Origin of the sequence: Synechococcus sp. RedBA-s (genome assembly GCF_024345495.1) — a bacterium.
Taxonomy (GTDB): domain Bacteria; phylum Cyanobacteriota; class Cyanobacteriia; order PCC-6307; family Cyanobiaceae; genus Regnicoccus_A.
The window spans coordinates 111802-167988 of sequence record NZ_JAGQBF010000001.1 but is presented as its reverse complement, the minus strand read 5'-3'; the positions used below and the strand labels follow the sequence as shown (position 1 = coordinate 167988).

General features: G+C 67.4%; 55 protein-coding genes (2 of these 55 cut by a window edge). 38 read left to right on the top strand and 17 right to left on the bottom strand.

Annotated elements, in window-relative coordinates; all coding sequences use genetic code 11:
- The 3 genes from KBY67_RS00785 to cynS form a co-directional block, all read left to right on the top strand.
- Positions 1–118, top strand: partial view of a mechanosensitive ion channel family protein gene (locus KBY67_RS00785; RefSeq protein WP_255107555.1) — the 3' portion only. It extends 1166 nt beyond the left edge of the window; only the last 118 of its 1284 coding nucleotides appear in the window; its start codon lies off the left edge, out of view; the stop codon is at positions 116–118.
- 241 nt (positions 119–359) lie between these two features.
- On the top strand, positions 360–557 hold the full coding sequence (locus KBY67_RS00780; RefSeq protein WP_255107553.1) for a hypothetical protein: 198 nt from the start codon (positions 360–362) through the stop codon (positions 555–557).
- Positions 558–678: 121 nt separating this feature from the next.
- Positions 679–1125, top strand: coding sequence for a cyanase (gene cynS / locus KBY67_RS00775; RefSeq protein WP_255107629.1), 447 nt, complete (start codon positions 679–681; stop codon positions 1123–1125).
- Between the two features lie 15 nt (positions 1126–1140).
- Here the strand turns inward: cynS and KBY67_RS00770 are convergent, their stop codons facing one another.
- On the bottom strand, positions 1141–1626 hold the full coding sequence (locus tag KBY67_RS00770; protein WP_261350436.1) for a nuclear transport factor 2 family protein: 486 nt from the start codon (positions 1624–1626) through the stop codon (positions 1141–1143).
- Between the two features lie 953 nt (positions 1627–2579).
- Here KBY67_RS00770 and KBY67_RS00765 point away from each other — a divergent pair.
- The 3 genes from KBY67_RS00765 to glnT are packed head-to-tail and all read left to right on the top strand — an operon-like array spanning position 2580 to position 5840.
- On the top strand, positions 2580–3548 hold the full coding sequence (locus KBY67_RS00765; protein ID WP_255107551.1) for a fatty acid desaturase: 969 nt from the start codon (positions 2580–2582) through the stop codon (positions 3546–3548).
- Positions 3545–4588 (top strand): alpha/beta fold hydrolase, encoded by a 1044-nt coding sequence (locus KBY67_RS00760; protein ID WP_255107548.1) that lies wholly within the window; start codon positions 3545–3547, stop codon positions 4586–4588. Before KBY67_RS00765 ends, KBY67_RS00760 begins: the two co-directional genes overlap by 4 nt.
- Positions 4589–4592: 4 nt before the next feature.
- Positions 4593–5840 (top strand): type III glutamate--ammonia ligase, encoded by a 1248-nt coding sequence (glnT, locus tag KBY67_RS00755; protein ID WP_255107546.1) that lies wholly within the window; start codon positions 4593–4595, stop codon positions 5838–5840.
- A gap of 177 nt (positions 5841–6017) precedes the next feature.
- Here the strand turns inward: glnT and KBY67_RS00750 are convergent, their stop codons facing one another.
- Both KBY67_RS00750 and KBY67_RS00745 read right to left on the bottom strand, forming a co-directional pair.
- Positions 6018–6515: a hypothetical protein gene (locus KBY67_RS00750; RefSeq protein ID WP_255107544.1), complete on the bottom strand. Its 498-nt coding sequence runs from the start codon at positions 6513–6515 to the stop codon at positions 6018–6020.
- Positions 6499–6954 carry a hypothetical protein gene (locus KBY67_RS00745; protein ID WP_255107542.1) on the bottom strand — a complete coding sequence of 152 codons (456 nt, stop codon included), beginning with the start codon at positions 6952–6954 and terminating at the stop codon, positions 6499–6501. The genes KBY67_RS00750 and KBY67_RS00745 overlap by 17 nt, the downstream gene beginning before the upstream one ends.
- Positions 6955–7122: 168 nt before the next feature.
- Between KBY67_RS00745 and cutA the strand changes: the two genes are divergently transcribed.
- The 4 genes from cutA to KBY67_RS00725 are packed head-to-tail and all read left to right on the top strand — an operon-like array spanning position 7123 to position 9196.
- Positions 7123–7458, top strand: coding sequence for a divalent-cation tolerance protein CutA (gene cutA, locus KBY67_RS00740; protein ID WP_255107540.1), 336 nt, complete (start codon positions 7123–7125; stop codon positions 7456–7458).
- 46 nt (positions 7459–7504) lie between these two features.
- Complete coding sequence (locus tag KBY67_RS00735) at positions 7505–8488, top strand: class I SAM-dependent methyltransferase (protein ID WP_255107538.1); 984 nt, start codon at positions 7505–7507, stop codon at positions 8486–8488.
- A 5-nt stretch (positions 8489–8493) separates the two neighbouring features.
- The gene (locus KBY67_RS00730; RefSeq protein WP_399213623.1) at positions 8494–8724 is read left to right on the top strand and encodes a MoaD/ThiS family protein; all 231 of its coding nucleotides are present in this window, start codon (positions 8494–8496) and stop codon (positions 8722–8724) included.
- Positions 8725–8728: 4 nt separating this feature from the next.
- Positions 8729–9196, top strand: a complete 468-nt coding sequence (locus KBY67_RS00725) for a molybdenum cofactor biosynthesis protein MoaE (RefSeq protein ID WP_255107535.1) — start codon at positions 8729–8731, stop codon at positions 9194–9196.
- Between the two features lie 42 nt (positions 9197–9238).
- Here the strand turns inward: KBY67_RS00725 and glp are convergent, their stop codons facing one another.
- From glp to KBY67_RS00710, 3 genes are read right to left on the bottom strand one after another with little or no spacing between them, the layout of a single operon-like run.
- Positions 9239–10492: a gephyrin-like molybdotransferase Glp gene (gene glp, locus KBY67_RS00720; RefSeq protein ID WP_255107533.1), complete on the bottom strand. Its 1254-nt coding sequence runs from the start codon at positions 10490–10492 to the stop codon at positions 9239–9241.
- A 13-nt stretch (positions 10493–10505) separates the two neighbouring features.
- Positions 10506–11009, bottom strand: coding sequence for a cyclic pyranopterin monophosphate synthase MoaC (gene moaC, locus KBY67_RS00715; RefSeq protein ID WP_255107531.1), 504 nt, complete (start codon positions 11007–11009; stop codon positions 10506–10508).
- A gap of 24 nt (positions 11010–11033) precedes the next feature.
- Complete coding sequence (locus KBY67_RS00710) at positions 11034–11444, bottom strand: DM13 domain-containing protein (protein WP_255107529.1); 411 nt, start codon at positions 11442–11444, stop codon at positions 11034–11036.
- On the opposite strand from KBY67_RS00710, the gene KBY67_RS00705 reads away from it, so the two are divergent.
- The 8 genes from KBY67_RS00705 to KBY67_RS00670 all read left to right on the top strand — a co-directional run bounded on the left by KBY67_RS00705 (position 11443) and on the right by KBY67_RS00670 (position 21597).
- A complete protein-coding gene (locus tag KBY67_RS00705) occupies positions 11443–11673 on the top strand; it encodes a hypothetical protein (RefSeq protein WP_255107527.1) in 231 nt (76 codons plus the stop codon). The two genes, KBY67_RS00710 and KBY67_RS00705, sit on opposite strands and share 2 nt — an antisense overlap.
- A 22-nt stretch (positions 11674–11695) precedes the next feature.
- On the top strand, positions 11696–12706 hold the full coding sequence (arsS, locus tag KBY67_RS00700) for an arsenosugar biosynthesis radical SAM (seleno)protein ArsS (RefSeq protein ID WP_255107526.1): 1011 nt from the start codon (positions 11696–11698) through the stop codon (positions 12704–12706).
- Positions 12703–14880, top strand: a complete 2178-nt coding sequence (locus KBY67_RS00695; RefSeq protein ID WP_255107525.1) for an FAD-dependent oxidoreductase — start codon at positions 12703–12705, stop codon at positions 14878–14880. Before arsS ends, KBY67_RS00695 begins: the two co-directional genes overlap by 4 nt.
- A 25-nt stretch (positions 14881–14905) precedes the next feature.
- A complete protein-coding gene (locus tag KBY67_RS00690; RefSeq protein WP_255107524.1) occupies positions 14906–16003 on the top strand; it encodes a methyltransferase domain-containing protein in 1098 nt (365 codons plus the stop codon).
- Between the two features lie 272 nt (positions 16004–16275).
- The gene (locus tag KBY67_RS00685) at positions 16276–17532 is read left to right on the top strand and encodes an MFS transporter (RefSeq protein WP_255107624.1); all 1257 of its coding nucleotides are present in this window, start codon (positions 16276–16278) and stop codon (positions 17530–17532) included.
- A 41-nt stretch (positions 17533–17573) separates the two neighbouring features.
- Positions 17574–19709: a polyphosphate kinase 1 gene (gene ppk1 / locus KBY67_RS00680; RefSeq protein ID WP_255107523.1), complete on the top strand. Its 2136-nt coding sequence runs from the start codon at positions 17574–17576 to the stop codon at positions 19707–19709.
- A 183-nt stretch (positions 19710–19892) separates the two neighbouring features.
- Entirely contained in the window at positions 19893–20873 is a 981-nt protein-coding gene (locus KBY67_RS00675; RefSeq protein WP_255107522.1) for a sigma-70 family RNA polymerase sigma factor, read from the top strand.
- A gap of 79 nt (positions 20874–20952) precedes the next feature.
- On the top strand, positions 20953–21597 hold the full coding sequence (locus KBY67_RS00670) for a diacylglycerol/polyprenol kinase family protein (protein ID WP_255107621.1): 645 nt from the start codon (positions 20953–20955) through the stop codon (positions 21595–21597).
- Here the strand turns inward: KBY67_RS00670 and KBY67_RS00665 are convergent.
- Complete coding sequence (locus tag KBY67_RS00665; protein WP_315855531.1) at positions 21587–21901, bottom strand: hypothetical protein; 315 nt, start codon at positions 21899–21901, stop codon at positions 21587–21589. The two genes, KBY67_RS00670 and KBY67_RS00665, sit on opposite strands and share 11 nt — an antisense overlap.
- Positions 21902–22070: 169 nt before the next feature.
- Complete coding sequence (locus tag KBY67_RS00660; protein WP_255107519.1) at positions 22071–23144, bottom strand: 3-deoxy-7-phosphoheptulonate synthase; 1074 nt, start codon at positions 23142–23144, stop codon at positions 22071–22073.
- Positions 23145–23274: 130 nt separating this feature from the next.
- On the opposite strand from KBY67_RS00660, the gene acnB reads away from it, so the two are divergent.
- From acnB to KBY67_RS00645, 3 genes are all read left to right on the top strand, one after another.
- The gene (acnB, locus tag KBY67_RS00655; RefSeq protein WP_255107516.1) at positions 23275–25905 is read left to right on the top strand and encodes a bifunctional aconitate hydratase 2/2-methylisocitrate dehydratase; all 2631 of its coding nucleotides are present in this window, start codon (positions 23275–23277) and stop codon (positions 25903–25905) included.
- Between the two features lie 282 nt (positions 25906–26187).
- Positions 26188–26637 (top strand): hypothetical protein, encoded by a 450-nt coding sequence (locus KBY67_RS00650; RefSeq protein WP_255107514.1) that lies wholly within the window; start codon positions 26188–26190, stop codon positions 26635–26637.
- Between the two features lie 161 nt (positions 26638–26798).
- A complete protein-coding gene (locus KBY67_RS00645) occupies positions 26799–28382 on the top strand; it encodes a radical SAM protein (RefSeq protein ID WP_255107618.1) in 1584 nt (527 codons plus the stop codon).
- Here KBY67_RS00645 and KBY67_RS00640 read toward each other — a convergent pair.
- Both KBY67_RS00640 and purU read right to left on the bottom strand, forming a co-directional pair.
- A complete protein-coding gene (locus KBY67_RS00640; RefSeq protein WP_255107511.1) occupies positions 28354–29631 on the bottom strand; it encodes an O-antigen ligase in 1278 nt (425 codons plus the stop codon). The genes KBY67_RS00645 and KBY67_RS00640 overlap by 29 nt on opposite strands.
- A complete protein-coding gene (purU, locus tag KBY67_RS00635) occupies positions 29628–30482 on the bottom strand; it encodes a formyltetrahydrofolate deformylase (protein ID WP_255107509.1) in 855 nt (284 codons plus the stop codon). The genes KBY67_RS00640 and purU overlap by 4 nt, the downstream gene beginning before the upstream one ends.
- Positions 30483–30596: 114 nt before the next feature.
- Here purU and psbQ point away from each other — a divergent pair, with 114 nt between their 5' ends.
- The 3 genes from psbQ to pstS all read left to right on the top strand — a co-directional run bounded on the left by psbQ (position 30597) and on the right by pstS (position 33305).
- The gene (gene psbQ / locus KBY67_RS00630) at positions 30597–31094 is read left to right on the top strand and encodes a photosystem II protein PsbQ (RefSeq protein ID WP_255107507.1); all 498 of its coding nucleotides are present in this window, start codon (positions 30597–30599) and stop codon (positions 31092–31094) included.
- A 62-nt stretch (positions 31095–31156) separates the two neighbouring features.
- Entirely contained in the window at positions 31157–32227 is a 1071-nt protein-coding gene (locus KBY67_RS00625; RefSeq protein WP_255107505.1) for an FAD-binding oxidoreductase, read from the top strand.
- A 67-nt stretch (positions 32228–32294) separates the two neighbouring features.
- Positions 32295–33305 (top strand): phosphate ABC transporter substrate-binding protein PstS, encoded by a 1011-nt coding sequence (gene pstS, locus KBY67_RS00620; RefSeq protein ID WP_255107502.1) that lies wholly within the window; start codon positions 32295–32297, stop codon positions 33303–33305.
- A gap of 64 nt (positions 33306–33369) precedes the next feature.
- Here pstS and dnaK read toward each other — a convergent pair whose 3' ends face one another.
- On the bottom strand, positions 33370–35289 hold the full coding sequence (dnaK, locus tag KBY67_RS00615; protein WP_255107499.1) for a molecular chaperone DnaK: 1920 nt from the start codon (positions 35287–35289) through the stop codon (positions 33370–33372).
- Positions 35290–35443: 154 nt separating this feature from the next.
- On the opposite strand from dnaK, the gene KBY67_RS00610 reads away from it, so the two are divergent.
- From KBY67_RS00610 to KBY67_RS00595, 4 genes are all read left to right on the top strand, one after another.
- A complete protein-coding gene (locus KBY67_RS00610) occupies positions 35444–36361 on the top strand; it encodes a shikimate dehydrogenase (protein ID WP_255107497.1) in 918 nt (305 codons plus the stop codon).
- Between the two features lie 62 nt (positions 36362–36423).
- Positions 36424–36894 (top strand): Tic20 family protein, encoded by a 471-nt coding sequence (locus KBY67_RS00605; protein ID WP_255107496.1) that lies wholly within the window; start codon positions 36424–36426, stop codon positions 36892–36894.
- Between the two features lie 115 nt (positions 36895–37009).
- Positions 37010–37363 (top strand): 30S ribosomal protein S6, encoded by a 354-nt coding sequence (gene rpsF, locus KBY67_RS00600; protein WP_255107494.1) that lies wholly within the window; start codon positions 37010–37012, stop codon positions 37361–37363.
- Positions 37364–37433: 70 nt separating this feature from the next.
- A complete protein-coding gene (locus KBY67_RS00595) occupies positions 37434–37877 on the top strand; it encodes a hypothetical protein (RefSeq protein WP_255107492.1) in 444 nt (147 codons plus the stop codon).
- On the opposite strand, the gene KBY67_RS00590 is transcribed toward KBY67_RS00595, so the two are convergent.
- Both KBY67_RS00590 and KBY67_RS00585 read right to left on the bottom strand, forming a co-directional pair.
- The gene (locus KBY67_RS00590) at positions 37862–39103 is read right to left on the bottom strand and encodes an argininosuccinate synthase (RefSeq protein ID WP_255107489.1); all 1242 of its coding nucleotides are present in this window, start codon (positions 39101–39103) and stop codon (positions 37862–37864) included. The two genes, KBY67_RS00595 and KBY67_RS00590, sit on opposite strands and share 16 nt — an antisense overlap.
- A gap of 4 nt (positions 39104–39107) precedes the next feature.
- Positions 39108–39371, bottom strand: a complete 264-nt coding sequence (locus tag KBY67_RS00585; RefSeq protein WP_255107486.1) for a hypothetical protein — start codon at positions 39369–39371, stop codon at positions 39108–39110.
- A 71-nt stretch (positions 39372–39442) separates the two neighbouring features.
- On the opposite strand from KBY67_RS00585, the gene KBY67_RS00580 reads away from it, so the two are divergent.
- The 3 genes from KBY67_RS00580 to KBY67_RS00570 are packed head-to-tail and all read left to right on the top strand — an operon-like array spanning position 39443 to position 41079.
- Positions 39443–39694: a DUF3134 domain-containing protein gene (locus tag KBY67_RS00580; protein WP_006172708.1), complete on the top strand. Its 252-nt coding sequence runs from the start codon at positions 39443–39445 to the stop codon at positions 39692–39694.
- Between the two features lie 4 nt (positions 39695–39698).
- A complete protein-coding gene (mraY, locus tag KBY67_RS00575) occupies positions 39699–40787 on the top strand; it encodes a phospho-N-acetylmuramoyl-pentapeptide-transferase (RefSeq protein ID WP_255107484.1) in 1089 nt (362 codons plus the stop codon).
- Positions 40788–40836: 49 nt separating this feature from the next.
- Positions 40837–41079 carry a hypothetical protein gene (locus tag KBY67_RS00570; RefSeq protein WP_255107482.1) on the top strand — a complete coding sequence of 81 codons (243 nt, stop codon included), beginning with the start codon at positions 40837–40839 and terminating at the stop codon, positions 41077–41079.
- 15 nt (positions 41080–41094) lie between these two features.
- On the opposite strand, the gene KBY67_RS00565 is transcribed toward KBY67_RS00570, so the two are convergent.
- Positions 41095–41256, bottom strand: coding sequence for a cytochrome B6 (locus KBY67_RS00565; RefSeq protein ID WP_255107480.1), 162 nt, complete (start codon positions 41254–41256; stop codon positions 41095–41097).
- Between the two features lie 75 nt (positions 41257–41331).
- On the opposite strand from KBY67_RS00565, the gene purT reads away from it, so the two are divergent.
- Together purT and KBY67_RS00555 are read left to right on the top strand one after the other, a co-directional pair.
- A complete protein-coding gene (gene purT, locus KBY67_RS00560) occupies positions 41332–42519 on the top strand; it encodes a formate-dependent phosphoribosylglycinamide formyltransferase (RefSeq protein WP_255107478.1) in 1188 nt (395 codons plus the stop codon).
- Between the two features lie 63 nt (positions 42520–42582).
- Positions 42583–43647 (top strand): LCP family protein, encoded by a 1065-nt coding sequence (locus tag KBY67_RS00555; protein WP_255107476.1) that lies wholly within the window; start codon positions 42583–42585, stop codon positions 43645–43647.
- 44 nt (positions 43648–43691) lie between these two features.
- Here KBY67_RS00555 and KBY67_RS00550 read toward each other — a convergent pair whose 3' ends face one another.
- Genes KBY67_RS00550 through recN form a run of 3 tightly spaced genes read right to left on the bottom strand, consistent with a single transcriptional unit; the run spans position 43692 to position 50051 of the window.
- Positions 43692–45242, bottom strand: coding sequence for an alpha/beta hydrolase (locus KBY67_RS00550; RefSeq protein ID WP_255107474.1), 1551 nt, complete (start codon positions 45240–45242; stop codon positions 43692–43694).
- A gap of 55 nt (positions 45243–45297) precedes the next feature.
- The gene (gene uvrA / locus KBY67_RS00545; protein WP_255107472.1) at positions 45298–48318 is read right to left on the bottom strand and encodes an excinuclease ABC subunit UvrA; all 3021 of its coding nucleotides are present in this window, start codon (positions 48316–48318) and stop codon (positions 45298–45300) included.
- Between the two features lie 44 nt (positions 48319–48362).
- Positions 48363–50051 (bottom strand): DNA repair protein RecN, encoded by a 1689-nt coding sequence (recN, locus tag KBY67_RS00540; protein ID WP_255107470.1) that lies wholly within the window; start codon positions 50049–50051, stop codon positions 48363–48365.
- A gap of 76 nt (positions 50052–50127) precedes the next feature.
- Between recN and KBY67_RS00535 the strand changes: the two genes are divergently transcribed.
- From KBY67_RS00535 to KBY67_RS00515, 5 genes are all read left to right on the top strand, one after another.
- Positions 50128–52086 carry an AarF/ABC1/UbiB kinase family protein gene (locus tag KBY67_RS00535; protein WP_255107468.1) on the top strand — a complete coding sequence of 653 codons (1959 nt, stop codon included), beginning with the start codon at positions 50128–50130 and terminating at the stop codon, positions 52084–52086.
- A 27-nt stretch (positions 52087–52113) separates the two neighbouring features.
- On the top strand, positions 52114–52731 hold the full coding sequence (locus KBY67_RS00530) for an alpha/beta hydrolase (RefSeq protein ID WP_255107466.1): 618 nt from the start codon (positions 52114–52116) through the stop codon (positions 52729–52731).
- Positions 52732–52849: 118 nt separating this feature from the next.
- Positions 52850–53908, top strand: coding sequence for a threonine synthase (gene thrC, locus KBY67_RS00525; protein WP_255107615.1), 1059 nt, complete (start codon positions 52850–52852; stop codon positions 53906–53908).
- Between the two features lie 464 nt (positions 53909–54372).
- On the top strand, positions 54373–55515 hold the full coding sequence (gene dnaN / locus KBY67_RS00520) for a DNA polymerase III subunit beta (RefSeq protein WP_255107464.1): 1143 nt from the start codon (positions 54373–54375) through the stop codon (positions 55513–55515).
- 4 nt (positions 55516–55519) lie between these two features.
- Positions 55520–56187: the 5' portion of an RNA methyltransferase gene (locus tag KBY67_RS00515; protein WP_255107462.1), read on the top strand. It continues 103 nt past the right edge of the window; only the first 668 of its 771 coding nucleotides appear in the window; the start codon lies at positions 55520–55522; the stop codon falls past the right edge of the window.

Genomic DNA, 56187 nt, shown 5'->3' with positions numbered 1-56187 from the left:
CAGCGAGGAGGCCATCGAGATTCCCTTCCCGCAGCAGGTGGAGCACCAGGCCAGAACGGATCAGACCACGCCGGAACGAGCGACGGATCGAGCAGAAGAACGCCCAGGGGCCCCGTAGTCCCGGGCAGTGGCCGCACTCGCCCTCACCAGTGTTTCGGGTAGCGGCTGTTGCGCACGGCGTTGTTGTAGAGGCGGGCCATCAGGGTGACGACCAGAGCGCCCGCCAGGGTGGGCAGCATCGGAAACACAATCACCGGGTTCGAGCCTGCCGGTGGATTGGATTCTCTGTATTGGCAAACGAACTCAGCAACGACAATGGCCTCAATTAAGTAGCCAAGTCGCGATCTGAAAGGGTCGCCATGGTGGTGGCGGCCAGCAATACGGGGACTGAGGCATCAGGGAAGGAGGGCGTGGTGGATAAGCAGGTGGTGATCACCACGTGGGACCACCGTGAATCGATTCTGCGCGCCCTCAGTAAAAGCCCATTTCCGCCATTGGTGAGGGAGCCTTGGGGGAACCGCATCGGAACGATCGCGGCGGCGATGCTCCAGGTGTGAAGGAGGCAGTGGTAGCGGAATGGGAGGACCCCGTAATATGGAAAAATTCCGCTGCGGCTTTTCCAAGCCTGCCAGAAGCTCGCTTCCTCGTTCAACGCTCCCCCACTTTTTCGATCAAGCCATGAGCCCACTGACCCCACTCAGCCATACCCTGCTCAACGCCAAGCGCCGGAAAGGCATCAGCTTTACCGAGCTGGAATCACTTCTGAATCGCGATGAAGTATGGATTGCGAGCCTGCTCTACGGCCAGGCCACGGCCTCGCCGGAGGAAGCACAGATCCTTCTGGCAGCCCTGGATCTCGATCCCAGCCTGGCCAACGAACTCTCCACACCTCCGGTGAAGGGGTGTCTCGACCCTGAACTCCCCACCGATCCCCTCATCTATCGCTTCTACGAAATCATGCAGGTGTATGGTCTGCCGCTGAAAGATGTCATCCAGGAGAAATTCGGTGATGGCATCATGAGTGCAATCGACTTCACCATGGAGGTCGATAAAGTGGAACATCCAGCCGGCGACCGAGTCAAGGTCACCATGTGCGGCAAGTTCCTTGCTTACAAGAAGTGGTGACCCGAACAGCTTCCATCAAAGGCCGAGTTCTGTGAGACCAGGGTGGTCTTGTGGCCTCGGTCCCTGCGGCCAGAGGAATTTGCGGTCCTCGTCGGCAATCGGCACATCGTTGATGCTGGCCTCTCGCCGCCTCATCAGACCCTGATCACTGAACTCCCAGTTTTCGTTGCCATAGGCCCGATACCACTGGCCGCTTTCATCATGCCACTCGTACTGAAAACGGACCGCAATGCGGTTGTCGTGCCAGGCCCATACCTCCTTGATCAACCGATAGCCATTCTCCTTGGCCCACTTTCGCTTGAGGAACGCCACAATTTCTTGGCGGCCCGTGATGAATTCTGAGCGATTACGCCAGTAGCTGTCTTCCGTGTAGGCCTGCGATACTCTGAGGGGATCCCTGGAATTCCAGGCATCCTCCGCCATTCTTGCTTTCTGTATCGCCGTTTCTTGATTGAACGGTGGCAGCGGAGGTTTTGCGGTCTGGGATGTGATCTCGGTCAAAATTGGAATTTTATTAATCCATCGATCTGCATAACTGAATCCATTGCCTCACTACGTATCAAGCGCTACCGACGGAAGGCCATTCTCTGCCGGAAGGCGCAGAGAGGCAATACAAAGACGTTCCATTCTACGAGGTATTGGATGGGCAGCCACCTCGTCGAAGAGCCGAGACTATTAGTCAATGACCAGCCCCATCTCCATTGTCTATAGACACAATTTCGGCTTCAACCCTGTATTGATGCATGCTTCTGGAACCGAGATCCGCCATGACAACAAGGTGCAGCAAGTCTTGACTCAACGGCTTGAATGTGACAATAGTCACAAAGATCTGATCAGCCCAGACGATCACTTTGCGATCCATGAAGCCGTCAAAAACAAGCTGAGACCCCTTTCACGGCGCAACGCGACTATTCCAAGTCAGTGCCAAGTCAGTGACAAGAAAGTATCGAAGTAGGATACCAGCAAAGCACAAAATAAGTGCCTCAGTTCTTCTGCATGAAAACAACACGCTTCGCGAAAGACTCTCCTGAAGACTTGTCAGGGGCAGTGACAGTAGCCACTCCTGTCCTCACCAGCACTTGCGGCAACAACTGTCACGGAAGATGTTGTCGTACAGCAAGCAGGCGCGTGGTGCTGCTGAGCGCGTGGCCCAGCACGATGGCTCATGGGGCGCTGATCCGCAGCAGCTGATCGACGTCGGGCACTGGGCTGTGACGTGGAGTGGCTGAGCCGAATCCTCACCGACAGTGACCGACCAGGGTGTTTCGCGTTGGCCCCGGGCACGGGATTGATCCGGGTGACGGCCTGACGCCGAACCCTGGGAATGGGAGAACAGATAGGGCCGAGCGTTGCATTCCTGTTTCTTGCGGGTCTGTGGGATTCGCTGCCGCGACCCTTGGCTGATTCCCCTTAAGTGGAGGCTTCCAGCAGCGCCGAGGGTGAACTCCCCAGCCATGGCCCCAAAGGTTCCAGCCGCGGCCACACCGTCAAGCCCTGAGCTGATTCCCGCCGATACCCTGCGCCAGCTCAACCTTCGCTCCGATGCGGCCGGCTGGCGGCAGGCTGCCGGGCATGGGGCGCTGATCCTGGTGAGCGGACTGATCTGGGGGGATGAACGCCTGCCCTGGGCGCTGCGCTTGCCGGCCCTGCTGCTGCTGGGCTGGGGCCTGGCCTTCGCCTTCTGCGCCATGCACGAGTGCGGCCACCGCACCGCCTTCGCCAGCCGCCGGCTCAACGACGGCCTGGCCTGGTGGGCCGGGGTGCTGAGCTTCTACAACGCCGATTTCTACCGGCGCTACCACCAGTGGCACCACCGCCACACCCACCAGCCGGGCCTGGACCCGGAGCTGGAGGATGCGCCGCCCACCAGCCGCTGGGCCTACCTGCTGGAGTTGAGCGGGCTGCCCTGGTGGATCGGCAAGCTGCGCGGCCACGCCGCCGGTCTGAGTGGCAACTTCGGTGATCGCCCCTACATCCCCGCCGAGGCCGCCCCGGCGCTGCGCCGCTCGATCCGACTCCAGTTCGGCGTCTATGGGCTGGTGCTGCTGTTGTCGCTGCCGGGCGCCAATGGCTTCCTGCTCTGGCAGTGGCTGCTGCCGCTGGCCCTGGGCCAGCCCCTGCTGCGCTTCGTGCTGCTGGCTGAGCACGGCGGCTGCAGCACCAGCGCCGACGTGCTGCGGAACACACGCACCACCCACACCCTGGCGCCCCTGCGCTGGCTGATGTGGAACATGCCGTTCCACGTCGAGCATCACCTGCTGGCCTCGCTGCCCTTCCATGCCCTGCCGGCAGCCCACGGCTGGATCGCCCCGCGGCTGGAGCACAACGAACCGGGCTACCTGGCGGTGCACCGGGCCTTCCTGGCCGATCCCTCAAGGCTGGAGCTGCCAGGGGTATCCCCTCTGCCGGCACCAGCCACATGAGCGTGGCCGCGGCGATCAAGGGCCGGGATGCCGTGTTTGAGCTGGGCCGCCTGCCGCTCAGCTGCGGCAAGGAACTGGCCAACGCCCGTCTGGCCTACCGGGTGTTCGGTGAGATCAACGCCGCGCGCTCCAACCTGGTGCTCTACCCCAGCTCCTACGGCGCCTGGCCCGAGGATATCGACTGGGTGGTGGGGCCGATTCTCGATCCCCAGCGATGGTGCGTGCTGCTGGTGAGCCAGTTCGGCAACGGCCGCTCCAGCAGCCCCAGCAACGCGGTGATGGGCGTGGCCGAGCAGGGCTGGGTGATCCATCACGCCGACAACGTGGCTGCCCAGAAACGTCTGATCCAGGAGGTGTTCAGGGTGGAGCACCTCGCCCTGATCTACGGCTGGTCGATGGGGGCGCAGCAGGCCTACCACTGGGCGGCCCTGGAGCCGCAGCGGGTGGAGCGGATCTGCTGCCTCTGCGGCACGGCCCGCACCAAACCCCACAACCGCCTGTTCCTGCTCAGCCTGCGCCAGTCCCTCACCAGTGATCCCGCCTGGGATGGAGAACACTTCAGGGCCACACCCGAACAGGGGCTGCGCAGCTTCGCCCTGATCTACGCCAGCTGGGCCGCCAGCCAGGCCTACTACCGGCAGGGTCTGCACGAGGCTCTGGGCTACACCAGCGTGGACGACTACGTGGAGCGCAGCTGGTTGCCGGCCTACCGCCGCCATGATCCCCGCGATCTGCTGGCCATGCTCGACACCTGGCTGGCCAACGATCTCGGCGCCGCCGTCGGGGCCGCCCAGGGGGATGGCACCCCCTTGGAGCTGGCCGCCGCCCTGGGGCGGATCACGGCCCGCACCACCGTGATCGCCGGCTCCCACGACCTCTATTTCCCCCCGGACGACTGCGCCGCGGAAGCCGCCTGCATCCCCGGCGCCCACTTCGAGCGGCTGGAGTCGGTGCTGGGGCACCGGGCCGGCAATCCCCGCGAGGCGCCGCGGGAGCAGGCCTTGATCCGTGCCGCCCTGGAGCACCTTTGCCACGATTGAGCCCATGACCGACCTGGCCCGCTACGCCGCCGACCACGGCATCCGCCACTTCCTCTTCTCCTTCTCCGATCTGTTCGGGGTGCAGCGGGCCAAACTGGTGCCCGCCAGTGCCGCCGATCAGCTGGCCCGCGATGGCGCCGGCTTCGCCGGTTTCGCCGCCTGGCTGGCGATGACCCCGGCCGATCCCGATGTGCTCGGCATCCCCGATCCCGCCAGCCTGGCGGTATTGCCCTGGCAGCGGTCCGTGGCCTGGCTGGCCACCGATCTGCGGGTGAAGGGCCGGCCATTGGAGCAGTCGCCGCGCTGGGTGCTGCGCCGCCAGCTGGAGCGGGTAGCGCAGCTGGGCTACAGCTTCCGCACGGGGGTGGAAGCCGAGTTCTTCCTGCTGCAACCCGGCGGCGCGGCGATCGCCGATGGCCGCGACACCCAGGTGAAACCCTGCTACGACCAGCTGGCCTTGATGCGCCAGTTCGAGCTGATCGGCGGCCTGCTCGAAGCGATGGAGGAGCTGGGCTGGGGGCCGTATCAGGCCGATCACGAGGATGCCAACGGCCAGTTCGAGATCAACTGGACCTTCGCCGACGCTCTGGTGACCGCTGACCGCCACGCCCTCTTCCGGGTGATGGCCCAGTCGATGGCGGAACCGCTGGGCTGGCGGGTGAGTTTCGGGCCCAAGCCCTTCCCCCAGCTCACCGGCAGTGGCGCCCACCTGCACCATTCCCTCTGGGACGCCTCGGGCCGCAACCTCTTCCACGAGCCCCGCGGCGCGCTGGGCCTCTCGCCGCTGGCCTATCACTTCCTCGGTGGTCTGCTGGCCCATGCCCCGGCCCTCTGCGCCCTCACCAATCCCACCGCCGAGAGCTACGCCCGCCTCGGCGGCCAGACCACCAACTCCGGCGCCACCTGGTCACCGGGCTGGATCAGCTACGGCGGCAACAACCGCAGCCACATGGTGCGCATCCCCGACGACCAGCGCCTGGAGCTGCGCCTCGCCGACAGCGCCGCCAACCCCTATCTGCTGCCGGCGGCGGTGCTGGCCGCCGGCCTCGACGGCCTCGAGCGCCAGCTCGACCCCGGCCCCCGCAACGACGCCAACCTCTACACCGACCCGCCGGCTCCCGGCACCGCGGCCTCCCTGCCCGCCAGCCTCGACGCGGCCCTGGCCGCCTTCGCCGCCGACACGGTGCTGCGCGACGCCCTGGGGGAACCCTTCTGCCAGGCCTACGAGAGCCTCAGGCGCCAGCACGGCTGAAGGGCAGCTTGCTCAGCGCCCAGGGCCACACCTGTGGCACTCGCGAGATGTCGATCACATACTCCTGGCCCGGAGACGTGGTGGAGAGCCGTGCAGTGCCATCGCCAAGATCACAGAAGTGACGTCTGCGGTGGCGGGTGGGGCAGTCATCAGCGGCGGCTGGGCGATGACCTGACCCTAAGGTGTCCAGCCGACTGGAGAGTCAAGTGGAGCGTCCCAGGCCTCTTGGATCTGCTCTGGGGAGACGGCCAGGTGCTGGAGCAGCAGCAGCAGCAACCGCTCGATTCGAGAGATGGCGGCCGGGCTCAACGATGCTTCCAACGGCGTTGGGGAGCCGGAGGAGTGGGCTGAAGCCTGGGCGAGCGCCGCAGCCACAAAGGCGAGCAGAGGATCGCGCCGCAATTTCGACCAGCCCTTGAGCTTGTGCTGGCGGCAGAGGCCCTGGAGTTGTTCTTTGCTGAGGTGGTCCAGTTCCAGTGGAGCCGGAGGCAGCAGTTCACGGCTTTCTGCAATGAGCTGGTCTTCACGCAGGGATAAGCGTTCGTGCTGGCGGCCGAGATGCTCATCGAGGCCGCGCATATGGCTGCCGAGAAGGGATCCCAGGGCCTGCAAGTCGGAAGCGAGGCCGTCGCTGATCGGCGTGCGCGAGGTGCTGGGATCAGCTTTGCGGGTCATGACCGCTCTCGGGTTCGTCTTCGAAGAAATCGACGGCATCGGCCCGCTCCAGCAGGTTCTCCACGGCGCGCTTGAGATCCTGCATCGATTGCCGGGTGGGGCTGCCGCTCTGGCGATCCTGTTGATCAACGGCCTCCTTCACATCGGCCAGATTGGTGAGCGCCTGCTCGATCTGCTGCACCTGGAGCAGCCGGCCCCTGAAGCGCGGCAGCAGTTCGGCCAGTTGACCTGCTTCCTGCTCAGCCCGCTCGCGATAGGCCAGCAACTCCAGCCGCTCCTGCTCAACTGCAGCCAGCTGCTGCTGCAACCCCTCGATCTTCTTGCGGGCTTTGGTCACCAGCCCCTGCTGGGCACCGGCACGGCGGTTGGCGGCCTTGAGCGCCTCCCGCATGTCCTTATAAAAATTGCGCAGATCCGCAAAATGGATCAGCTTGTGCACCAACGGGAAGCGAGAAGCGCCTGTCTTGCTGATATCGGCAGACTTGGGGATGGCTCCTGCTTCGCGGCTACGGCCTGCAGTGGCCATGGGACGCTGGCGCAAAAATCAAGATTAGGGCTGCAGGGGAGATGCGGCCGGTCCGCCGGGGCCTGAACTGCAGAGAAGTCGATGACAGCCCCCGCGGAAACCCTCCTGGCCGTGCTCACCACGGTGGCCAACATCGGCGACGCCAGGCGACTGGCACGGCAGGTGGTGAGGGCCGGGCTAGCGGCCTGCGCCCAGCTGGAGACGATCGAGAGCGTCTACCTCTGGAAGGGGGAGCTGGTGGAGGAGCCGGAGATCAGGATCAGCTTCAAGACCACCAGCCAGCGGCGGCAGGCGCTGATGGAGCTGATTCGGAAAGCCCATCCCTATGAGATCCCGGCGATCCTGGCCGTGCCCCTTTCGGACGTTGATCCCGCCTACCGGCGCTGGGTGATCGAGCAGACGCAGCCCAAGGCCTGAGCCGGGGGCGCCAGGATGGCGGCCTCGCCTTGAGTCCAGCGCCGCGATGAACACCAGCGCCATCCACTCCAGCCCGGTGATCGGCGCGTCGACACCGCCGCCCTGGGTGGATGCGCGCACGCCCCTGGGGCGGCTGATCGCTGGGGTGCTGGCGGTGGAGCCCGTGCGGCAGCTGCTGTTCCTGCAGGCCCGGCGGATGATGATCCGCACGGCCGAGGGCCGGGGCATCCCCTGGCGCCAGCGCCGCGAGCAGCTGCGGCAGCAGGCGGAACCATTGCTCGCCAGCAGCACCGAGGCGGCCGTGGTCGTCCCGCCCTATTACCGGGCCCGCTTCCACGCCTATGCCCAGGGCAATCTCTGCTGGGAGGCCGCCTGTGAGGCGGAGCAGGCCACCGATTCGGTGGCGCTGCGGGTGTGGAAAGAGGAGAAGCAACTCAGCCCCGAAGCCGCCCAGCAACGCATGCGCGACGGCATCTACGCCGCGATCGAGCCCAGCCTCAGCGGTCCGGTGCGCGACGTGCTCGACATCGGCTGCTCGGTGGGGGTGGGCACCCTGGCCCTGGCCGACTGGCTGGAGCAGCACGGCCACAGCGGCGCGCGCGTGAGCGGCCTCGATCTCTCCCCGCAGATGCTGGCGGTGGCGCGGGTGCGCGATGCCGGCGGCCGTGTCGACGCCTGGCACCACGGCGCCGCCGAAGCCACCGGCCTGCCGGCGGCCAGCCTTGATCTGATCACCGCCCAGTTCCTCTGCCATGAACTGCCGGGCGACGCCAGCCGCGCCGTGCTCAGGGAAGCGGCGCGGCTGCTGCGGCCCCGGGGGGTGCTGGCCCTGGTGGATCAGGACCCCGAGGCGGCGGTGATCCGCGCCATGCCGCCGGCCCTGGCCACCCTGCTCAAGGCCACAGAGCCCTATCTCGAAGACTATTTCCGCCTGGATCTACCGGCCGCCCTGGCCGAGGCAGGCTTCACCGCCATCCGCCGCGTGGCCTCCGACCACCGCCACCGGGTGCTGGTGGCCACCCGAGCGTGATCCACGTGCGCCTGTTCGCCGGCCTGCGCGAGCAGGCGGGCTGGGGGGAGCGCAGCCTCGCCATCAGCGCACAGTCTTGGCCCACAACCCCGGCCAGCCTCTGGCGCCAGCTGGGTCTTGGGGAGACCGTCCCGCAGCAGGTGCGGGTGGCCGTGAACCAGGCCTTCGCCGCCCTCGATCAACCGCTGCAGCCCGGAGACGAAGTGGCCTTTCTGCCCCCGATCAGTGGCGGCTGAACGGATGGCTGAAGCCCATCGACCGGGCCTGGTGCTTCGGCTCCACCCCGAGGCCTTCGAGCCGCTGGTCGCCCTGGCGGAATGGCAGCAACAGCTCACGGCCGCCGGCAGCGAAGCGCCGGCGGCGGAAGCTCATTTCATCGGCCGGGTGCGCGGCCGCAGCGCCAGCGGCGCGGCGCTCGAGGCCCTGGAGCTGGAGCACTACCCCGGCATGACCGAAGCCCAGATCGAGCGGATCGCCGCCACCATCAGCCGCCGCCATGGCCTGCTGGCCCTGCGGGTGGATCACCGGGTGGGGAGGGTGCTGCCGGGGGAAGCGATCGTGCTGGTGGCGGTGGCGGCGGATCGGCGCGGTCCGGCCCAACGCGGCGGCCAGGAGCTGCTCGAAGCCCTCAAGCACGACGCCCCCTTCTGGAAGCGTGAATGGAGCAACGGCGTGGGCCGCTGGGTGGAGGGCAACACCGCCTACTGAACAGCCGCTGAACCCCAGGACCAGTGCGCCCAGCGGCGGCCCTCAGAAGATCGGCAGCCGCAGCAACTGCGCCCACAGCTCCGTGCCTGCCGCCAGGGTGCCCAGCTCAGCTGGGATCTCCAGCAGCAGGTCGGCGCCCTGGAGAGAGCCGATGCGGGAGGAGGCCTGGCTGCCGTCCACCAGCGCCAGCAGCTCCCCTTCGCCCCCCACCTGCAGCCGGGCGCGCGCCAGCTCGGGGCGGCCCGCAGCCCGCCTGAGCTCGGCGCCCAGGCGCACCTTCAGGCGCGGCAATGGCTCCACGGGCGCCCCCTCCAGCCGCTGCAGCGCCGGCACCAACAGCTGCAGGGCGGTGATCGCCGCCGCCACCGGATTGCCCGGCAGCCCGAAGAACGGCGTGCCCAGCAGCTCGCCGAAGGCGAAGGGCCTCCCGGGCTTGAGGAACAGCTTCCAGAAGGCCACCGATCCCAGCTCCGCCAGCAGTGGCCGGATCCAGTCACTGTCGCCCGCCGACACCCCGCCGGTGCTCACCACCAGATCACAGCTGGCCGCCAGCTCCAGCAGGGCCGAGCGCAGGGCGGCGGGCTGATCTCCCACCACCCGCCGCTCACTCACCACCATCCCCAGCCGCTGCAACAGCGCCACCAGCAGAGTGCCGTTGCTCTCCCAGATCTGCCCCGGAGCGCGGACCCTGCCCGCCGGCACCAGTTCATCGCCGCTGATCAACAGCCCCAGCCGCGGCCGCGGCCGCAGGGCCAGCTCCGCCACGCCGCAGCTGGCCAGTCGTCCCAGCAGCGCCGGACCCAGGCGAACGCCGGCCGCCAGCAGCTCCTGGCCGGCGGCGGCCTCCTCATCGGCGGCTCGGATCCAGGGGTTCGTCCCCGCCTCGCGCACCAGGCTGAGGCGATCGCCCTCCACAGCCACCAGCTCCTGGGGCAGCACCCGAGTGGCCCCCTCCGGCAGCGGCGCACCGGTGAGGATGCGGATCGCCTCGCCGGCCGCCAGCGGCCTGGGGTAGGGAGCGCCGGGAGCCGAGCGGCCCATCAGGGGCCACGAGTGTCCCACCTGCGGGACACTCGCCGCCGCCAGGGCATAGCCATCCATGATCGAGGCGCGAAAGCCCGGCACAGCCTCGCTGGCCAGCAGCGGCTCGGCACTCACCCGGCCCAGGGCCTGCTCCAGCAGCAGCACCTCACGTCCGGCCAGGGGCGTGAGGGCGGCCAGCACCTGGCGGCGGGCCTCCTCCAGGGGCAGGCCTTCGCGGGGATAGGGCTCGAGCGATGCAGCGCTAGTGCTCATCGGAAGCTCCGGCTCAGGAGGACACGGCGACAGGACGGCTCCAGGCGCCGTGGCGTCCCCCCGTCTTGCTCAGCAGCCGCACAGGGCCGATGGTCATGGCCGGATCGGCGGATTTGAGCATGTCGTAGAGGGTGAGCAGGCCCACCTGAACGGCGGTGAGCGCCTCCATCTCCACCCCCGTGGGCGCGGTGGTGCGCGCCGCCGCCTCAAGGCGCAGACCGCGGCCATCGGCGCTGGGCTCGATGCGCACCTCCAGGCCCGTGAGCGCAATCGGGTGGCAGAGGGGGATCAGCTCCCAGGTGCGCTTGGCCCCCTGGATCGCCGCCACCCGCGCCACCGCCAGCACATCGCCTTTGGGGGCGCGGCCCTCCAGCACCAGGGCCAGCGCAGCCGCCTCCATGCTGAGGAAGCCCTCGGCCACGGCGCGGCGGTCACTGGCGGGGCGGTCGCCCACCTCCACCATGTGCACCTCACCGCTGGCGTTGAGGTGGCTGAGCCGGCCTGGGACTGATTCCATGCCGGCGATCATGGCTGGGCGGGATCACTTCATCATCGAGTCCCTGCCCATGGAGTCGTGCTGCAGGGGCGCCCAGGCCATGGTGGCGTTGAATTTCTTGCACCAGATCAGCACCGACTTCTGCTTGCTCAGATCGATCGAAGCGGGAATCACATAGCTCTGGGCACCTTTGCTGGATTTCAGGGCCGAGAGGATGGTGTAGCTGCCTGGCTTGAGGGGGTATCCAGGAGATTTGGTGGCGGTCAGGGGTGTGGCGGAGGGGCTGAAGATCACCTTCAGGTCCGGTGCCATGTCGTTGGTCTTGAAGTCGCTGCTGAGCACGAGCCTCTGCTTGCCCGCCTCCTTCTTGATCATGAAGCTGCCGCTCACAGGAGCCTCAGCCTTCTGGAAGGTGCCGCTGTGGGCTCCCATCTCAGCGGCCTGGACCGCCAACATGCTGATGCTCGACGGACTGCCGCCGCCGCCCAACACCACCTACCGGCTCTGGGCCCGCGTCAATGGCCGCGAGGTGGTCTGTGTTCCCTTCGTGCCCGACGGCCAGGGCCATGTGGCCATGCCGATTCCCACCTACCCCACCAGCGCCGCCAGCCGCGTCAGCGTCGAGTCGCTGGGGGGCCTGGGGGCCCAGCCCACCGGCCCCCGCGTTCTCACCAGCACCATCTGATTCCCACCGTGACCACAGCTCCGTGACCACTGCCCCCCGCCTCCGCAGTCCAGAGCACGGCCGCCTGCAGCCCGCCCAGGCCTTCCCGCCCCTCAGCCGGGGCCGCCTCGACACCCTGCAGGTGAACCTCACCTACCGCTGCAACCAGGCCTGCGTGCACTGTCACGTCAATGCCGGCCCCACCCGCACGGAGAGCATGGAGGCCGCCAGCGTGGAGCTGATCCCCGAGGTGCTGGCCGCCAGGGATCTGCGCTGTCTCGACCTCACCGGTGGGGCACCGGAGCTGCACCCCCAGTTCCGGGCCCTGGTGCGCGCAGCCCGCGCCCTCGGGGTGGAGGTGATCGATCGCTGCAACCTGACGATCCTGCAGGAGCCGGGTCAGGAGGATCTGGCCGACTTTCTCGCCGACCAGGGGGTCACGGTAGTGGCCTCGCTGCCCTGCTATCTCCAGGACAACGTGGAGCGCCAGCGGGGCTCCGGGGTGTTCCAGCGCAGCATCAGCGGCCTGCGCCAGCTCAACGCCCTCGGCTACGGCCAGCCGGGCTCGAGCCTGGAGCTGAACCTGGTGTACAACCCCCAGGGCGCGGCGCTGCCGCCGGAGCAGGGGCCGCTGGAGGCCGACTACCGGCGGGTGCTCTGGGCCGATCACGGCGTGGTCTTCAACCGGCTCTATGCGCTGGCCAACATGCCGGTGCAGCGCTTCGCGGCAGTGCTGAGCGCCCAGGGGGAGCTGGAGGGCTACCTGCAGCTGCTGCGCCGCAGCCACCGCAACGAGAATCTGGCCCAGGTGATGTGCCGCCAGCTGATCAGCGTCGACTGGCAGGGATTCCTCTACGACTGTGATTTCAACCAGCAGCTGGGGCTGCCCGCCAGCGGTGATCCAACCGCCAATGCTGAAGGCAACGTCGGCCGCTCCCACCTGCGTGATCTGCTGCGGCGCAACCCCGCCGGCGACCCAATCCAGGTGGCGGACCACTGCTTCGGCTGCACCGCCGGCAGCGGCTCCAGCTGCGGCGGAGCCCTGGCCGCGTGAGCGGCACTCGGCAGCGCTGGCTGCTGCTGCTGGCGGTGGCGGCCCTGGTGGCCCTGTTCTTTCTGCTGGATCTGCCCCAGAAGCTGAGCCTTGAGGCCCTGCGCGACGCCCAGACCAGCCTGCTGGCCTGGCGCCAGCGAGCACCCGCCAGCGCCGCCGCCCTCTACGGCCTGGCCTATGTGCTCGTCACCGGCCTCTCCCTGCCCGGCGCGGCGGTGATGACCCTCGCCGGCGGAGCCCTCTTCGGGCTGGGGCTCGGAACCCTGCTGGTGTCGTTCGCCTCCAGCGCTGGCGCCACCATCGCCTTCCTGCTGGCGCGCACCCTGCTGCGGGAGCCGATCCTGAAGCGCTTCGCGGCCCGCCTGGCCCCCATCGAGGCGGGGTTGCGCCGCGATGGGGTGCTCTACCTGCTCAGCCTGCGGCTGGTGCCCGTGTTTCCCTTCTTTCTGGTGAACGTGGTGATGGGGCTGACCCCGATCCGCACGCTCTCCTTTTATCTCACCAGCCAGATCGGCATGCTGCCCGGCACCCTCGTGTACGTGAACGCCGGCACGCAGCTGGCGCAGCTGCGCAGCCTCGAGGGCATCCTCACGCCGCCGCTGCTCCTGTCGCTGGCGCTGCTGGGGACCTTCCCCTGGATCGCGCGCCTGGGCCTGGAGCGCTGGAAGCTCTGGCGGCTGTATGCCCCCTGGAGAAAACCGGCCCGCTTCGATCGCAACCTGATCGTCATCGGCGCCGGCGCGGCGGGCCTGGTCACCTCCTACATCGCCGCAGCCGTGAAGGCGAAGGTGACCCTGATCGAAGCCGAGCGCATGGGCGGCGACTGCCTCAACACCGGCTGCGTCCCCAGCAAAGCCCTGATCGCCACGGCCCGGGCGGCGGCGCGCATGCGCCAGGCCGATCGCTATGGCCTCGAACCGCACGAGCCCAGTGTGTCGCTACCGCTGGTGCTGGAGCGGGTGTTCGCCAAGGTGGCAGCGGTGGCGCCCCACGACAGCGTCGAGCGCTACGAGGGGCTGGGAGTGGAGGTGCTGCGCGGCCACGGCCGCCTGATCGACCCCTGGACCGTGGCCATCAGCGGCAGCGACGGCCAGGAGCACCGGCTGACGGCGCCGGCGATCGTGCTGGCCACCGGCGCCAGTCCGGTGCTGCCGGATCTGCCGGGGGCCGAGGCGGTGGGCCTGCTCACCAGTGAAACGCTGTGGCAGGCCCTGCGGGATTGTCCCCTGACCTCACCGCGGATCGTGGTGATGGGCGGCGGTCCGATCGGTTGTGAACTCTCCCAGGCCCTGGCCCGCCTGGGCGCACGGGTCACCCTGCTACAGCGGGGCCCGCAGCTGCTCAGCCGCGAAGACCCCGACGCGGCCGCCGTGGTGCAGCGGGCCCTCGAAGCCGATGGCGTGCGGGTGCTCACCCATTGCTCCGTGCTGGGCTTTGAACCGCGAGGGAAAGAGAAGTCGGTGCTGATCAGCAGCGGCGGGCCCGAACCCCCAGAAGCCGGCGAGCTGCTCTGTGATCAGGTGCTCTGCGCCATCGGCCGGCGGGCGCGGCTGCAGGGCTATGGCCTCGAGGAGCTGGGCATCCCCTGCGGCCGCACCATCGACACCAACGCCTCACTGCAGACGCTCTTCCCCAACATCTATGCCGCCGGTGATGTGGCCGGCCCCTGGCAGTTCACCCACACCGCCGCCCACCAGGCCTGGTACGCCGCCGTCAATGCCCTGTTCGGGCCCTTCCGCCGGTTTCGCGTCGACGGACGGGTGATCCCGCGCACCACCTTCACCGATCCGGAGGTGGCGGGTGTGGGGCTGAACGAAGGCGAAGCCGCCCGCCAGGGGGTAGCGGTGGAGGTGACCCGCTTCCCGATGCAGGAGCTGGATCGGGCCATCGTGGAAAGCGCCGAAACAGGCTTTGTGAAGGTGCTCACGCCCCCGGGCAGCGACAGGATCCTGGGGGTGACGATCGTGGCTGAGCAGGCCGGTGAACTGCTGGCGGAGTTCGTGCTGGCCATGCGCTGGCGCCTGGGCCTTGGCAAGATCCTCTCCACCATCCACGCCTACCCCACCCTCTCGGAAGCGAACAAGTACGCCGCCGGTGCCTGGAAACGGGCCCACGCCCCCCAGCGCACCCTGGCCCTGCTCCAACGCTTCCACAGCTGGCGCCGGGGCCATTAACCCCTTCCCCATCGTCCCTTTCGCGATGACCGCTTCACCACCGAGCACAGGCGTCCGCGAGGCCGTGCAGACCTATTACGGCAGCACCCTGACCAGCAGCGCCGATCTGCGCACCAGCGCCTGCTGCGATGCCAGCGCGGTGCCCAGCGCCCTCAAGCCCCTGCTCAGCCGCCTCCATCCCGAGGTGCTCTCCCGCTACTACGGCTGCGGTCTGGTCTGCCCTCCGCTGCTGGAGGGCGCGCGGGTGCTGGATCTGGGCTGCGGCAGCGGCCGTGACGCCTACCTGCTCGCTCAATTGGTGGGGCCGGGCGGCACGGTGGTGGGGGTCGACATGACGGCTGAGCAGCTGGCGGTGGCCGAAGCCCACCGCGCCTTCCACGCCGAGGCCTTCGGCTACGACAACGTGCACTTTCTGGAGGGCTACATCGAGCACCTGGAACAGCTCGAGCTGGAGCCCGGCAGCTTCGATGTAGTGATCTCCAACTGCGTGGTGAACCTCTCCACCGACAAGCTGGCTGTGTTGCGCGGGGTGCGGCGATTGCTCAAACCCGGCGGTGAGTTCTTCTTCGCCGATGTCTACGCCGACCGGCGGGTGCCCCAGGCCCTGCAGGCCGACCCGGTGCTCTACGGCGAATGCCTCAGTGGCGCCCTCTACTGGAACGATTTCCTGCGTCTGGCCCGCCAGGCGGGCTTCGCCGATCCGCGCCTGGTGAACGACCACCCGCTGGAGATCACCGATCCGGAGCTGGCCGAGCGCACCGGTGAGCTGTGCTTCTTCTCCGCCACCTACCGGTTGTTCCAGATCGACGACCTCGAAGATGCCTGCGAGGACCACGGCCAGGCCGTGATCTACCGGGGCACGATCCCCGGCCACCCCCACCGCCTCGACTTCGACAAACACCACAGCCTCGAAGCTGGCCGGGTGTTTCCCGTCTGCGGCAACACCTTCCGGATGCTCCACCAGAGCCGGCTGGCGCCCCATTTCAACTTCATCAGCGCTGACTCCAGCGCCCACTTCGGCCTCTTTCCCGGCTGTGGCAGCGTGATGCCCTTCACACCCGGAGTCCCCGGCGGTGACACCAGCGTCAAGCCAACAGCGGCAGGCTCCGCCTCTTGTTGTTGAGGGCTTGAGTCCTGTTGCTGACCATTGCCGCCCTCACTGGCGGTTGAGCGACCAGTCGTAGTCGAGGGTGCCCAGGGCATAGCGGCCCTAGGCCAGGTAAGCGCGGTCCTCAGGGCTGACGTAATCGCCGATGAAGGCCAGCGGCGCACCTGATCCTGAGCGCGCAGCTCCTGGATCACCGCGGCGATGGCGGCGGCTGGTCTGGGCGGCTGGGGCGATCGGATCGTGCGGCCGCCCATGGGAAGGTAACGGCACTGTTGCGGGTCGCCTCCATGGGCTGGTCGCGCCCTTCCACGCGGTTCTGCATCTTCCTGACGCTGCTGAACGACCGCCTCGGGGAAAGCATCGTCTTTCCCCTGCTGCCCTTTCTGCTGGCGAGTTTCACCAGCGACGGGCGCACATTGGGCCTGCTGGCGGGCAGCTACGCCCTGGCCCAGTTCCTGTTCACCCCCCTGATCGGAGCCCTCAGCGACCGCTTCGGGCGCAAACCGGTGATCGCCGGCTGCGTTGCCGGCTCCGTGCTCGGCCTGGGCGGCTTTGCCCTCACCCTGGCCCTGCCCTGGCCGGCGGGCAGCGCCTGGCCCCTGCCGCTGCTGTTCGGCGCCCGGCTGATCGATGGGGTGAGCGGAGGCACCGCCGCCACCGCCGGCGCCGTGCTGGCCGACATCAGTCCGCCGGAGAAGCGGGCCAAGGCCTTCGGGCTGATCGGCGTGGCCTTCGGGCTCGGTTTCATCCTCGGGCCGGCCCTGGGGGGGCTGCTGGCGGGGGTGAATGTGACCCTGCCATTGCTACTGGCCGTGGCGGTGGCGGCCGTGAATCTGGTGCTGGTGCTCACGGTGCTGCCGGAAACCCACCCCCCGGCTGCCCGCCTGGCGCTGCCGCGCAAGCGGGAACTCAACCCTCTCACCCAGCTCGGCAGGGTGTTTCGCAATCCCCGCGTGCGCCGGCTCAGCCTCGCCTTCTTTCTGTTCTTCCTTGGCTTCAACGGCTTCACCGCCGTGCTGGTGCTCTATTTCAAGCAGGTGTTCGGCTGGGGGCCAGAGCTGGCGGCCATGGCCTTCCTGGTGGTGGGCGTGGTGGCCACGGTGGTGCAGGGCGGCCTGATCGGACCGCTGGTGAAGCGCTTCGGCGAAGGGCGCCTCAGCCTGGCCGGTCTGGGGCTGGTGGTAGCGGGCTGCCTGCTGATTCCCCTGGCCACACCGGCCAGCGCCATCCCGGTGGTGTTCACGGCATTGGCGCTGCTGGCCTGCGGCACCGGGCTGGTCACCCCCTGCCTGCGCAGCCAGGTGTCGCGCCGGCTAGATGACAGCGGCCAGGGGGCAGCCCTGGGCAGCCTGCAGGGCCTGCAGAGCCTGGGCAGCTTCATCGGCCCGCCGCTGGCGGGTCTGGCCTATGACCTGGTGGGCAAGACCAGTCCCTTCTGGACCGGCATCACCCTGTTCGTGGTGGTGGCCCTGCTGGTGGCAGGGGGTGGACCCCTGAACAACCTTTCGGCAAGCAAGCCCGCGACAGTGCCCCCCGCCTCTTGATTGCTACCTTCACCCCAAGAGCCTCAGCCGTAGATCCCGCGATGAATGAACCCGTTGTGGCTCCTGAGCTCTACATCAACCGTGAGCTGAGCTGGATCGCGTTCAACAGCCGCGTGCTGGCCCAGGCCCTCGATCCCGCCACGCCATTGCTGGAGCAGGCGAAATTCAGCGCCATCTTCAGCAACAACCTCGATGAATTCTTTATGGTCAGGGTGGCGTCCCTGAAGTCGCAGCTGGAGGCCGGCCTCTCCACCCTCAGCGACGACGGCCTCACCCCCAGGCAGCAGCTGGAGGCTATCCAGCAGAAACTGCGGCCGCTGCTGGAACAGCAGCAGGCCCATTATCGCCATCACCTCAAACAGGAGCTGTTCGAGCAGGGCGTTCAGCTGATCGACTACCAGCGGCTGAACAAGCAGCAGAAGACCTGGGTCAACACCTACTTCCAGACCGCCATCTTCCCGGTGCTCACACCCCTGGCGGTGGACCCGGCCCATCCCTTCCCGTTCATGAGCAACCTCAGCTTGAACGTGGCGGCACTGATCCGCGATCCCGACACCAAGCAGCAGCAGTTCGCCCGGGTGAAGGTGCCCACCAAGACCCTGCCGCGCTTCGTGGAAATTCCCACCGAGCTCTGCAGCCGTGAGCCCTCCCCCGTCTACACAGTGGTTCCCCTGGAGCAGGTGGTGGCCTTCAACCTGCAGCTGCTCTTCCCGGGCATGACGATCGAGGGGCATTACTTCTTCCGCATCACCCGCGACGCCGACCTGGAGCTGCGTGATCTGGAGGCCGACGACCTGATGGAGGCCCTGCAGGAGGGCCTGCGCAAACGCCGCCGCGGCGGCGAGGTGGTGCGGCTCGAGGTGGCCGATGAGATGCCCGATGAGGTGGTGGACCTGCTGATGGAGGGCACCGCCGTGGATCCGGCCGACCTCTACCGGGTCAATGGACCGCTGGGGCTCGACGACCTGATGCGCCTGCTGGCGATTCCCCTGCCCCAGCTCAAGGACAAACCCCACCAGGGCCGTACCCCCACGGCCCTGGCCCGGGCGCAGAAGAGCCGCCTGGGGGATGGCTCGATCAAGGCGGAGGAGTTCGAGAGCATCTTCGCGGCAATCCGGCGCAGCGATGTGCTGCTCCAGCACCCCTACGACCTCTTCTCCACCTCGGTGGAGGAGTTCATCGGTCAGGCCGCCGATGACCCCTCGGTGCTGGCCATCAAGATGACCCTCTACCGCACCTCGAAGGATTCACCGATCATCGCGGCGCTGATCCGCGCCGCCGAGAACGGCAAGCAGGTAATGGCGCTGGTGGAACTCAAGGCCCGCTTCGACGAGGACAACAACATCCAGTGGGCGCGCCAGCTAGAGCACTCCGGCGTTCACGTGGTCTATGGCGTGCTGGGCCTCAAGACCCACACCAAGATCATGCTGGTGGTGCGCAAGGAAAAAGAGCGCCTGCGCAGCTATGTGCACATCGGCACCGGCAACTACAACTCCAAGACCTCCAGCCTCTACACCGACATCGGCCTGCTCTCGGCCCAGCCGGAACTGGGTCAGGATCTGGTGGAGCTGTTCAACTACCTCACCGGCTTCTCGAAGCAGCAGAGCTTCCGTAGCTTGTTGGTGGCTCCCGTCACCCTGCGCAAGGGAATGGAGGCCCTGATCGAGCGTGAAATCAGCCATGCCCGCGAGGGCAAGGGCGGACACATCCGCGCCAAGATGAATGCCCTAGTGGATCCAGCCATCATCGCCCTGCTCTACGAAGCCTCCCAGGCAGGGGTGGTGATCGAGCTGGTGATCCGCGGCATGTGCTGCCTGAGGCCCGGGGTGCCCGGCGTGAGCGAAACGATCCAGGTGATCAGCATCATCGGCCGCTTTCTCGAGCACTCGCGCATGTTCTGGTTCGCCAATGCCGGCGAGGCGGAGATGTACATCGGCAGTGCCGATTGGATGCCCCGCAACCTGGATCGCCGCGTCGAAGCGGTGACACCGATCAAGAATCCGCAGCTGCGGGGCCAGCTGGAGCGCCTGCTGGACACCTATCAGAACGACGACTGCGCCGCCTGGGACATGCAGAGCGACGGCAGCTTCATCCAGCGCCAGCCCAGCGGCGAACCCCGCTGCGCCCAGCTGGATCTGATCAAGCAATGGCGCACGGGTCTGGCGGCCCCGGCCTGATCGATCCAGGCCCCGAACCTGACACCTGATGTAATCATCGCTACACCAGTTGCAGAATTGGCATCATGGATAACTCAATGAAGAAAAATTGTCCTGCTCCTTTAGGGTATTTTCGGATTCATACAGCAGCCAACCTCCCGACCCTGCTACATTCCGCCCACAACACATCCGTAGGCTGGGGTGATGGGGACAACGCTGCAATCCACCCCTGCCACAGGTCTCGCTCCCAAGAAAGCGAAAACCTCGGCACGGGCGGCCCAGCCCAAAACCGGAGGCGGCCGGCTCAGCGCTGATTCGATCGGCTGGTACCTCAGCAACATCGGCCGTGTTCCTCTGCTCACGGCAGCGGAAGAAATTGAGTTGGCTCACCACGTTCAGGCGATGAAATGTCTGCTTGAACTTCCGGACGCTTCCCTCACCCCCCGCCAGCGTCATCAGATCCGCATGGGCGGCCGTGCCCGCGACCGCATGATGGCCGCCAACCTGCGGCTGGTGGTGAGCGTCGCCAAGAAATATCAGAATCAGGGATTGGAGCTGCTGGATCTCGTCCAGGAAGGGGCGATCGGGCTGGAGCGGGCCGTCGATAAGTTCGATCCCGCCATGGGCTACAAGTTCTCCACCTATGCCTACTGGTGGATTCGTCAGGGCATGACCCGGGCCATCGATAACAGCGCGCGCACGATTCGCCTGCCCATTCATGTAAGTGAAAAACTCTCGAAGATGCGCCGCATCACCCGGGAGCTCTCGCACCGTTTCGGCCGTCAGCCCAACCGGCTGGAGCTCTCCCATGCCATGGGCATGGACATCAAGGATCTGGAGGATCTGATTTCCCAGAGCGCCCCCTGCGCCTCCCTCGATGCCCATGCCAGGGGCGAAGAGGATCGCAGCACCCTCGGTGAGCTGATCGCCGATCCAGCCAGCAACGAGTCCATGGATCACATGGACCGCTCGATCCAGAAGGAGCACCTCAGCGCCTGGCTCTCCCAGCTCAACGAGCGCGAACAGGAGATCCTGCGCCTGCGCTTCGGCCTGGAGGGCAAAGAACCCCTCACCCTCGCTGAGATCGGCCGCAAGATCAATGTTTCGCGTGAACGGGTGCGCCAGCTGGAGGCCAAGGCGATTATGAAACTGAGGCTGATGAGCAACCTGCAGCAGGCCGCCTGAACCTGGCACGCCTTAACCCGGGCCGCCTGAACCCGGGCCACTGCCAACCTGGACCCCGACTGTCGGGTGTCAGGCCGTGATCGGAGTGGTGTTGGTGCTGCTCTGGCTGGGAGCTGTGCTGGGCCTGGCGCTGGGGGCGAGGCGGCGCTGGCCTGATCAGCCCGAGTGGAGCCGCAAGCTGCTGCACATCGGCACCGGACCTGTGGTGCTGATCGCTTGGGCCACCGGGATCGATCGCTGGATTGCCCTGCCGGCGGCCGCTGTGGTCACCCTGCTGGCGGCCCTGAACCACCGCTATCGCCTGCTGCCGGCCATCGAGGACGTCGGTCGCCACAGCTATGGAACGGTGGCCTACGGCGCCGCGATCACCCTGCTGCTGGCGCTGTTCTGGCCGGCCCAGCCCCAGGCCGTGGCGGCTGGGGTGCTGGTGATGGCCCTGGGAGATGGCTTCGCCGGGCTGCTGGGACCGCTGATCCCCTCACCGAGCTGGCAGATCCTGGGCCAGCGCAAATCGGTGATGGGCACCACAGCCATGGCCGGCACGGCGCTGCTGGTGCTGCTTCTGCTGCGTCAGCAGCAGGGCGCAGGGCCCGGCCCTGGCGCCCTGCTGCTGATCAGCCTGGTGGCCACCCTGCTGGAGCAGCTGGCCGTGCTGGGCCTCGACAACCTCACGGTGCCTGTGGTCACGGGGCTGCTCTGGAGCTGGCTGGCGCTCAGGCCCTGAGCATCCCCTCGCAGCGGTGCTGCCAGTCGAGGGAGGTGCCAAGACCGGCCACCACCAGGCGATCGCTGGGCTCGGCCTTGAGGCGCAGCTGCCACTGGCGGATCACTTCGGCCCGCTCCATCCAGACCTGCAGCACCGTGGTCTGGATGCCCTCGGCATCCCAGCCCCGTTGCCGGGCAGAACCCAGAGCCCAGCCGAGCAGATCATCCAGCTGAAAGGGCCGAAAGCCGGCGAAGACCGGCCCTGTGGATTCATTGGCCGCGCCACTCTGCTCAAGATAGAACAGCTGAAGCGGCTCGCTCAAGCCACAGAATTGCAGGAGATACGACATCAAATAGCCTCCCGATGCATCGGCGGATGCCTCATGGAAGGGCAACTTAGTGCTCCAGCCAGAAACAACTGTTCAACAGGAACATCCTGTTGCAACGCATGATTCTGGCAGTCTCACTCTGGGAGTGCCAGAACTAACCCAGTCAGACCGGCGCCAGCTGGCTGGCCTGGGCGCCGGCCACGGCTTCGGCCAGGCCGTCCAGCACCGTGCGGGTGGTCTCCAGGTCGATGCAGGCATCAGTGATGCTCTGGCCGTAGGCGAGCTCGCTGAGATCGGCGGGGATCGACTGATTGCCGGCCACCAGGTGGCTTTCGATCATCACGCCCATCACATGGCGGGAACCCCCACGCAGCTGGGCGGCCACCTCGGCGAGCACCTCTCCCTGGCGACGGTAGTCCTTGTTGGAGTTGCCGTGACTGCAGTCGACCATCAGCCTCGCCGGCAGACCCTGCTTCTGCAGCGCAAGGGCCGCCTGCTCGATGGCCTCCGAGTGGTAATTGGTGCCTCCCTTACCGCCGCGCAGCACCAGATGGCCATCGGGGTTGCCGGTGGTGGAGACGATCGCGGCATGGCCCAGCTGGCTGATGCCCAGGAAATGGTGGGGCTTGGAGGCGGCCTGCATGGCATGGATGGCCGTGACGGCGCTGCCGTCGGTGCCGTTCTTGAAACCGATCGGCATCGACAGACCCGAGGCCATTTCGCGGTGGGTCTGGCTTTCGGTGGTGCGCGCCCCGATCGCAGTCCAGCCGATCAGATCGGCGATGTACTGGGGCACCACAGGATCGAGCAGCTCGGTGGCGGCGGGCAGGCCCATCTCGGCCAGGTGCATCAGCAGGCCCCGCGCCAGGCGCAGCCCGGTGTTGATGTCGTAGCTGCCATCGAGGTGGGGGTCATTGATCAGACCTTTCCAGCCCACGGTGGTGCGGGGCTTCTCGAAGTACACCCGCATCACCACCTCCAGCTGGTCGCGGTGCCGCTCACGCACCTCGGCGATCGCCTCGGCGTAGGCCCGGGCGGCCTTGACGTCATGCACCGAACAGGGGCCGACGATCACCAGCAGGCGCGAATCCTGACCGTGCAGGATCGCCTTGATGCGCTCGCGGGCATCGAGCACGGTGCGGGCCGCTGTCTGGCTCAGGGGCAGTTCGCGATGCAGAACCGCCGGTGCCACCAGCGGCCGTGTCTCCACGATGTGGAGGTCGGAGGTGGTGAGCATGCCGGGAGCGGGTGTGAACCGTGGGCCAATCCCACACCCTAGAGACTCCCATCACGGCATCTTTGGCATCCACCGTGACCGAGGAGGGGCCCTCGGCCAGAAACAATGGGATCAACTCCGTCGTTTCGCCATGCCCTCTTCTTCAGAGAGTGTCACCGACCTGCTGGTCAGCTACCGCCAGGCGGAGGCGGAGCGCGCGGCCCTGGGGGTGCCGCCCCTGCCGCTGACCGCCGCCGACGTTCAGGCCCTCACCCAGCTGCTGGAGCAGCCTCCCGCCGGCGAGGAGGCCTTCCTGCTCGATCTGCTCAGTGAACGCATCCCGCCCGGGGTGGATGAGGCCGCTTACGTCAAGGCCAGCTGGTTGAGCGCCATCGCCCAGGGGCTGCGCGCGAGCCCGCTGCTGAGCCCGATCGAGGCCACCCGGCTGCTGGCCACCATGATCGGTGGCTACAACGTCGGCGCTCTGATCAGCCTGCTCGGCCACGCCGATGCCACCATCGCCGCCGAGGCGGCCAGCGGCCTCAGCCGCACCCTTCTGGTCTACGACTCCTTCCACGACGTGCTGGAGCTGGCGGCCAGCAACCCCTGGGCCCAGCAGGTGGTCGACTCCTGGGCCGCGGCCGACTGGTTCACCGCCAAACGGGCGCTGCCGGCTGAAATCACCGTCACGGTGTTCAAGGTGGAGGGCGAAACCAACACCGACGACCTCTCCCCCGCCACCCACGCCACCACCCGCCCCGACATTCCCCTGCACGCCATGGCGATGCTGGAGACCCGGATGCCGGGCGGCCTGGAGCTGATCGAGCAGCTCAAGGCCAAGGGCCATCCGGTGGCCTACGTGGGCGACGTGGTGGGCACCGGCAGCTCGCGCAAATCAGCGATCAACTCGGTGCTCTGGCACACCGGTACCGACATCCCCCATGTACCGAACAAACGCGGCGGCGGGGTGATCCTGGGGGGCAAGATCGCCCCGATCTTCTTCAACACCGCCGAAGATTCCGGCGCCCTGCCGATCGAGTGCGATGTCTCGGCTCTGAACTCGGGCGATGTGATCACGATCCGGCCCCTGGCCGGCACGATCGAGCGGGCCGCAGGTGAATCGAACGCCGGCGCGGTGGTGGCCAGCTTCGAGCTCAAGCCCAGCACGATCGCTGATGAGGTGCGCGCCGGCGGCCGCATCCCCCTGCTGATCGGCCGCTCCCTCACCGACAAGGTGCGCACCCAGCTGGGCCTGCCGCCCTCGGAGTTGTTCATCCGCCCCGCCGCCCCGGCCGACACCGGCAAGGGCTTCACCCTGGCCCAGAAGATGGTGGGCCAGGCCTGCGGCCTGGCGGGCGTGCGCCCCGGCACCAGCTGCGAGCCGCTGATGACCACCGTGGGCTCCCAGGACACCACCGGGCCGATGACCCGCGATGAGATGAAGGAGCTGGCCTGCCTCGGCTTCTCCGCTGATCTGGTGCTGCAGAGCTTCTGCCACACCGCCGCCTACCCCAAGCCGGTGGATCTGAAAACCCACGCCGAGCTGCCCGATTTCATCAGCTCCAGAGGCGGGGTGGCCCTTCGTCCCGGCGACGGCATCATCCACAGCTGGCTGAACCGCATGCTCCTGCCCGACACCGTGGGCACCGGCGGCGACAGCCACACCCGCTTTCCCCTCGGCATCTCCTTCCCGGCCGGCTCGGGCCTGGTGGCCTTCGCCGCCGCCATCGGCGCCATGCCCCTCGACATGCCCGAATCGGTGCTGGTGCGCTTCACCGGCTCGCTTCAGCCTGGCGTCACCCTGCGTGACGTGGTCAACGCCATTCCCTGGGTGGCGATTCAGAAGGGCCTGCTGACCGTGGCGAAGGCGGGCAAGGTCAACGTGTTCTCCGGCCGGATCATGGAGATCGAGGGGCTGGCCGATCTCAAGCTGGAGCAGGCTTTTGAGTTAACGGACGCTACCGCCGAGCGCTCTTGCGCCGGCTGCACGATCAAGCTCTCGGAAGCCACCGTGGCCGAATACCTGCGCAGCAATGTGGCGCTGCTCAAGAACATGATCGCCCGCGGCTATCACGATGAGCGCACCATGGCCCGACGTATTCAGGCCATGGAGGCCTGGCTGGCCGATCCCCAGCTGCTGGCCGCCGATGCCGACGCCGAGTACGCCGAAATCATCGAGATCAACCTCGATGAGCTCAGCGAACCCGTGCTGGCCTGCCCCAACGATCCCGACAACGTCAAGCTGCTCAGCGAGGTGGCCGGCGAGCGGATCGATGAGGTGTTCATCGGCTCCTGCATGACCAACATCGGCCACTACCGTGCCGCCGCCACCGTCCTTGATGGGGCGGGCACCAGCGCCGCCAAGCTCTGGGTGTGTCCCCCCACCCGCATGGACGACGAGGTGCTGCGCGCCGAGGGGTACACCAGCAAGTTCGAGGCCGCCGGCGCCCGCATGGAGCTGCCCGGCTGCTCACTCTGCATGGGCAACCAGGCCCGGGTCGACGACAACACCACGGTGTTCTCCACCAGCACCCGCAACTTCAACAACCGCCTGGGCAATGGTGCCCAGGTGTACCTGGGCAGCGCCGAGCTGGCGGCGGTCTGCGCCCTGCTGGGCCACATCCCCACCCCGGCCGAGTATCTGGAGATCGCCGCGGCCAAGATCGATCCCCTCTGCGATCAGCTCTACCGCTACCTCAACTTCGATCAGATCGAGGGCTTCGAAGACCAGGGGCGCGTGGTGAGCAGCGAAGAGGAGGCCAGGGTGCTGGCGGAGGTCTGAACCTGAGCCGCGCAGCGATGCCCGCGCTGTTGGCTGGATTGGCCCCGGTGCCGACCGCTATGCCGACGCCTCGGCCTCCACCCTTCAGGAGGGGCAGAACAACACCCTGATGATCCTCGCGTTCCTGCTGGGCTCCGGCGCAGGAACGCGAGTTTCACCTCGGCAGGGTGCGGAGGCGCGCAAGGCCTGAACCGGCATTCTTGTAGTTCAGATTACAAAATGTCGCGTCTTCAGATGCTGCTGCTTTCGCTGCATACCTTGAGGATCGTTTGCCCCTCTGCCATGAACGCCACACGCCTCTGGACCCGCTCCGCTTGGAGCGCGGTGATCCTGGCCTCGCTCCTGCTCACCAGCTGCCAGGGCGCCAAGGAGGGCATGAAGCAGGCTGGGGAGGGCATGGGAGAGGCGACCAAGCAGGCGGCCGGTGATGCTGCCAGAACGGCCGTGACCCCGGCACTGGCTCCGCTGATGGACATCCTCAACAAGGGCGAGAGCCAGATCAAGGCCGGCGACCTCCAGGCAGCCGTGGCCACCATGGGCGGATTCGAGGGGATCTTCAAGAAGGTGGGGCCGCTGATCCAGCCCCTGGCCGGCGACAAGTGGCCCGCGATCGAGGCCGCCGCCCAGCAGGTGATCAGCACCTTCGGAGGCGCCACACCCCCCACCGCCGAGAGCGGCAGTGGGGCCATCACCGGGCTGATGGGCCTGCTGAAGGGTCTCAAGCCCAACTAGCCGAGCGATCTCCAGGGCTCCACCATCAGCGGGGCGCCGGCAGGAGCAACGGCCAGTCCCTGGGGGTGACAGCCTGGGGTCACTGCGCCAATGGCCTTTCCCTGGACCAGGAAACCCTGCTGTTCGAACCGGCCAGGCCGGCTTCAGACGCCCTGCGCACCGTGCTGGCCTTCCCCAGCACCTACTCCGTGGGCATCACCAGCCTCGGTTTTCAGGTGGTCTGGGCGACCCTGGCACGGCGGTCCGACCTGGATGTGCGGCGACTGTTCACCGACCGGGGCGATCCCCCCCACCGCCACTGCGATCTGTTCGGGCTCTCCCTCAGCTGGGAACTGGATGGGCCGGTGCTGCTGGATCTGCTGGAGCAGCAGGGCATTCCGCTCTGGAGCCAGGAACGGGGTGAAGACGATCCGATCGTTTTCGGGGGCGGGCCGGTGCTCACCGCCAACCCCGAGCCCCTGGCCCCCTTCTTCGATGCCGTCCTGCTGGGCGACGGCGAACAGTTGCTGCCCGACTTCGTGGAGGCGGTGATCGCCCGCCGGCAGGCCCCCAGAGCCGAGCGGCTACGCGCCCTGGCCATGGTCCCGGGTGTGTACGTGCCGGCGCTCTACTCCCCCCGCTACGACTCCGATGGTCGCCTGCTGGGAGTCGAGCCAACAGAGGCCGGCATCCCGGCGACCGTGGCCAAGCAGACCTGGCGGGGCAACACCCTCAGCCACTCCACTGTCATCACCCCCGAGGCGGCCTGGCCCTCGATTCACATGGTGGAGGTGGTGCGCAGCTGCCCCGAACTCTGCCGCTTCTGCCTGGCCAGCTACCTCACCCTGCCTTTCCGAACCCCGTCGCTGGACGACGGCCTGATCCCCGCGGTGGAAGCGGGCCTGGGGGCCACCCGCCGGCTGGGGCTGCTGGGGGCCTCGGTCACCCAACACCCCCAGTTCGCCGACCTGCTGAGCTGGCTCGACCAGGACCGCTTCGATGACACCCGGGTGAGCGTCAGTTCGGTGCGGGCCGCCACGGTGACCCCACAGCTGGGGCGGATCCTGGCCCGGCGGGGCAGCAAATCACTCACGATCGCGATCGAAAGCGGCAGTGATCGCCTGCGCCAGGTGGTGAACAAGAAGCTCAGCGGCGAGGAGATCTTCGCGGCGGCCCGCTACGCCAAAGAAGGAGGGCTCAGCGGCCTGAAGCTCTACGGCATGGCCGGCCTGCCCACCGAAGACGATGACGACATCGAAGCCACCGCCGATCTGCTGCTGGCCCTGAAAAAAGCCACCCCCGGCCTGCGCCTGAGCCTGGGGGTGAGCAGTTTCGTGCCCAAGGCCCACACGCCCTTCCAGTGGGAACCGCTGCGGCCCGAGGCGGAAAAGCGGCTGAAACACCTGGCCAAACGGCTCAAACCCAAAGGCATCGAGCTGCGGCCTGAGAGCTACGGCTGGAGTGTGATCCAGGCCCTGATCTCCCGCAGCGACCGGCGCCTGGCCGCCGTGATCGCCGCCGTGCGCGGCCGCCACAGCAGTCAGGGCGGCTGGAAGGCCGCCTACCGCGGCGTCTGCGAGCAGAGGGAGGGAAACCTGCCGCTACTGCCGTCCTGGCAGGAGACGATCCATGGCGTCTGGGAGGCGGATCGGGTGTTGCCCTGGGAGCACCTGGAGGGGCCACTGCCCAAGGCCACCCTGGCCAGGCACCGCCAGGAGGCCCTGGCGGTCGGCGAGCTCAGCCCTGCTGGCGCGGCTGCGGGTTGAGGGAGTAGGCGCGCAGGCCGCAGAGCAGCACCCAGCCGGCGATGTTGATGCGGCTGTCGTACATCGGGATGTCAGTGGCGTGCAGCGTCACCAGCACCAGGGCCGACGCCCACCAGGCGCGATCGAAAACCGGAGCTGCGGCGATTCCCAGGCGCGCTGCCCAGATGAGCAGCCAGAACACCAGAGCCACCACCATCACCGCCGCGGCCAGGCCATGGCTCAGGGCCAGGTCGATGACCACGTTGTGGGGATGGCCATGCCACAGGCCCGTCCGCAGGGGATAAATCACGCTGAAAGCCGCGGCACCCCAGCCGAACCAGGGCCGTTCGGCGATCAGCCCCACGGCCACACCCCACTGGCTGAGACGGGTGCTGGCCAGGTCGCGCTCGCCGGCGAACTTGAAGTCGTTGAGACGGGCCCAGACTGCCTCGGGCACCAGGGCTCGGGCCGGGGCCTGCAGCAGCAGCGGCACCCCCGGGAGACTGGCCAGCCCCACGGGGATCAACAGCAGCAGCAACAAGGGCAGCAACCAGATCCAGCGGGCTGGCCCCACCACGAGCGGCAGCGCCAGCACCAGGGCCCCCCAGGCGTTGCGGGAGTCGGTGAGGGCCACGGCAGCCACTAGGCCCACTGTAATCAGCAGCGCCGGCAGGCGCTTGAGCCACGGCTGAGGGCGCTGCAGCAGGGCCGCCAGGGCGAAGGGCCAGGCCAGGGCCAGCCAGGCTCCGGCGATGTTGGCGTAGTCGAACAGGCCGGCCAGGCGCCCGGGTGGGTTGCCACCGGCCTTGAGGTGCCAGATGATCGCTCCCCCCAGAATCTGAAACGGGCCGCTCCAGCCCCAGAACAGTTGTCCCAGGCCAGTGACGATCACCGGCACGGTGCCGGCCACCAGCCAGAGGGCCACCCGGCGGCGGGCCGGGGCCGAGGCCAGATAGGGCTGATACCCCCAGAACGCCCAGAAGAAGGGCAGCCAGTTGCCGAGGCCCACCCAGGCCAGCCAGCCACTGGAGGCGGTGAAACAGCCCAGCACCATCAGCGCTGACACCAGCAGTAGCACCTGGTTGACGCGATCCCGCCACCAGGGCAGGCGCTGGTGGCAGCCGAGGATCAGGGCCACCAGCAGCAGCGCGCCAGCCAGCAGGGCCGAACTGGCCAGCAGCAGCAACCCCAGCTGGAAGCAGCGCCATCCCAGGGGCGAAGCCCCTTCGGGCCTGGCCGCATCAAGGCGCCCCAACCATGGCTGATTCACGAGAACACGGCGGTGCGACCCCGGTAGACCATCACCTGGCGGCGCAAGTGCAGGCGCAGGGCCCGGGCCAGGGCCAGCCGCTCCATGTCCCGGCCCTTGCGGATCAGGTCCTCCACATCATCCCGGTGGCTCACGGGCACGGTGGCCTGCTCGATGATCGGTCCGCCGTCGAGATCCTCGGTCACGTAGTGGGCCGTGGCCCCGATCAGCTTCACGCCCCGCTCCCAGGCCCGGTGATAGGGCTGAGCGCCCTGGAAGGCGGGAAGGAAGGAGTGGTGGATGTTGATCACTGCGTCAAAGCGGGAGAGGAACTCGGGGCTGAGCACCTGCATGTACTTGGCGAGCACCACCAGCTCGATGCCGTGGTCGTCGAGCAGCTGCAACTGCGCCCGCTCAGCCTCTTCCTTGGCGGCGGGCAGCACCGGCAGATGAACGAAACGTGCCCCGAAATTCTCCGCCAGCGCCTGCAGATCTGGGTGATTGGAGATCACCAGCGGCACCTGCATCGGCAACTCCCCGGCCCGGGTGCGCCAGAGCAGATCCACCAGGCAGTGATCCTGCTTACTCACGAAGATCGCCACCTGGGTGGCGGCGTCGGAGAAGTGCAGCTGGCCCTCGCCGCCGAGCCGCTGTGCCAGGGCCTTCACCGCCGGCGCCACCGCCTCCCGTGGCAGTCCGAAACCCTCCAGCTGCCACTCGATCCGACTGAGGAACAGCCCGGCACCGGCGTCGGTGTGGTGATCGGCGTGGCGGATGTTGCCGCCGTTGCCCGCCACCCAGCCGGAGAGCTCACTGACCAGGCCGGGGCGGTCGGGGCAGATCACCTGCAGAATCGCTGTGGGCACGCTCATCGGCACCGGGGCCTGTCCGAAGGGCATTGTGCCCGGCGCTCCCCAGCCAGTCGCCTGCAGGGCAGACGGCAATGAAGGTGCGGCGTACAGTCGCTTCTTACTTCGTTGTTCGCCATGGCCGCTCAGCTGGTTTCCACCCTTCGCGATTCCCTGCGGCGGCTGGCCCTTCTGGCCCTCGCCGTGGTGCTCAGTTTCGGGTTGGTGGCCTGCGGTGGCGGCCAGGCCAAAAAACCCCCGAGCATCAGCCCCGCCGACATGGCGATCATCCAGCGGCAGGCCGAAGGCTTCCTCGCCGCCAAGGATCGCTTGCCCGAGCTGGCCTCCCTGGTGAACGGCAAGAACTGGGTGTTCACCCGCAACTTGATCCACGGCCCGATGCAGGAAGTGGGTCGCGAGATGCTGTACATCAACCAGCGCCTCCTGCCCGCCGACCGCGCCGGGGCCACGGCCCTAGCCAACCAACTCAAGAGCGCCCTCGCCGAGCTCGATGAGGCCGCCCGTCTCCAGGACGGAGAACGGCTGCGCAAGGGCTACATCAAGGTGGCCAGCGGCTTCGGCTCCTACGCCGAAGTGCTCCCTGCGGCCGCCCTGCCCAGCGGCTCCGCAGGCTGAGCGCCAGCCGGCCGGATCTGGGATACCCGGCGGAGAGGTCCATCGCTGAACGAACCAGCTCGGTGCTGGTGATTGGTGGAGGCATCGTCGCCCTGGCCACCGCCTGGTTGCTGCAGTGCCGTGGGCATCGGGTGTGCTTAATCGCCCCCGATGCCCACGGGCCAGATCCTGGTGAGTGCCGCAGTGGCAGTGCCGCAGCCCTTGGGGTGCTGATGGCCCAGGTGTTTCAGCGCAGCCGGGGCCGTGCCTGGCACCTGCGCCAGGCCTCCCTCGCCCTCTGGGAGCAGTGGCGCCAGGAACTGGCCGGGCGCGGCTGCCCCATCCCCTTCCAGGCCGGCCTGCTGCTGCTGGCGCGGGATGCCGCCGACGCCGAACGGCTGCAGCGGCTGCTGGAGGAACGCCAGGCCCTCGGCCTGCCGCTGGACTGGTGGAGCCCTGAGCGGCTGGAGGAGCAGGGCCTCGCTGGCGGCGACGGCAACCTGGGCGGGCTCCACTCGACCCAGGACGGACAGCTGGATCCCCTGGCCGCCATGGACGCTTTTCGCCGTGATGGCCTGCGGCGGGGTCTGGAACTGATAAGCGATCGGGTGCTGGAACTGGAGCGGCAGCCGGCGGGCTGGAGGGTGCACGGCCACGGGGCCGCCCCGGCCAGCGAGGCTGCGTGGCTGGTGGTCGCAGCAGGGTTGGCCAGCGAGGCGCTGCTGGCACCCCTGGGGCACCAGCGACCGATGGAGCCGGTCCTGGGCCAGTGCCTGGAGCTGGTGACCAGCGATCCGATCCCCTGGCCCTGTCCTGTGGTGTGGCAGGGCCTCAACCTGGTGCCCCGTCCCGGCGGAGGACTGTGGCTGGGGGCGACCCTGGAGCCGGGGGATCAAGCCGAGCCGACGCTGCTGGAGCCGATGCGGCAGCTCGCCAGCGCAGCCCCGGGCTGCGGTTGGATCAGGTCGGCGGCCGTGGCTCGCCACTGGCAAGGCCTGAGGGCCAGGCCCATCGGCCGACCGGCCCCCCTGCTGGAGCCACTGGAACCAGGGCTGCTGCTACTCAGCGGTCACTACCGCAATGGTGTGCTGCTGGCGCCGGCCTCAGCCCAGTGGGCCCTGGGGCAGATCGAAGGTTCCCTTACCTGTCGTTAACGTCTGCGGGGAGATGGCTGGATAGCGTCGCCGGGTGACTGCAGGCCCCAAGCGTTCTCTCCCCACCATGAAACACAGCCAGCCCCGTTCCCTCGCCCCGGTCTGTACGGCCGTGGGGCTCAGCCTCACCCTGGCCCTCTCCGCCTGCGGGGGAGGCAGTGGTGGTGGCGGCGGCGTCACCGGCAGCCTCAATGGAGCAGGAGCCTCCTTCCCGGCCTCGATCTATCAGCGCTGGTTCCAGGATCTGGCCAGCGAGGGCATCAACGTCAATTACCAGTCGGTGGGATCAGGGGCTGGCGTGCGTCAGTTCGTGGCGGGCACCATCGATTTCGGTGCCTCCGACGCGCCGATGAAGGCGGACGACATCGCCAAGGTCAAACGAGGCGTGGTTCAGGTGCCGATGACGGCGGGCGCCATCGCCGTGGCCTACAACCTGCCCGGCTGTGATCTCAAGCTCAGCCAGAAGCAGGTGGTGGGGGTGTTCCTCGGCAAGATCAAGAACTACAAGGATCTGGGCTGCGCCGACAAGCCGATCAACGTGGTACACCGCTCCGATGGCTCCGGCACCACCTACAACTTCACCAACAGCCTGGCGGCCTTCAGCGACGAGTGGAAGAGCGGACCCGGGGCGGCCAAGTCGGTGGCCTGGCCCACCGGCGTGGGTGCCAAGGGCAATGAAGGCATCGCCGCCACCTTGAAGCAGACACCCGGCGGTATCGGCTATGTGGAAACCGCCTACGTGCAGGGAGAACTCCAGGCGGCGGCCGTGGCGAACAAGAAGGGCGACATGCTCAAGCCCACCAACGAAACCGCCAGCACCGCCCTGGGCTCGATCGACATCGGTCCTGAGCTGGTGGGCAGCGATCCCAATCCGGCCGTCGGCTACCCGATCGTGACCTTCACCTGGATCCTGCTCTACAAAACCGGCAACGGTGACAAGACCGCCCTGCTCCAGAAGGTGTTCGAGCACACTCTCTCTCCCAAGGCCCAGTCACTGGCCCCCGAACTGGGCTACGTGAGCCTGCCCCCCGAAGTGGTGACCAAAGCCAAGGAAGCCGTGGCCAGTATCGGCAAATGAGTCCTGCCAGGTGAATCAGGGAAGGGTGGCAACAAAAGCCGCCCTTCCCTGATTCACCAAGGGATCACTTGCTCTCGGTGAACTCCGCGTCGATCACATCATCGGCGCTGGGACCTGAGGAGGAAGTGGCACCGGCAGAGCCATTGCCACCGGGTTCAGCGCCGCCGGCAGCGGCTTCAGCGCCGGCCTGCTGGTAGACGGAGGCGCCCACTTCGTAGAGCTCCTTCTGAAGCTCCTCGAAACGGGTCTTCATCGCCTCGTAGTCCTCCTTGTCGACGGCCTCCTGGAGCTGCTGGCGCTTCTCCTCCATCTTGGTTTTGACTTCGGCGCTTACCTTGTCGCCCAGGTCGGTGAGTTGCTTCTCCGACTGGTAGATGAGTGTTTCGGCCTGGTTCTTCAGGTCGATGCGCTCGCGCTTCTCCTTGTCGGCCGCCGAGTTGGCCTCGGCATCCTTCACCATCTTGTCCACCTCGTTATCACTGAGGGTGGAGGCCCCGGTGATCGAAATGCTCTGCTCCTTACCGCTGCCCTTGTCCTTGGCGGTGACGCTGAGGATGCCGTTGGCGTCGATGTCGAAGGTGACTTCGATCTGGGGAACGCCGCGGGGGGCCGGCGGAATGCCATCGAGGCGGAAGGTGCCCAGGCTCTTGTTGTCGGAGGCGAGTTCCCGCTCCCCCTGGAGCACGTGGATCTCCACGTTGGTCTGGCCGTCCACGGCGGTGGAGTACACCTCCGATTTCTTGGTGGGGATGGTGGTGTTGCGGGTGATCATCTTGGTCATCACGCCACCCAGGGTTTCAACGCCCAGGGACAGCGGGGTGACGTCCAGCAGCAGGATGTCCTTGACCTCACCGGCCAGCACACCGCCCTGGATGGCGGCACCCACGGCCACCACCTCGTCGGGGTTCACCGTCTGGTTGGGATCCTTGCCGGTGACCCGCTTGACCAGCTCCAGTACGGCGGGGATGCGGGTTGAGCCACCCACCATCACAACTTCATCGAGCTCAGAGGAGGAGAGCTTGGCGTCCTTGAGGGCCTGCTCCACCGGCACGCGGCAGCGGTCGATCAGCTTGGAGGCCAGCTCTTCGAACTTGGCCCGGGTGAGGGTGAGATCGAGGTGCTTGGGACCCTCGGGAGTGGCCGTGATGAACGGCAGGTTGATCTCGCTCTGGGTGGCGCTGGAGAGCTCGATCTTGGCCTTCTCGGCCGCCTCGGTCAGGCGCTGCAGGGCCTGCTTATCCTGGCGCAGATCGATGCCTTCGTTGGCCTTGAAGCTGGCGGCCAGGTGATCGACGATCACCTTGTCGAAGTCGTCGCCGCCCAGGTGGGTGTCACCACTGGTGGAGAGCACCTCGAAGACGCCATCACCCACCTCCAGCACCGACACGTCGAAGGTGCCGCCGCCCAGGTCGAAGACCAGGATCCGCTCATTGCTCTTGCGATCGAGGCCATACGCCAGGGCCGCCGCCGTGGGCTCGTTGATGATGCGCAGCACCTCAAGGCCGGCGATCTTGCCGGCATCCTTGGTGGCCTGGCGCTGGGAGTCGTTGAAGTAGGCGGGCACCGTGATCACCGCCTGGGTGACGGTTTCACCGAGGTACTTGCCGGCATCGTCGGCCAGCTTGCGCAGCACCTGGGCACTCACCTCTTCAGGGGCGAACTGCTTGTTCAGCACCGGGCACTTCACCTTCACATTGGCGCCCGCCTTCTCGACGCCATAGCTCACTTCCTTCGATTCTTCGGTCACCTCATCGACCCGGCGGCCGATGAAGCGCTTCACCGAGTAGAAGGTGTTCTCCGGGTTCATCACCGCCTGGCGCTTGGCGATCTGGCCCACCAGCTGATCCTGGTTCTTGGTGTAGGCCACCACCGATGGTGTGGTGCGGAACCCTTCGGCGTTGGCGATCACGGTGGGCTTGCCGCCCTCCATCACCGCCACGCAGCTGTTCGTCGTGCCTAGGTCAATACCGACAACCTTGCCCATGGGTTCTCACCTCCTTTGAATGGATTGTTCTGTCCCATGCATCTTCAGCAGTGGGGGCCACTGCAGGCGAGGTGTGGTTTCCGAACAGTGGGCGGGCGGGCGGCGCTCAGACCCGTACATTTCGCTGCCGGCATCGCCCCAGACCCCAGCCGCCATGCCCCCTGAGATCTCAGCCCACACCTCGCTTCTGGCCGTTCTCGGCGATCCGGTGCGCCACTCCCTCTCACCGGCTATGCACAACGCCGCCCTGCGGCAGCTGGGCCTCGACTGGGTCTACCTGGCGCTGCCGGTGCAGGCCCGTGATCTGGCTGTGGTGGTGCGGGCCCTGGAGGCCATCGACTGCCGCGGGCTGAACGTGACGCTGCCCCACAAGCGGGCGGTGGCGGAGCTGGCGGCGGAACTCACCCCCCTGGCCCGGCGGGTCGGGGCCGTGAACACCCTGGTGCGGCGCCAAGGCGGAGGCTGGCTGGGCACCAACACCGACGTGGAGGGGTTCCTGGCTCCGCTCCGGGCCAGTGGCACCGCCGTGGGCCGGGCCCTGGTGCTGGGCTGCGGCGGCAGCGCCCGAGCCGTGGTGGCGGCCCTGGTGGAGCTGGGCGTGGAGCGCATTGAGCTGGCCGGACGGCGACCCGAGGCCCTGGCGGCGTTCCTGGCGGAGTGCGGCTCCTGGGCACCGCAGCTCAATGGGGTGGCCTGGCCGGCGCTGGCCACAGAGCGCGGCGATCTCCGCCGGGCATTGGCCCAGGCTGATCTGGTGGTCCACACCACCCCGGTGGGCATGGCAGCCAACGCCGGCGCCTGCCCCCTGGATCCAGCTGAACTCGACGCCCTGAGCCCCAAAAGCCTGATCTACGACCTGATCTACACCCCCCGCCCCAGCCGCCTGCTGCAGGAGGCCCGTGTGCGGGGTTGCGGCGTGCTCGATGGCCTGGAGATGCTGGTGCAGCAGGGGGCCGCCGCCCTGCTGCTCTGGCTCGCTGAGCCAGGGGCTGAGCCAGGCCACACCACGGCCAAGACGCTGCCGCTGGCGGCGATGCGCCAGGCCGCCCTCGATCAGCTTCCCAGCGCCTGATCCCGGGCGACGGGGACTATCCCCCTAGCCTGGTCGGTGTGCAGCCCCTGCGTACCCCATCCATGGAAGGCCCCCCGCTCTGGCAACGGCTCCTGGCCGCGCTGGCCTATCTGCTGCCCTGGAGTGACGGGGTGCCCTTCGGTGAGGCCCTGTTCAGACTGGTGCCCGCCCTGCAGTGGCTGGTGCTGCCGGCCCTGCCGCTGATGGCGCTGCAGCAGCAGATTCCCTTCGGTGGCTTCCTGCTGTTCCTGGTGCTGTTTTTGGCGGTGGTGCGCAATGCCCGGGTGCCCTACTTCATCCGCTTCAACGTGCTGCAGGCGATCCTGATCGACATCGTGCTGATCCTGGTGGAGCTGGCCTTCAACATTCTTCTGCGGCCGCTGGGGAAGGAGAGCTTTGCCCTGAACACCCTCAGCAACACCGTGTTCCTGGCCACCCTGCTGCTGGTGGTGTTCTCGGTGGTGCAGAGCATCCGGGGCCGCGAAGCCGACATCCCCACGGTCTCGGAAGCGGTGCGGATGCAGCTCTACTGACCCCCAGTGGCAGTAGCTCCTGAGGGGAGGAGACCGGCAGGTAGGCTGGTCGATCCGTTGCTGGCAGCGCCCTGCCGCCGGCCTCCCACGAGCCCATCACGGAGCCTCAGCCGCCATGTCGCAGAAGCCTTACTACGAAACCATGTACATCCTTCGTCCGGACATCCCGGAGGAAGAGGTGGAGACCCATGTGGCCAAGTACCGCGATCTGCTCACCGAAGCCGGCGCTGAAGTGCTCGATTGTCAGATGCGCGGCAAGCGCCGCCTGGCCTACACGATCGCCAAGCACCGCGAAGGCATCTACGTGCAGCTCAACCACGACGGCGACGGTCAGCAGGTGGCACTGCTGGAGCGGGCCATGCGCCTCAGCGAAGACGTGATCCGCTACCTCACCGTCAAGCAGGACGGTCCGCTGCCCACTCCCCGCAGCGCCCCTGCAGCGGCTGAAGCTGTGGCCGTCGAGAGCTGAGCCAGCGGGCATCGACGGATCGGCCTTGGGCTGGGGATGATGGGTTGGCCAACATCCCCCTGGGACGCCCATGGTTGAGGACCTCTCCAGACCAGGGGAGCCGCCGTCGCCGGTGCCTGAGCAACTGGAAGTCCGTCTCAGGGCTGCACTGAGGGAGTCTCGGCTGGAGCTGGATGCCACCAGAACCCAGCTGCACACCTGCCAGAAGGACCTGGAGCGGGCACGGCGTCAGCTGGTGGACCTCGAGGAACTGATCAGGGATCTGCCCCAGATCTTCGAGCGCAAATTTCATCAGCGCCTGCAGCCCCTACTGGATCAGCAGCAGTTGCTGGCCCAGGACAATCACGCCCTCAGGGAACAGGCGCGACGCCTGCTGCCTCCGGCACCACCGCCCCCGCCGCCAGCTCCTGAGGAGCAGCAGGGGCCAGGGCCTTCGGCCACCCAACAGGCGGGCGCCTTCGCTCCACTGCGGGCCTTCTCCCGACGCTGGCTCAGTCGTCAAACCCCGCCCTGAGCTGAGCCCTGACGCCGGCTGGCGGCCCAGAGGCGCGTGGGCATGCCCCACACATAGATGAAGCCCTCGGCGGCCCGGTGATCGAAGCGATCGTCGCTGCCATAGGTGGCCATCGCCGGCACGTAGAGGCTGTCGCTGCTGCTGGAGCGGCCGATCACCACGGCATTGCCCTTGTGCAGGCGCAGGCGCACAACGCCGTTCACCGTGGCCTGGGTGCAATCCAGGAAGCCATCCAGTGCCTGCTTGAGCGGACCGAACCAGAGGCCCTGGTAGACGAGATCAGCCCAGCTGGATTCGATCTGGCGCTTGTAGCGCACCACGTCGGCGGCCAGGGTGAGGCTCTCGAGCTCCTGGTGGGCGCGGATCAGCAGCAGCAGACCGGGTGTTTCGTAGATCTCCCTGGACTTGATCCCCACCACCCGGTTCTCGATGATGTCGAGGCGGCCGAAGCCGTGGAGGCCGGCCAGTTCATTGGCGCGGCGAATCACACTGACCGGATCGAGGGCAAGGCCATCGATCGCCACCGGGTTGCCCTGCTCGAAGGCGATCTCCACCACCTGGGGCTCATCGGGGGTGTCGGCGATCGAGCGGGTCATGGCGAACACCTCCTCGGGGGGCTCCACCATCGGATCTTCCAGTGGACCCGCCTCGATGCTGCGGCCCAGCAGGTTGAGATCGATCGAATAGGGATTCTTTTTGCTCACCGGCGCTGGGATGCCGCAGCGCTCGCCGTAGGCAATGGTGTCCTCACGGCTCATGGCCCACTCCCGCGCCGGGGTGAGCACCTTCAGATCAGGGGCCAGGGCGCCGATGGCCACATCGAAGCGCACCTGATCGTTGCCTTTGCCCGTGCAGCCATGGGCCACGGCATCGGCCCCCAGCTCCCGGGCCACCTCCACCAGGCGGCGGGCGATCAAGGGCCGCGCCAGAGCGGTGGAGAGGGGATATCGCCCCTCGTAGAGGGCATTGGCGCGAATGGCGGGGAAGGCGAACTCGCGGATGAAGGGTTCGATCAGATCCCCCACGATCGACTGACTGGCGCCGGAGTCGAGGGCCTTCTGGCGAATCGGCTCCAACTCATCGCCCTGGCCCAGGTCGGCGGCGAAGGTGATCACCTCCTCCACGCCCCACTCCTGCTTGAGATAAGGAATGCAGACACTGGTGTCCACCCCGCCGGAGTAGGCGAGCACCACCCGCTTTGCCCTGGCGACCTGCTCCTGTGCCATCCCCTCAGTCCTGTGCGTGTGAGCTGTTGCAGGATTGTCCCTTGTCACCGTCACCGCCTGGGTGCATGGCCGCGGCCGGCACCCCTCTCCAGCGGCTGGCGATCCAGAGCCCCATCAGCAGCGGTGGGATCAGCACCAGAGCCCACACCTGCCACGACACCACCTCCAGGGGCTCTGGCCAGCGCTGGCCCGCCCACACCAGCAGGGCACTGATGAGCAGGGCCAGGCTCCAGCCCAGCAGCAGCGATGGGAGTTTGCCGTCGGCCAAGGGAAGGGTTCGAGGTGCTGGCTTATGGTGGTCGATCGGCGTCCAACGGTTGCACGCTTCACAGGCTTTCCATGAGCACCCTCGACAGCATCAACCCCTCGCTCACCCGCTACCGGCGGGATGAGCCGGCACCGGTGCTGCCCCTGCGGGATGAGCCCGATCTGCTCAGCTGGCTGGAGAGCAGCGGCCGTCTGGTGGCCGATGAGGAAACCGCCGCTCCGGATGTGAGCACGGTGGAGGAAGAGGAGCTCTCGGCTCTGATGGGCGAGAAGGAGGAATACAACCAGGCCGATGAGCAGTCGGATGAGAACTGGGAAGATTGATTCGATGTCGGTCCCCGCGGGGGCCACTGCCGCTCCAGCCGATGGCCGATCCAGTGCCCTGGCACTGGCCGTTGGCCTTCTGATTGCCTGCTTGGTCTGCGATGGCCTCAGCGGAGCTCCCCAGCTCACGCCGCCGCTGGTGGTGGCCGCTCTGGTGAGCTGGGCGCTCTGCCGCTGGGGGGTGCCCAGGCTGCGATCCCTGAAGCTCGGCCAGGTGATCCGGGAGGAAGGTCCCCAGGGCCACCTCGGCAAGGCCGGCACACCCACCATGGGCGGCCTGCTGGCGGTGCCAGTGGGTGTGATCGTGGGCGGGCTGGTCGCCCCGGGCGACGACCGGCTGCTGGCGGTGGCAGCCGTCACCCTGGCCTACCTGGCCATCGGCGGCATCGACGACTGGCGCAGCCTCACCCGCCAGACCAACACCGGCCTGACGCCACGGGGCAAACTACTGCTGCAGGCCCTGGCGGCAGCCCTGTTCCTCGCCTGGGCCCAGTGGAGCCTCTGGATCCGCCCCGATGTCTCCCTGGCCCTGGGCTGGGTGCTGCCCCTCGGTCTGCTGATCCTGCCCCTGGGTCTGTTCGTCTTCCTGGCGGAGAGCAACGCCACCAACCTCACCGACGGCCTCGACGGACTGGCGGCCGGCTGCGGAGCCATCGTCTTCACCGGCTTCGGAGCCCAGTTGATGCTGCGGGGGTCCCTGGGGGATCCGGCGATGGCCGGTTTCTGTGCCGCCATGGCCGGGGCCTGGCTGGGATTTTTGGCCCACAACCGCCATCCGGCCCGGGTGTTCATGGGCGATACCGGCTCCCTGGCCATGGGCGCGGCCCTGAGCGCAGTGGCCCTGCTCAGCGACAGCCTCTGGCCACTGCTGCTGATGGGGGGAGTGTTCCTCGCTGAATCGCTCTCGGTGATCCTGCAGGTGTGGGTGTTCAAGGCCACCAAGGGTCCCGATGGCCAGGGCCGCCGCCTGTTCCGCATGGCGCCGCTGCACCACCATTTCGAGCTGGGGGGCCTGCCGGAGCTGACGGTGGTGGTGCGCTTCTGGGCCGCCAGCGCGCTGCTGGTGCTGCTGGCCCTGCTGGTGCTGCCCTGAGCGAATCGGCAGCAGACTTGGGGGGTGACTGAAACAACGGGAGTCTGAAGTGGCTTATTTCACCTGGAAGGAGCAGGGTCTGACCGCGGACTGCGCCAGCCTCGAGGCCATGGCGGCCCGCTTCGAGGAGGCGGCGGCCCTGATGCGGCGCATGGCCGCAGAGGGGTTCAGCCTGGAGCGACACAGCGATGGGCAGCACATCACCCATCCCGATGCGGGGGTGTTCGAGGCCTACGGCTTCATCAGCGAGGAGCCGCCGGTGCGCCAGCTGGACCTGATCCCTGGGGGCTGAGCGGCTCCCGGGCCCTCAGCGGCGCAGATAACCCACCACCCACACGGCCACGAACCCCAGCGAGGAGAGCACCAGGTAGATCAGGGCCCACTTCTGGAACGTGGCGATGTCGTAGCCGAACACCAGGCCGGCCTCGGCATCACCGGCGGTGGAGAAGGCGAACAGCAGGCTCTGCAAGGCATTCGGGCGCGGAATCCTTCTCTAGCAGGCCTTGCCGGGGGCGAGGATCGAGGGGAGATCTCCACCAGCCCCATGGCCGCCGCCCCCTTCCCGCGAACCCTGATGCTGCTGGGCAGCGGCGAACTGGGCAAGGAGGTGGCCATCGCCGCCCAGCGGCTGGGCTGCCGGGTGATCGCCGTCGATCGCTACGCCGCTGCGCCGGCGATGCAGGTGGCCGATCAGGCGGAGGTGATCGCCATGACCGACCCCGAGGCCCTCAAGGCGGTCGTGCGGCGCCACCGCCCCGATCTGGTCATCCCGGAAATCGAGGCCCTGGCGGTGGATGCCCTGGCCGAGATCGAAGCGGAAGGGATCACGGTGATTCCCACCGCCCGGGCCACGGCCGTGACCATGAACCGCGACCGGATCCGGGACCTGGCCGCCGGCAAGCTCGGCCTGCGCACGGCCCGCTTCGCCTATGCCGAGAGTGCCGAGGAGCTGGCGGCTGCCGCCGCTCCCCTGGGCTGGCCTGTGGTGGTCAAGCCGGTGATGAGCTCCTCGGGCAAGGGCCAGAGCGTGGTGCGCTCCAGTGAGGGTCTCGCCGCCGCCTGGCAGGCGGCCCTCGACGGGGCCAGAGGTGCAGGCGCCCGCGTGATCGTGGAGGAGTTCCTTGCTTTCGAGCTGGAGATCACCCTGCTCACGGTCAGGTCCTGGTCGGGCCCCACCCTCTTCTGCCCACCGATCGGCCATGTGCAGGAACGCGGCGACTACCAGTGCAGCTGGCAGCCGGCGGCCCTCGGCGAAGCGCAGCTGGCGGCCGCCCAGGCCATGGCCCTCGCCGTCACCGACGAGCTGGGGGGAGCCGGGCTGTTCGGCGTGGAGTTCTTTCTCTGCGGCGAGCCCGGCAGGGAGGAGGTGGTCTTCTCCGAGCTCTCCCCCAGGCCCCACGACACCGGCCTCGTCACCCTGATGGGGCAGAACCTGAGCGAATTCGAGCTGCACCTGCGGGCAGTGCTTGGCCTGCCGATCCCCGCCATCCGCTCCAGCTCAGCCGCCGCCAGCCGGGTGATCCTGGCGGACCAGACCCTTGAAGCCGTGGCCTTCACCGGAGTGGCCGAGGCCCTGGCGGAACCAGACACCCAGGTACTGCTGTTCGGCAAACCCAACGCCCGTCCCAATCGCCGCATGGGTGTGGCCCTAGCCGCCGGGGCCACCGTGGCCGAAGCGCGGGCACGGGCGGATCGGGCCGCCGGGCGGATCGCGGTAGTGGCCGCAGTCTGAGCCGTGCTCCCACCCTAGCTTTGGGCCGTTTCCGGTTTTATGGTGCGGCGATCAGGATTCCCCATGGCCCAGGCCCAGCGTCGTCCCAACCGTCCAGCCACAGGCAAGGTCGACGCTGCCCAGCAGGCTGAGCGAGCTGCTGCTTCGGTGGTGGCCCTCAACCGCCGCTCAGGTCGCGATGAGGCCAGCCCCAAACCCACGGGTTGGCTCCTGCGCCGTCTGCGCCCGGCGGTTCTGGTGGCCTTCGCCAGCGGCATCGGCCTGGGCTATGGCCTGGCGGGACCACTGCCACGGCTGATCGGTCCCGCCCTGGCGGCCCTGAGCGACTCGGCGCCCTTCCTGGGCAAGCTGGTACCGGCGCTACCCATGGATCAGCACCGCATCCTGATCCTGGGCTCCGACCAGATCAGCGGCAGCACCGATGTGATGCTGGTGGTCAACATCGAAGACGGCACCACCAAGCTCACCCAGGTGCCGCGCGACACCTTCATCGAATCCAAGCGCTTCGGCGTGCTCAAAGCCAATGCCCTCTATGCCTCCGGTGGGGTGGAGGCCGTCAAGGAGGAACTCACCTCCCTGCTCACCACTCCGGTGGACCGCTACCTGCTGGTGAATCTGGACTCCGTTCAGAACCTCGCCGAGGCCCTCGGGGGTGTCGAGGTGGATGTCCCGAAGCGGATGTATTACACCGACAGTCGCCAGGATCTGTACATCGATCTCTACCCGGGAGTGCAGCTGCTCAAGGGCAAGGACCTGGAGGGCTTCCTGCGCTTCCGCAACGATGAACTGGGGGACATCGGCCGCCTGGAGCGGCAGAAGATCGTCTTCCGGGAAGTGTTCCGCAAGCTGGCGCAACCCAGCACCGTGACCCGCCTGCCGGAGCTGCTCCGCATCGCCGGCAACGACATCAGCACCGATCTTTCTCCCCTGGAACTGGGGAATCTGATCAGCAAGCTGGGCAGCACCAAGCTCAGCACCGATCGGCTGGCGGGGCGCCTCTACTGGCAGGACGACCTGAGCTACTGGATGCCGGACCTCAACACCCAGCACGCCGCATCCCTGGAGCCGGACACCGGCGAACCGGGATCAGGACAAACGCCATCAGGCGAAGCGGGATCCAGCCCCTGAGCCCAGCGGGATCCACTCGTCTTCCGGTTTTGGAATCTCCCCCTTCAGGGGGTTCCCAACTGGGCCGGTGAGAACTCCACCAGCGGTACGGTCACATCGCCCCAGCCATTGGCCGGCAGCAGATCGGGCGCGCCGGGGGCGGGGAGAACGGCGTCACCGGCGGCAAAGGCCCCGTTGGTCCAGGCCAGCAGCAGCCCGCGCAACGAGCCCCCTCCCTCAGGAAGGGTGGAGCGCAGGTTGAAGTGATCACCCCCCTGCGCCAGCACCAGGCGATGGCCGCGTTCTCCGCGAGCGGCCGCCAGTTGCATCGGCCGGATCGCCTCTGGATCAGGCGGCACCACCCAGTCGCGGCTGCCGCTGACCAGCAGCACCCGGGCATTCATCCTCTGGCTCGCTCCGGTGTCAAAGAGCAGCGACATCGGCGGGCTCACGGCCACGCCTGCCTTGACCCGTGGATCGGCCAGGGCGGCCTGATTGGCCGTGCCGATGAAACTGCATTGCAGCACCCAGCTGAGATTGCGCTCCGGATTGAGCACCTCGTCGCAGCGTTCCTTGAGCCGCAAGTCGTTCGGCTTGGCCCCCGCCAGCTGCAACACGGTGGTGGCGCCCCACGACTGGCCGAGCGCCACCACAAAATCGGTGTTCAGCCGGGTGGACAGACCTCCAAGACCCGCCGCGGCGCCATCGATCACCGCCGACACATCCAGGGGCCGCAAGCGCAGTTCCTCGCCCCCGGGGGGCGGCACCTTCCCGGAGAGCATCGCCTGCTGCTGACCCTGATCACTGCCGGGGTGGTAAGGAAGCAGCACGGTGTAGCCGTGGCTGGCCAGGTGGCTGGCCCAGCCCTCGAAGCTCTCCGGAGCGTCCCAGAGCCCGTGGGAGATCACCACCAGACGGCCATTCGCCCCTTGGCTTGGGCTGATCTGCACCACCTGCAGGGGCTTGGGCCGGTGGGGGGCCGGCAGGGTGATCAGCTTGCGCTCCACCGTCAGGGGGCCGGGCTGGCTGAGGGCCGGGCTGACGCTGGCTGGAGTCCTGCCGGCCAGGAGGCGGTCTGCCGGCTGCTGCTGGGAGGCCAGCCGTCGCACCGCGAACAGAGCCCGACCCAGGTCCACCGAGGCGGTGCTGCCCGGCAACGTCCGCATCACGCTGAGCATGGTCAGGGGTCCCTGGGCCGCCGCCTTGTCGAGCACCCGGGAGAGGTCGTTGCCGTTGAACTGGGCCGGCAATCCATCAATGCCCCCCAGGGCCGAAACCAGCAGCAGCGCCTGGTTGAGCATCGGGGACCCCTCCGCTTCATTCACCACCGCCGGCACCTGCAGGGGCAGGGGGGCGTTGAACAGGGCGATCAGCTGGCGTCCGACGGCACCACTGGTGGCCTGATTCAGCTCCGCAAGATCACTGGTGCCGCTGAGCAGGCTTGCAGGATTGCTCAGCTCCTCCAGCTTGACGCTGAAGCTGAACTCGAGGAAAGGCAGGCGGAGCTCAACCTGCTCCAGGGCCCGCGCCGGGACAGGCAGGACGAGTGCCGCCCCAAGCAGCCCGGAGATGGTGAGCAGCAGCGGAGCAGCCGAAGCGGAGCGGAGCGCGGACACAGGAAGGCAACCGAGAACCTCCATGATCTCCCTTGCTGGATTCCGGGCCTGTCCGTCAGGCCACCATGGCCACAGGCGGATGCTGGGCGAGCACCTGCTTGAGATATCGGCCCGTGTGACTGGTGGGGTGCTCAGCCACCTGCTCAGGGGTGCCTGCCACCACGATTTCACCGCCTTTGTTGCCCCCTTCGGGGCCCAGATCGATCACCCAATCGGCGCAGCGGATCACATCGAGGTTGTGCTCAATCACCACAATCGAGTTGCCCTTGTCCACCAGACGCTGCATCACGTCCATCAGCTTGTGCACGTCGTAGAAGCTCAAGCCGGTGGTGGGCTCATCGATCAGGTAGAGTGTCTTGCCAGTGGCACGCTTGGAGAGTTCGGTGGCCAGCTTCACCCGCTGGGCCTCACCGCCGGAAAGGGTGGGGGCCGGCTGGCCGAGCTTGATGTAGCCCAGGCCCACATCCACCAGGGTGCGTAGACGATCGGCGGCCTGGGGAATGGCGCTGAACACCTCGGCGGCCTGCTCCACCGTCATCTGCAGCACCTCGGCGATGGTGAAGCCCCTGTAGGCCACCTGCAGGGTTTCGCGGTTGTAGCGGGCCCCCTTGCAGACATCGCACTGCACGTAGACATCGGGCAGGAAGTTCATCTCGATCACGTTCACCCCCTGGCCGCTGCAGGCCTCGCAGCGCCCCCCTTTGACGTTGAAGCTGAACTGGCCCACCTGGTAGCCGCGGGCCTTGGCCTCCACGGTGGCGGCGAACACCTGGCGGATCGGATCGAAGGCGCCGGTGTAAGTGGCCGGGTTCGAGCGGGGGGTGCGGCCGATCGGGCTCTGGTCGATCACGATCACCTTGTCGACCGACTGGATGCCGCGCAGCTCCTCGAGGCCGGAGGGGAAGGGCACCCGCATGCCGAGCTTGTGCTCCAGGGCCGGATGCAGCAGCTCGTTCACCAGGGTGCTCTTGCCGCTGCCGCTCACCCCGGTGACAGCCACAAGGCGGCCGAGGGGAATGTCGATGTTGAGGCCCAGGAGGTTGTTGCGGCGGCAGTTGACCAGGGTGAGCTTGCGGCTGCCGGAGGCTCGCCGCTCGGCGGGAGTGGGAATGGAGAGGCGACCGCTGAGATAGGCCCCCGTGAGCGAGTCCTTGGCTTCGAGCAGGTTCTGCAGCGACCCCTCGGCCACAATGTGGCCCCCGTGCACACCGGCTCCGGGGCCGATGTCCACGAGGTGATCGGCGGCGCGGATGGTGTCCTCGTCATGCTCCACCACGATCAGGGTGTTGCCCAGGTCGCGCAGCTTGAAGAGGGTGTTGAGCAGGCGGTCGTTGTCGCGCTGGTGCAGGCCGATGCTGGGTTCATCCAGCACGTAGAGCACGCCGGTGAGGCCGGCGCCGATCTGGGTGGCCAGGCGGATGCGCTGGGCCTCTCCCCCGGAGAGGGTCATGGCCGGCCGGTCCAGGCTGAGGTACTCGAGACCCACATCCAACAGGAACTTCAGGCGCATGCGGATTTCCCGCAGCACCAGGTCGCCGATCTGGATCTGACGGGGCTTCAGCAGGGGGTCGGCCCCCTCAGCCACCCCCATCAAGGCCTCAATCCGCTCCAGCGTGTCGGCCACGCTCACGGCGGTGAGCTCATGAATGGCGTAGGGCCCCACCCGCACCGCCAGGGCCTCGGGCCTCAGGCGCAGCCCCTGGCAGGTGCCGCAGGGCACCATTTCCAGGTATTGCTCCAGCTTCTGGCGCACCGACTCGCCACTGGCGTCGCGCAACTGGCGCTCCAGGATCGGCAGGATCCCCTCGAAGGGCCGCTGGTAGGTCTCGCTCTTGCGGTAGCGGCTGTCGGCCTGGATGGAGATGGGCTCCTCGCTGCCGTGGAGCACCACCTGGCGCTGCTCGTCGCTGAGCTGGTTCCAGGGGGTCTTGATCTCGAAGCCGAAAGCCTCGCCCACGCTGAAGAGCAGGGAGAAGTAATAACTGTTGTCCTTGTCGCTCCAGGGGGCGATCGCGGCGTACACCGGCAGGGAGGGGTCGGGCACCACCCGCTCCAGGGTGAACTGGCGCAGATGGCCGATGCCGTGGCAGTCGGGGCAGGCGCCATAGGGGCTGTTGAAGGAGAACAGCCGGGGTGAGAGCTCCTCCATCACGGCGCCGTGCACCGGGCAGGCGAAATTCTCGGAATAGAGCCGTTCGCGATCGATGCCCTCTGGCAGCTCCTCGCCGCTCTTGGGCACCACCTCCACCAGGGCCAGGCCATCGCCGCGCTTGAGGCAGGTGCGCAGCGAATCGGTCAGGCGTTCGTTGATGCCCTCGCGCGCCACCAGCCGGTCCACCACCACCTCGATGTTGTGGGCATGGTTCTTGTCGAGCTCAATGTTGTCGGAGAGCTCCCGCACCTCGCCGTTGATGCGCACACGGACAAAGCCCTCGGCCACCAGACCGGAGAGCAGCTTGGTGTGGGTGCCCTTCTTGCCCCGCACCACCGGTGCCAGCAGCTGATAGCGGGTGCCCTCCGGCAAGGTGGCGATCCGATCGACCATCTCGTCGATGCTCTCGGGCCGGATCGAGCGGTTGCACTGGGGACAGTGGGGCTCACCGGCGCGGCCGAACAGCAGGCGCAGGTAGTCCTGGATCTCGGTGACGGTGCCGACGGTGGAGCGGGGGTTGTGGCTGGTGGATTTCTGGTCGATCGAGATCGCCGGTGAGAGCCCCTCGATCGCATCCACATCAGGCTTGTCCACCTGGCCGAGGAACTGGCGCGCGTAGGCGGAAAGGCTCTCCACGTAGCGGCGCTGTCCCTCGGCGAAGATCGTGTCGAAGGCGAGGGAGCTCTTGCCGCTGCCGCTCACGCCGGTGAACACCACCAGGCGGTTCCGCGGCAGGGTGAGATCAACGTTGCGCAAGTTGTGCTGACGGGCGCCACGCACCCGGATCACATCCTCAAGGCTGCCGCCGTTGAGGAGAGCGCTGGGATCAAGACCGGAGGTGGTGGCCAGGCCGGACAGGGCTTCGGGGCCTTCTCCATTGGTGGCGGGGCTCTTGGATCCGGAGCCGGATCTGGCGCGGGGCATTCAGCAACCCTGACAGCCTGGAGTCTACGGGCTGCAGCTGCGGCTCAGGTGGTGCCCTGCTGGAGCAGGCTGGCCACATAGCTGAGGGTTTCCCCCGAATCCCCGCCGGCCAGCTCAGCCAGTTCCCGCTCCCGCTCGCCGCTCTCCAGCAGGGCCGTCACCCCCGTGCGAGTAAGTCCCGCCTCCACCTGCTTGCTGACGCGGAAGTGGTGCTGGGCCATGGCGGCCACCAGCGGCTGATGGGTGACGCAGAACACCTGACGCTGCTCAGCCAGGCGGCGAAGCAGAGCGGCGATGGCCCCGCTGACCCGGCCACTCACGCCACTGTCGATTTCGTCGAAGAGCAGGGTGACCTGGGGATCGGCCGCCGCCAGACAGGTTTTCAGGGCCAGCAGGAAGCGGCTCATCTCGCCGCCGCTGGCCACCTCCTGCAGGGGGGCGATGGGCTGGCCGGGGTTGGCCGAGAACAGGAAACCGATGGCATCGGCCCCCTCCTCTGCGGGCGGGGCCGGCTCGATCGAGATCTTGAAGCGCACCTGGGCCAACCCCAGCGGCCGCAGGGTGTCCATCAGCTCTCGCTCCAGGGCCGTGGCGGCGACCCGGCGGCGCTGGCTGAGCTCTGAGCAGATCTGATCGCGCCTGAGGCGGCTGACCTGCTCCTGCTGCTCCAGCTGCCGCAGCGAAGCCTCCACCCCAGTGGCATCGCACTGGCGGCGGAGATCATCCCGCAGGCTGATCAGGGCAACCAGCTCCTGGCCATGGCGCCGCTCCAGGGCCTTGAGCTGCGCCATGCGCTCCTGCAGAGCAGAAAGCGTTTCAGGATCGCTCTCCAGGCCGGCGCCATAACGATCGAGGCCTGAGGCCAGCTCCTGCAACAGTTGGGCCGCCTCGCTGCACCGCTCCAGCCAGGGTTGCAGGCCCGCATCGAAGCCCTGCAGCTGCTGCAGCTCCTGCTCGATGGCAGCGAGGTGGTCGAGCACCGAAGGGGCTCCCTCCAGGCCCTCCACCAGCCGTCCGCCCACTGTTGTGACCCCCTCCTGCAGGCGCACGGCGTGGGCCAGTCGGTCCTGCTCCCCCTGCAGACGCTGGCGTTCGTGGGGGTCGTTGAGCTGAGCCGCCTCCAGGTCGTCCAACAACTGCAGCCGCTGCTGCCGATCGAGCTGCTGGCGCTGCTGCTCGGCCCTGGCGGTGTTCAGGGCCGCGGCGGCGACTTTCCAGGCCCGCACCGCCGAGCGGGCCGCCACCAGGGCCACAGCGATCGGCTCCCCGCCGAAGCGATCCAACCAGCGGCGCTGCTGCCCTGGGCGCGCCAGCTGCTGGGTCTGCCCCTGAACAGTGAGCTCGAGCAGCAGGGGGCGCAGCTCCAGCAACTGGCTGCGGTTGACGATCACCCCATTGACGCGGCTGCGGCTGCTGATGCGTTCCTCCTGCTGGCGCCACTCCCGGCTGATGACCAGCTCGGACTCTTCGGGGGCGAGTTCCTGCTCCATCAGCCAGGCCCGCAGCGGCTCCGAGCAGGAGAAACCGGCTTCGATGCGCGCCCGCCCACAACCCGGGCGCAGCAGCCGTAGGCCCTCACTGCCCTGGGCACCACCCAGCAGCGCATCGAGGGCATCGAGGAGGAGCGATTTACCCGCACCGGTCTCGCCAGTGAGAACGGTGAACCCAGGCCTGAAACTGAGATCCAGAGCATCGATCAGGGCGATGTTCTCCAGGCGCAGACCCGTGAGCACGCCGGCCTCCGGTGGTTGCCCAGACCGTAGCGGCGGTCGCTTTCGTTTAGAAGAGAAACAGTCGAACTGCTCCTTGATGGTCCGCTCGGATCAGGACACGATCACCGGAGACAGCATCGGTGAGCAGAGCAGCAGCCCCGAGGAACTCAGCGACTTCATCGAAGCCGCGGGCCTGCTCAGCTACGACCCGCAGACGATCTCACGGATCTACGCCGGCCACCCCCAGCGCCTGCTGCGGCGACTCTGGCAGACCCTTGTGCCCATCAGCCTGTTTCTGATCGGTGTGGCGGTCGACAGATTTTTCGGAGCGCTCAACAACGAAGAACGTGCACGGGCAAGGGCACGGGAATGCGCCGAGCTGCTGGCGGCCCTGGGCCCCGCTTTCATCAAGGCGGGCCAGGCCCTCTCCACTCGGCCGGACATCATCCCGCCGGTGCTGCTGGAGCAACTGGCCCAGCTGCAGGATCAGCTGCCGGGCTTCGAGAGTTCCTTGGCAATGGCCTGCATTGAGGAAGACCTCGGCGCCCCGGTGAACAGCCTGTTCCAGCAACTGGATCGGGAGCCCATCTCAGCGGCCTCCCTGGGCCAGGTGCACCGGGGGGTGCTGCTCAGCGGCGAGGCCGTGGCGGTGAAGGTGCAGCGGCCGGGACTGCGCGAGCAGATCACCCTCGATCTCTACATCGTGCGTCAGATCGCCGCCTGGCTGAACAGAAACGTGCGCCTGATCCGCAGTGATCTGGTAGCCCTGATCGATGAGCTGGGCAAGCGGGTCTTCGAGGAGATGGACTACCTCAACGAAGCCAGCAACGCCGAGCACTTCGCGCGGCTGCATCAGCACAATCCCCGCATCGCCGTGCCGCGCATCTACCGCGAGGTCACCAGCCGGCGGGTGCTGACGATGGAGTGGATCGATGGGGTGAAGCTCACCAACCTGGAGGCGGTGCGCTCGCTGGGGATCAACCCCGATGAGATGGTGCAGATCGGAGTGAACTGCAGCCTGCAGCAATTGCTGGAGCATGGTTTTTTCCATGCGGATCCTCACCCCGGCAACCTGCTGGCCCTGCCCGATGGCCGGCTGGCCTATCTCGATTTCGGCATGATGAGCGAGGTGAGCCGTGAGTCGAGAACAGGCCTGATTCAGGCCGTTGTGCATCTGGTGAACCGCAACTTCAGTTCGCTCTCGCGCGATTTTGTGAGCCTGGGGTTCCTTGGTGAAGAGGTGAATCTCGAGCCAATCGTTCCGGCCTTCGAGAGCGTCTTCGGCCAGGCTCTGGAGATGGGCGTCAGCCGCATGGATTTCAAGGCCGTCACCGATGACCTCTCCGGAGTGATGTACCGCTTCCCCTTCCAGGTGCCGCCCTACTACGCCCTGATCATCCGCTCCCTAGTGACGCTGGAGGGCATCGCCCTGAGCGTGGACCCCGACTTCAAGATCCTCGGCGCCGCCTACCCCTACTTCGCCCGCCGGCTGATGGAGGACCCGGATCCGGCCCTGCGCAGCAGCCTGCGCGAAATGCTCTTCGACGGAGAGGACTTCCGCTGGCAGCGGCTGGAGGACCTGGTCAGCAGCGCCTCCCTGCAGGACCAGCTGGACCTGGAGGGCCTGCTGGATCAGGTGATCGACTTTCTCTTCTCCCCCAAGGGCGGCCTGCTGCGCCAGCAGCTCGTCGATGCCGTGGTGGATCGGGTGGATGCGATCGGCTGGCAGGCCTTCCGCCGCCTGGGCAGCCGCCTGCCGCGCCGCCTGCAACCGCCGGGACTGCGCAGCCCCCGGCTGGAGAGCCCAGAGGAGGCCCTGCTCAGCCTGGAGCCGGTGCAGCAACTGCTGACGATCCTGAGGGAACTGCCCGGCTTCGAGCCCCAGCTGTTGCTGCGCCGCCTGCCCCGGCTGCTGGGGGAACCGGATCTGCGCCGCATGGGCGTGCAGCTGGCCCAAGGTCTGGCAGAGCGCAGCGTGGTGCGCCTGCTGCGAGATGTCCTGGTGGCTCCCGAGCTGCGGCAGAGCGCTGTTCTCAGCGCCACCGGCAGCTCTTAGAGTCGATCAACCACCAGGCTGCAGCTCTTGGCCCGTTCGCCCAAACTCCTGGCCGTCCTGCTGGGGCTTTCCCTGAGTGCCGCAACCCCAGGACTGCACGCGCAGGCTGCCCAGCAGGTGGTGTTCGTGAGTGGCGCCTTCCGCCGCTCGATTCCGGTCGCCGACCTGGAGCACCTGGCCCAGACAGGGGAGGCCCGCGGGCTGCTGGGCGATGTGATGCGCTTCAGCAATCAGGATCCGGCCACGGTGTCCAAGCTGCTCAACCAGCAACTCTCGCTGCCGTTGGTGCTCACCAGCCGACTGCTCTCGACGCGGATCGGCGAAGCCCTGCTGCAGCGGCTGGCAACAATCTTCTCCCCCTTGCGAGCACCCCAGAAAGGGGTCCAAGCCATCCGCGGCGCCCTGATCACGGGTCTGGCCAATGGCAACGGCAGCCTCAGCGCCACCGGCTTCCTGCAGGCCTATCCGTCTCCGGAGCTGGCCGTGAACATTCCCGCCCTGCTGGGGGTGATCAGCAAAGCGAGCTCGATTTCCGATTTGGTGCGCTTCTTCTCGGAATCGCCGCTCGACGGCCTGCGCGGCGATGGAACCGCCAAACCCGGCAGCGGCGATCAGCCCACGGCCACACCAGTGCCCACCCCCTGAGCCGGCAAACCAACGCCCGGAGGCATCCAGGAACCGGCCGCGTAGATTCGCTTCAGCCTGACCTCCTGCCGACGTGCCCCTGCTTTCAGCTCTTCGGCGACTGGGCCAGCAGCCCACGATGCAGGACTGGCCGGGGTTGATCGAGGCCTACCGGCGCTGGTTGCCGGTGAGCGACTCCACGCCGGTGATCACCCTGCGCGAAGGGGCCACCCCCCTGATCCCGGCGCCGGCGGTGTCGTCGCGGCTGGGCCGCGGCATCAAGGTATTCCTCAAATACGACGGCTTGAACCCCACCGGCAGCTTCAAAGACCGGGGGATGACGATGGCGGTGAGCAAGGCGAAGGAAGCTGGCGCCGAGGCGGTGATCTGCGCCAGCACCGGCAACACCAGCGCCGCGGCCGCCGCCTATGCCCGCCGCGGCGGCATGCGCGCCTTCGTGCTGATCCCTGACGGGTATGTGGCCCAGGGCAAGCTGGCCCAGGCTCTGGTGTATGGGGCTGAAGTGCTGGCGGTGAAGGGGAACTTCGATCGGGCCCTGGCGATCGTGCGCGAGGTGGCCGACAACTATCCGGTGACCCTGGTGAATTCGCTCAACCCCTACCGCCTACAGGGACAGAAGACCGCCGCCTTCGAGGTGGTCGATGCCCTCGGTGACGCCCCCGACTGGCTCTGCATCCCCATGGGCAACGCCGGCAACATCAGTGCCTACTGGATGGGCTTCCAGGAGTACCGGCAGGCCGGCCACAGCCGGAGGCTGCCCCGAATGATGGGCTTCCAGGCCAGTGGATCCGCTCCGTTGGTGGTGGGTCACACGGTGGAGCAACCGGACACCATCGCCACAGCGATCCGCATCGGCAATCCCGCCAACCGCGAGAAGGCCCTTGCCGTGCGTGAGCAGAGCGGCGGTAGCTTCCACGCCGTCACCGACCAGGACATCCTCGAGGCTTACCAGCTGCTGGGCCGGGAGGAAGGGGTGTTCTGTGAACCGGCCAGTGCCGCCTCGGTGGCGGGTCTGCTGCAGCAGGCGGAGCAGGTGCCCACTGGCGCCACGGTGGTGTGTGTGCTCACGGGAAACGGCCTGAAGGATCCCAACACGGCCATCGACAACTGCGACGGGGCCTTCCATGCCGGCCTCGCCCCCGAAGTGGATGTGGTGGCCAAGGTGATGGGCTTCTGAGCCAGGACAGCTGACCCCAACCATCTACCCAGCCCCATGCCGGAAGTTCCGGCATGGGGCTTTTTGTTGCGGTGTCACTGGCCAAAGCGTCCACAGGAAAAGTCGCCTCAAGGCGGGGAGAACCGGGGCCAAGCGTGCGCCCCTGAAACGCTGACGTTTTCCCCAGATCCGGGAAAGAGTGGAAAACCCTGATTTCGGTGATTTTTCTCTGGAGAATTCCGCAGTCCTGATCGCAAGAACTTCAGTCCAACACTGAGGCGGTGGGCTTTTCCACCTTTTCCCCAGCCCCTACGACTACGGATTGGATTTGTTTTCTTTTCAATTAATCCAAAACCAGTAACAGGATTGGGGAAAAGGCCGGGGGAAAGCGGTTCGAGCAGACGGGCTCTCGTTGCGCTTCGGGCAGTGGTGTGGAAGCGTGGTGGAGCCCTTGGCGGGGTTGTCCTCTCTGGAGTCATGTCGCGATGAAGCTGGTCTGCTCTCAGGCGGAACTGAGCGCCAGCCTTCAGCTGGTCAGCCGTGCCGTGGCCTCACGCCCCACCCATCCGGTGCTGGCCAACGTGCTGCTCACCGCCGATGCCGGCACCGGCCGGCTCAGCCTCACCGGTTTCGACCTCAGCCTCGGCATTCAGACCAGCCTCAGCGCTTCCGTCGAGAGCAGTGGCACGATCACACTGCCGTCTCGACTCTTCGGTGAAATCGTTTCCCGGCTCTCCAGCGACAGCCCGATCAGCCTCAGCTGTGAGGAAGGCCAGGAACAGGTGGAACTCAACAGCCGCTCTGGCAGTTATCAGATGCGCGGGCTCTCCGCTGAGGACTTTCCCGATCTGCCCCTCGTTCAGACCGGAACGCCCCTGCGCTTGCAACCGGAGGCTCTGGTGAAGGGGCTGCGGGCCACGCTGTTTGCCAGTAGCGGCGATGAGGCCAAGCAGTTGCTCACCGGGGTGCACCTGGGCCTGGCGGATCAGCATCTGGAGTGCGCCGCCACCGATGGGCACCGCCTCTCGGTGCTGCGTCTGGAGAAGGCCTTCTCCGGCGCTGAAGACGGCAGCGAGCCCTTCGCTGTGACCGTGCCGGCCCGCTCCCTGCGGGAGCTGGAGCGGCTGCTCTCCGCCTGCAGCAGTGATGATCCGGTCAGCCTGTACTGCGACCGGGGACAGGTGGTGTTTCTCTGGGCTGACCAGGTGCTCACCAGCCGCAGCCTCGATGGCACCTACCCCAACTACCGCCAGCTGATTCCCGAGCGCTTCAGTCGCACCCTGGAGCTGGATCGCCGGGGCTTCATCCAGGCGCTTGAGCGGGTGGCGGTGCTGGCCGACCAACACAACAACGTCGTCAAGCTCAGCAGTGATCCCGCCAGTGGTCAGCTGCACATCAGTGCCGACGCCCAGGACGTGGGCAGCGGCTCCGAAGACCTGCCGGCGGTGATCAGCGGTGAACCGATCGAAATCGCCTTCAACGTGCGTTATGTGCTTGATGGGCTCAAGGCGATGACACCTGAGCGGGTGGAGCTGCGCTGCAATGCCCCCACCACCCCGGCGGTGCTCACCTCCGCGCAGGATCCCAGCTTCACCTACCTGGTGATGCCCGTTCAGATCCGCAGCTGAGGCCGTGAGCCTGCCCGAGCAACTGCTGCTCAGCGACCTGTTGCGCCGCCGGGTGCGCTGCCACCAGGGGATCGACCATGGCGCCGGTCTGCAGGGCTGGATGCATCCGCCGGTGCACCGCCTGCTGGGCTGGGTGAGTAAGCCTTCCGCCTTCGGCAGTCGCCGCCTGGTGTGGCGGCTCAACCAACTGCGCGGCCTCAGTGACCAGGAGGCTCTGGTGCAGGGGGAACCCGCTGACACCGACCCCGCCACCCTGGAGCGCTTGCCCACCCTCTTCGACGCAGCTCTGCTCGGGGGCGACAGCCAACTGCTGGGGGTGATCGCTGACGCCAATGTGGACATGCGCAGCGGCCGCATCGTCAGTTATCTGGTGGCCCGTAGCGATCCGCGCCTGCCCGGCAGCAGCCGATGGCTGCTCTCCCCCGAGCGAATCTTCGATCAGCAGCCCGGTCAGGTGATGACGGCCCTGCAGGGCCTCGATGATCTTCCTCTGGCCCGCGCCAGCGTGCGCCAGGAGTTGCTGCGGCGCTCCCGCCGCTGGAAGGAGCAGTTCGATGAGGTGGGCGGACGCTTCGAGGAGCGGCTGGAGGGCTGGCTGGAGGAGCCCCCCTGGCAGGAGCCAGAACCCCTCGACGCACGCGAGGACTGGGATGACCCGGAGGCCTGGGGCGA

What these genes read in the sequence shown, in the direction of transcription:
- KBY67_RS00780 (WP_255107553.1), top strand. Translation starts at nt 360, where the DNA reads ATGGTGGTGGCGGCCAGCAATACGGGGACTGAGGCATCAGGGAAGGAG.
- cynS (WP_255107629.1), top strand. Translation starts at nt 679, where the DNA reads ATGAGCCCACTGACCCCACTCAGCCATACCCTGCTCAACGCCAAGCGC.
- KBY67_RS00765 (WP_255107551.1), top strand. Translation starts at nt 2,580, where the DNA reads ATGGCCCCAAAGGTTCCAGCCGCGGCCACACCGTCAAGCCCTGAGCTG.
- KBY67_RS00760 (WP_255107548.1), top strand. Translation starts at nt 3,545, where the DNA reads ATGAGCGTGGCCGCGGCGATCAAGGGCCGGGATGCCGTGTTTGAGCTG.
- glnT (WP_255107546.1), top strand. Translation starts at nt 4,593, where the DNA reads ATGACCGACCTGGCCCGCTACGCCGCCGACCACGGCATCCGCCACTTC.
- KBY67_RS00750 (WP_255107544.1), bottom strand. Translation starts at nt 6,515, where the DNA reads ATGACCCGCAAAGCTGATCCCAGCACCTCGCGCACGCCGATCAGCGAC.
- cutA (WP_255107540.1), top strand. Translation starts at nt 7,123, where the DNA reads ATGACAGCCCCCGCGGAAACCCTCCTGGCCGTGCTCACCACGGTGGCC.
- KBY67_RS00735 (WP_255107538.1), top strand. Translation starts at nt 7,505, where the DNA reads ATGAACACCAGCGCCATCCACTCCAGCCCGGTGATCGGCGCGTCGACA.
- KBY67_RS00725 (WP_255107535.1), top strand. Translation starts at nt 8,729, where the DNA reads ATGGCTGAAGCCCATCGACCGGGCCTGGTGCTTCGGCTCCACCCCGAG.
- glp (WP_255107533.1), bottom strand. Translation starts at nt 10,492, where the DNA reads ATGAGCACTAGCGCTGCATCGCTCGAGCCCTATCCCCGCGAAGGCCTG.
- moaC (WP_255107531.1), bottom strand. Translation starts at nt 11,009, where the DNA reads ATGGAATCAGTCCCAGGCCGGCTCAGCCACCTCAACGCCAGCGGTGAG.
- KBY67_RS00705 (WP_255107527.1), top strand. Translation starts at nt 11,443, where the DNA reads ATGCTGATGCTCGACGGACTGCCGCCGCCGCCCAACACCACCTACCGG.
- KBY67_RS00710 (WP_255107529.1), bottom strand. Translation starts at nt 11,444, where the DNA reads ATGTTGGCGGTCCAGGCCGCTGAGATGGGAGCCCACAGCGGCACCTTC.
- KBY67_RS00690 (WP_255107524.1), top strand. Translation starts at nt 14,906, where the DNA reads ATGACCGCTTCACCACCGAGCACAGGCGTCCGCGAGGCCGTGCAGACC.
- KBY67_RS00685 (WP_255107624.1), top strand. Translation starts at nt 16,276, where the DNA reads ATGGGCTGGTCGCGCCCTTCCACGCGGTTCTGCATCTTCCTGACGCTG.
- ppk1 (WP_255107523.1), top strand. Translation starts at nt 17,574, where the DNA reads ATGAATGAACCCGTTGTGGCTCCTGAGCTCTACATCAACCGTGAGCTG.
- KBY67_RS00675 (WP_255107522.1), top strand. Translation starts at nt 19,893, where the DNA reads ATGGGGACAACGCTGCAATCCACCCCTGCCACAGGTCTCGCTCCCAAG.
- KBY67_RS00660 (WP_255107519.1), bottom strand. Translation starts at nt 23,144, where the DNA reads ATGCTCACCACCTCCGACCTCCACATCGTGGAGACACGGCCGCTGGTG.
- acnB (WP_255107516.1), top strand. Translation starts at nt 23,275, where the DNA reads ATGCCCTCTTCTTCAGAGAGTGTCACCGACCTGCTGGTCAGCTACCGC.
- KBY67_RS00650 (WP_255107514.1), top strand. Translation starts at nt 26,188, where the DNA reads ATGAACGCCACACGCCTCTGGACCCGCTCCGCTTGGAGCGCGGTGATC.
- purU (WP_255107509.1), bottom strand. Translation starts at nt 30,482, where the DNA reads ATGAGCGTGCCCACAGCGATTCTGCAGGTGATCTGCCCCGACCGCCCC.
- psbQ (WP_255107507.1), top strand. Translation starts at nt 30,597, where the DNA reads ATGGCCGCTCAGCTGGTTTCCACCCTTCGCGATTCCCTGCGGCGGCTG.
- pstS (WP_255107502.1), top strand. Translation starts at nt 32,295, where the DNA reads ATGAAACACAGCCAGCCCCGTTCCCTCGCCCCGGTCTGTACGGCCGTG.
- dnaK (WP_255107499.1), bottom strand. Translation starts at nt 35,289, where the DNA reads ATGGGCAAGGTTGTCGGTATTGACCTAGGCACGACGAACAGCTGCGTG.
- KBY67_RS00610 (WP_255107497.1), top strand. Translation starts at nt 35,444, where the DNA reads ATGCCCCCTGAGATCTCAGCCCACACCTCGCTTCTGGCCGTTCTCGGC.
- KBY67_RS00605 (WP_255107496.1), top strand. Translation starts at nt 36,424, where the DNA reads ATGGAAGGCCCCCCGCTCTGGCAACGGCTCCTGGCCGCGCTGGCCTAT.
- rpsF (WP_255107494.1), top strand. Translation starts at nt 37,010, where the DNA reads ATGTCGCAGAAGCCTTACTACGAAACCATGTACATCCTTCGTCCGGAC.
- KBY67_RS00595 (WP_255107492.1), top strand. Translation starts at nt 37,434, where the DNA reads ATGGTTGAGGACCTCTCCAGACCAGGGGAGCCGCCGTCGCCGGTGCCT.
- KBY67_RS00590 (WP_255107489.1), bottom strand. Translation starts at nt 39,103, where the DNA reads ATGGCACAGGAGCAGGTCGCCAGGGCAAAGCGGGTGGTGCTCGCCTAC.
- KBY67_RS00580 (WP_006172708.1), top strand. Translation starts at nt 39,443, where the DNA reads ATGAGCACCCTCGACAGCATCAACCCCTCGCTCACCCGCTACCGGCGG.
- mraY (WP_255107484.1), top strand. Translation starts at nt 39,699, where the DNA reads ATGTCGGTCCCCGCGGGGGCCACTGCCGCTCCAGCCGATGGCCGATCC.
- purT (WP_255107478.1), top strand. Translation starts at nt 41,332, where the DNA reads ATGGCCGCCGCCCCCTTCCCGCGAACCCTGATGCTGCTGGGCAGCGGC.
- KBY67_RS00555 (WP_255107476.1), top strand. Translation starts at nt 42,583, where the DNA reads ATGGCCCAGGCCCAGCGTCGTCCCAACCGTCCAGCCACAGGCAAGGTC.
- uvrA (WP_255107472.1), bottom strand. Translation starts at nt 48,318, where the DNA reads ATGCCCCGCGCCAGATCCGGCTCCGGATCCAAGAGCCCCGCCACCAAT.
- KBY67_RS00535 (WP_255107468.1), top strand. Translation starts at nt 50,128, where the DNA reads ATGGTCCGCTCGGATCAGGACACGATCACCGGAGACAGCATCGGTGAG.
- thrC (WP_255107615.1), top strand. Translation starts at nt 52,850, where the DNA reads ATGCAGGACTGGCCGGGGTTGATCGAGGCCTACCGGCGCTGGTTGCCG.
- dnaN (WP_255107464.1), top strand. Translation starts at nt 54,373, where the DNA reads ATGAAGCTGGTCTGCTCTCAGGCGGAACTGAGCGCCAGCCTTCAGCTG.